A 43,604-nucleotide genomic window follows, 5' to 3' on the forward strand; every position below is an offset into this window, starting at 1 on the left:
CGCGCTGGGCGTGATCGTCAGCATGCTCGACGACATCTTCCTCCGCCATGTCGAGCGCTTCCTCAGCAGGTCGCGCCCGGACCAGCTGGCGCTCAACCAGCAGGCACTGTCCAACCATCGGGCGCTGGTCGACGCCATCGCGGCACACAAGCCGAAGCGCGCCGAGTCGGTGTGGGAGGACCATATGGACCAGCTGCGCACGGTCATCATCGGCGAACTCGGCCAGACGACGGTGCTCGATCTCTATTGACCGTCGAGGCCGTCCTTGTCGCCGAGGGTCTGGGCTTTCCCGAAGGGCCGGTGATCCTGCCCGACGGCTCGCTCGCGGTGGTCGAGATTCGCCACGGGCAGGTGACGCGCATCGCGCCCGACGGGACGAAGCGGGTCATCGCCAAGGTCGGCGGCGGCCCCAACGGCGCGGCGCTGGCCCCCGACGGCGCGTTGATCCTCTGCAACAACGGCGGCTACCAATGGGCCGAGAGCGACGGATGGGCGGTGCCCATCGGCGCGGCGGCGGACTATGCGGGCGGGTCCATCCAGCGGCTCCACATCGCGGACGGACGGGTCGAGACGCTGCTGACGGCGGTCGACGACCGCCCCCTGTCGGCCCCGAACGACATTGTCTTCGATTCGGCGGGCGGCTTTTATTTCACCGATACCGGAAAGCATCACCGGCATCACAGCGACCATGGGCGCATATGCTATGTGGACGGTGCCGGCGCGCGGACGGTGGCCGAACCGTTCGACCAGCCGAACGGCATCGCGCTCTCCCCCGCCGACGACCGCCTCTATGCGACCGAGACGGCGACCGCGCGCGCCTGGTGGTGGGAAGTCGAGCGCCCCGGGGTGCTGCGCGGCGGCCGCACCTTCATGGGCGCGGGCGGCGGCAACTTCCTGTGCGCTGAGCCCGGCTATGCCTATTACGACAGCATGGCGGTCGAGGCGAACGGCAATCTGTGCATCGGCACGCTGCTGCAGGCCGGCATCGCGATTGTCGGCCCCGACGGCGAGAGGATCGGGTTCGTCGATCTGTCCGACCTCGATCCCGCGATCACCAATATCGCCTTTGGCGGCAGCGACATGCGGCACGCCTATGTCACGGCGTCCGCGACCGGCCGCGTCTATCGCCTCACGTGGCCGCGGCCCGGGCTGCGGTTGAATTTCTGAGGCCGGATGCGGTTGCTGCAACCGCCCTATTTGCGCCGCCAGCGGAAATACCAGACCTCGTGCCCCTGCGCGCGGGCCTTGGCCTCGTAACGCGTTTCGGGCCAGCCGCCGGGGCGGACGAGGAAATCGTCGGCGGTCCGTGCCAGCCACTCGAACTGGTGGCGGTGGCGGCGCATCACCATCAGCGCGTGCGCGAGATAGACCGGGTGATCGGTGCCGAAGCGGAACTCGCCGCCGGGCTTCAGCTTGGCCGCGATCAGGTCGACCGGCCCGTCGTTCATCATCCGCCGCTTGGCGTGCCGCGCCTTCGGCCAAGGGTCGGGATGGAGCAGGTAGACGAAGGACAGCGCGCCGTCGGGGACGCGGCGCAGCACCTCCAGCGCGTCGCCGTGATGGATGCGGACGTTGGCGAGTGGCGGATGCGTGCCCCCCTTTCCCGCGAGATGCGGATCGCCGCTGACGTGGACGAGCGCCTGCGCGACGCCGTTGAGGAAGGGTTCGGCGCCGATGAAGCCGTGATCGGGCAGCATGTCGGCCCGCGCCGCCATATGCTCGCCACCGCCGAAGCCGATCTCGAAATGCAGCGGGCGGTCAAAACCGAACAGGCGCGCGGCGGTCACCGGCCCCTCCGCCGGCACCGCGATCTGCGGCAGCAGATGGTCGACCAGATCCTGCTGGCCCGCGCGCAGGGGCTTGCCCTTGGCGCGGCCGTAGAGGCGGTTGAGCGTGGTCGGATCGCCAGATTTATAAGCCGTCATGCCGTGCGCGTTAGCGGTGTCGGGTCGGACGGGCAAGGCGGGGGCGATGCGCGGGCCGTTGACGTCCCGCGGCGCGGCGAAGGCGTTAAAGCCGCAAAAGCCCTGCACGCGCGCGCCGCAATTATGGCCTTTGTGGCTTTAGGCGCATGACATTGGACGGACGCGTCATTGCGAGCGGCGAAGCCGCGCGGCAATCCAGAGCGTGCGGTAACCGCTCTGGATTGCTTCCCCCGGATCAGGTCCGGGGTCGCAATGACGAAGGGGGGCAATCCAAAGTCGTCAGAGTCCAAGCGGCGGAGCGCCAAATCTGCATCCCGTTCGTGTCTCGCCTTCGCTCGACACGAACGGAAGAGAGGCGGTTCAGATTGAACGCTTGCCGCCCCGAATGGCGCGGCGCGCGAAGATCGCGCCGCGATCGGGCGAGAAGCGCGCGGGTCTTAGCGGCCCAGCGCGGCCTTCAGCCTGTCGATCAGGTCGGTGCGTTCCCAGGGGAAGGCGTCGCCGTCCGGCTGGCGGCCGAAATGGCCGTAGGCCGCGGTCTGGCGATAGATCGGCTTGTTGAGGCCCAGATGGGTGCGAATGCCCTTCGGGGTCAGCCGGACGAGTTGCGGCAGTGCCTGTTCCAGCGCGGCTTCGGACACGCCCTCGGCCGCGGTGCCGTGCAGGTCGACATAGACCGACAGCGGTTCGGCGACGCCGATCGCGTAGCTGAGCTGGATCGTGCAGCGGCGGGCGAGGCCGGCGGCCACGACGTTCTTGGCCAGATAGCGCGTGATGTAGGCCGCCGAGCGGTCGACCTTGGTGGGGTCCTTGCCGCTGAACGCGCCGCCGCCGTGCGGGCTCGCCCCGCCATAGGTGTCGACGATGATCTTGCGGCCGGTCAGCCCGGCGTCGCCGTCGGGTCCGCCGATTTCGAAGCGCCCGGTCGGGTTGATATGATAGACGGTGTTCGCGGTCAGAAGCTCGGCGGGCAGGACGTCGGCGATCACGCCCAGCACATATTTGCGCAGCTCCTGATATCTGGTCTCGTCGCCTTCGCCGTCGTGCCAGAAATAGCCCGGCGCGTGCTGGGTCGACACGACGATCGCGGTCGCCTCGACCGGGCGCTCGTTGGCGTAGCGCAGCGTGACCTGGCTCTTGGTGTCGGGTTCGAGGAAGGGCGCGATGCCGGCCTTGCGGTCGGCGGCCATGCGCTCGAGGATCTTGTGCGCGTAATCGAGCGTCGCGGGCATCAGGTCGGGCGTCTCGTCGGAAGCATAGCCGAACATGATCCCCTGGTCGCCGGCGCCCTCGTCCTTGTCGGCGCTTTCGTCGACGCCCTGCGCGATATGCGCCGACTGGCCGTGGAGATTGTTCTCGAAGCGCAGGTTCTTCCAGTGGAAACCGTCCTGCTCATACCCGATCTCGCGAACGGTCTCGCGCACCGTCGCCTCGATCTCGTCGAGCGCGCCCGGCGCCCATTCGCCATCCTCGTAGACGCCCTTGCAGCGGATTTCGCCCGCCAGCACGACAAGCTGGGTCGTGGTCAGCGTTTCGCAGGCCACGCGCGCTTCGGGGTCCTTCGACAGGAACAGATCGACGATCGAATCGCTGATCTGGTCGGCAACCTTGTCGGGATGCCCTTCGGACACGCTTTCGGACGTGAAGAGGAAGCTGTTGCGCATGGGAGACTTTCTTTGGATTTGGATATAAAGAAAAGTTTATGTCCCGGCGCTGTTAGCGTCCGCGCCGTCGAAAGGCAATGGCCAGCGCGAGCAGCAGCAGCGCGAAGCCGACCGGAAGACGATTGCCGAAACGGGCGAAAAGCGTCGGGGCGTGGGCCGGCGGAACCAGCGTGTCGATGCGCCCGGCGCGGTGCATCGGAATCGCTGCGCGGATGCGGCCGTCGGCGTCGATCACCGCGCTGATCCCGGTCGGAGTCGCGCGGACGACCGGCAGCCCTTCCTCTATCGCCCGCAGCCGCGCCTGGGCGAGGTGCTGCGGCGGGCCCCAGCTTCCGAACCAGGCGTCGTTCGAGGGGTTGAAGATGAAATCGGGCCGATGCGCGCGGTCGACGACCTGTCCCGAAAAGATGATCTCGTAGCAGATTTGCAGGCCGACCTCGACCGCCGGGCGCAGCGTTTCGGGCAGGCGGGTTGCGATCACCGCCGGCGGGTGACCCGCTGGCGGGACGTCGACCGTGCGGGTCGCGGCGGGCAGGGAGAGGGTGCGCGCGCCCGGCCCCGGCCAGAAGTCGATGTCGCCCGGCGCGAGCCGCGACAGGCCGATCGCCGACAGCAGCGGCCGCATCGGCAGATATTCGCCATAGGGGACGAGATGCGCCTTGTCGTAGCGCGGCCCCAGCGTGCCGTCGGGATACACCGTCATCACCGCGTTGCGCGCGCCGACCACGGTGCCGTCGCGGCCGAGTTCGAGCTTGAGCGCGCCGAGTAGCATCAGATCGCCGGGATTCATCAGATTCGTCAGCCGTGCCCGCGCCTCGGCCGGCGAACGGTCGTAATAGACGAGCGGATAGCCGGTTTCGAGATAATCGGGAATCGCCGCCTCTGGCCACAGGATCAGGCGGGCGCGGTCGTCCTTGGGGACGGTCAGCCGTGCCAGCTTGGCGAAATTGGCGTCGGCCTTGTCACCCTCCCACTTGTCCTGCTGTCCGATGTTGGGCTGGACGAGGGTGATGGGGATCGAGGAGGCCGTGTCGGCTGTTCCGCCGCCGCCGCCGGCCGTCGCAACTGCGGTCGCGGTGGCCAATATCGGAATCGACGCCACGAGCGCCGCGCGCTTCCACTGCCGCGCCGAAAGCAGGAGCAGCGCGCCCGCCACGCAGACGACCAGCGCTCCGAGCCCGTAGGTGCCGAGCCAGATCGCCGCCGAAGCGAAGCGGCCCGCCGCGATCGCGCCCAGCGGATTCCAGGCAAAGCCCGTGAACACCCAGCTTCGCAGCCATTCGGTCAGCGTCCACAGCGCGGCGAGGGTGAGGATGAAGGAAAGCGTTACCCCGGCGAAGGCGGGCACCGTTGGCGTCCCGTCTCCGGCACCTGCCGCTTTCGCAGGGACGGCGATTCGGGAAACCGTCCACGCCCCCCACGCCGCGAGCGCCGGATAGGCGGCGAGGTAGAGCGCCAGCAGCACGACCGCGATCCACCCCAGCCATGCGGGCATCGCCGCCTGATAGGTGAAGGCGGTCGCGATCCAGTTCAGGCCGATCGTGAAATGGCCGACCCCGAAGGCCCAGCCGATCCCGAGCGCGCGGCGCCCACGCGGCGCCCGCGCGACGAGCAGCATCCAGCCCGCGAGTGCGATCAGGGTCAGCGGCCACAGGTCGAGCGGCGCGAAGCCCGTGGCGGAAACGGCGCCGAGCAGCAGGGCGGCGAGCTTCGGACGGCGGTCGGCGAAAGCGTGGAGTGTCGCGGTCACGCGCGCAGCCTTAGCCGGGCGGCGCGGCGCTCGCCAGAGTCTATATGGCCCAAAGCCCATATGGCCGATCGTCCGGCGCGCGTCGCCGGCGACTTGTCGAAGCGCGGTTCTTCCTGCAAAGGCGCGGAAAGACGAAACGGGCTTTCGACGTGGCTCCATCGAGCCCTGCCGAAGGGCCAGGCCGAACGGACATTGCCATGCCTTTCACGATGAAACGCCTTGCCGTCTATTGCGGGTCCGCGACCCCCGACGACCCCGCCTTCATCGAAACCGCGCGGCATGTCGGGCGCACGCTGGCGAGCCGCGGCATCGGCGTCGTTTATGGTGGCGGCCGGACCGGCCTGATGGGCGCGGTCGCCGATGCGGCGCTCGCGGCGGGGGGCGAGGTGATCGGGGTGATCCCCGACGCGCTGGTCGGCACCGAGGTCGCGCATCGCGGCGTGACCGAACTCCACGTCGTCTCCGGCATGCACGAACGCAAGCGCATGTTCACCGACCTGTCCGACGGCTTCCTCACCATTCCCGGCGGCGTCGGCACGATGGACGAGTTGTGGGAGGCGATCAGCTGGGCGCAGCTCGGCTATCATGCCAAGCCCGTCGGACTGCTCAATGCCGGGGGATTCTACAACGATCTGATCGCCTTCAACCGCCGCATGGTCGAGGTCGGCTTCATCCGCCCGGCGCATGCGCGGATCATGATCGTCGATGCCGGGCTCGACGAATTGCTCGACAAGATGGTCGCCTATCGCCCGCACGAGCCGATCTTCGCGATGAAGGCCGACGATTTGTGACCCATGTCGGGCGACGAGGGGGGCGCCGCCCATGAGCGAGGTGGAATGGATCGCCGCCAGCCTCGTCCTGATCAACGTCGCGCTCGTCGCGTTGCGGAGCGTGTGGAACTATCCCTTCGCGCTCGTCGCGGTCAGCCTCTACGCCGTCGTTTTCTATGAGGCGAAGCTTTACAGCGACATGCTTCTCCAGGGCTTTTTCCTTGTCCTGAACCTCTATGGCTGGGCCGCCTGGCTGCGCGCGCGCGAGGGCAGCGGCGTGCCGGTCGGCTGGATGACCGCGCGGGCGCGGCTGGTCTGGGGCGGCGCCACGCTGGCGGCCTGGATCGTCTGGAGCGCGGCGATGCATCGCCACACCGACGCGGCGGCGCCGTGGATCGACGGCGCGATCGCGATGGCCAGCATCACCGCGCAATGGCTGCTCGCGCGGCGCCGGGTCGAAAGCTGGTGGCTGTGGATATTCGTCGATCTGATCGCGGTGCCGCTGTTCGCCTCGCGCGGCCTCTATGCGACGAGCGTGGTCTATGTCGTGCTGCTCGGCCTGTCGATCGACGGGCTGATCCAGTGGCGCCGCGCCGCGGCGGCGGGGGCAGCGCCCGCATGACCCGCCGCATCTGCCTCCACGGCGCCGAAAGCACCGGCAAGTCGACGCTGGCGCCGCGGCTCGCCGCGCGGCTTGGCGGCCTCGTCGTCCCCGAATATGGCCGCACCTATGCCGAGGCGAACGGCACCGGGTTCGACGAGGCCGACCTGCTCGCGATCTTCCGCGGCCATGTCGCCGCGACGCATGCGGCGCTGGCGCAGGGGCCCCGATGGCTGGTGTCCGACACCGACCCGCTGATGACGCAGGCGTGGGCGGTGATGCTGCTCGGGCGGCGGCTGCCCGAAATCGACGCGTGGGACGAGGTCGCCGACCTCTACCTCGTCCCCGCGATGGACCTGTCGTGGGAAGAGGACGGCACGCGGCTGTTCGGCAGCGACCTCGCGCGGCGGCAGTTCATGGACGTCGCGATCGGCGAACTCGAACGCCGGCGGCTGCCATGGGCGTGGGTCGAGGGCGAAGGCGACGCGCGACTGGCGAGCGCGCTGGCGGCAGTGGAGGCGGCGGAGTTCGCCTGATCGCGAAGGTTGCGGGTCGTCCGTTTGGGGTAGCCAGACATACCCCATCTTCGTCATCCCCGCGAAAGCGGGGATCCAGAGCGGGCGTCGGCCGACCTTTCCCTGGGTTCCCGCTTTCGCGGGAATGACGAAGCGAAAAACGAGAATGGCGTCTTCCGATCGCTATCCGCTATTCACCCCGAATAGGCGTCGCGCAATTCGCGTTTCAGTACCTTGCCGATCGGGCTGCGCGGCAGTTCTTCGACGACGCGGATTGCGCTCAGCCGCTGGGTCTTGCCGACCTTGGCGTTGCAGTCGGCGCGCACGCTTTCGACATCGGCGCTGGGCTTGAGCACGACGAAGGCGACGGGCGTCTCGCCCCATTCCTCGCTCGGCATGCCGACCACCGCCGCCTCGACGACGCGGTCGTCGGCGAGCAGGATCGCCTCCAGATCGCTCGGGAAGATGTTGAAGCCGCCCGAGATGATCATGTCCTTCGCGCGGTCCATCAGCGTCAGGAAGCCGTCTTCGTCGAAGCGGCCGATGTCGCCGTGACGATAGAAGAGATTCCCCTCCGCATCATACCAGTGCATCGCCCGGGTCGCGTCGGGACGGTTGTTGTAGCCGGTCATCATCGCGGGGCTGCGGCCGACGATCTCTCCGACCGAACCCTGCGGCAGTTCGTTGCCTTCCTCGTCGATCACCTTGGCGATGTGGCCGGGTGCGGGGCGGCCGACCGTGTGCAGCTTGTCGGGATATTGATGCGCTTCGAGGATGAAGGCCGCGCCCCCCTCGGTCATGCCGTAGATTTCGACGAGCCCGCCCGGCCAGCGCTTGAGCACGTCGGCCTTGAGCGCGGCGGGGAAGGGGGCCGAGGTGCAATATTTCATGATGAAGCTGGAGAGGTCGAAGCGGTCGAAATCCTCGAGCGCCATGATGCGGCGATATTGCACCGGCACCAGCATCGTGTTGGTCGCGCGCTCGCGCTCCGCCAGTTCAAGGAAACCGCGCGCATCGAACTTCTTCATCAGCACGACCTGCCCGCCCGATCCGACGGTGGGAAGGAAGCTCGCCATCGTCGTGTTCGAATAGAGCGGGGTCGACAGGATCGTCACCGCGTGCGGGCCATAGGCGGGAACGCCGCGCTGGATATGCTGCCAGCGCATCGCGTGGCTGTGGACGATGCCCTTCGGCGTGCCGGTGGTGCCCGACGAATAGATGATGTTGAAGCCGTCCTCCGGCCGGATTTCGACCGCATCGGGCTTCGTTCCCGCGGGCGCCATCCAGTCGTCCAGCGCGACCCCGACGCCGCTGCCGTCCATGGCGATGCGGTCGGTCGCAGCGACGGTCTGGCCTTCGAGGCTCGCCGCGGCGGCGCTGTCGAGGAACAGGTGGCGCGCGCCCGTGTCGGCGATCATCGCCGCCATCTGTTCGCCGGTCGCGCTGTTGGTGATCAGTCCCGCGACGCCGCCGGCGCGCAGCGTGCCGAGGATCGCGGCCATCTGTTCGACGCTGTTGAGCCCGGCAACGGCGGTCCGGTCGCCGCTCTGGAAGCCGTCCTGCTGAAGCCGGGCGGCGATTCGATCCATCATCCGGTCCAGTTCGGACCAGCTTAATCGCCGCGACGGGTCGGCAGCCGCTACGGCATCGGGACGTTCGGCGGCATGGGCGCGGATCAGGTCGGGCAGGGTGGCGAAAGCGCTGTCGAGCAGGTCGGTCGAGGTCATGTCCATCGGTTAGCACAGCGGGGGACCGGCGCAATGCCGGGCGCCGCGAAACGCCGTCGGGTGTGACGGCCTGGGGGGCAGGGTGCGGGTATCGGACGGAGGCGATCCGGGCGGCGAATCGCATGATGGGGCGGGGCGCATCGCCCTCTATCATCCGCTGCGCGAGCGCGCCGCGACGCTGGGCGCGGCGCTGGAAGCCGCGGGCCATGCGGTGCGGTCGATGCCGTCGCCGGCGAACGGACTGCGGCCATGGCTCGACGGCTGCTTCGACCTGCTGCTGATCAACCCCTTCCTCGATTGGCAGGACCCCTTTGCCTTCGTGCGGCTGATGGCGGCGGTCGCCGCGCGGCGGCCGGTGCTGGCGGTGTCGGATCGCGACTCGCTGGAGGAACGGATGATCGCGCTGCATGGCGGCGCGGACGACGTGGTCACCTGGACCGACAATCTGCCCGAGGTGCTGGCGCGCGCCGCCGGGCTGTTGCGGCGCAGCCGGCTGGCCGCCGGCCAGCTTGGCGCGGGCGAGTTGCGGATCGACCTGATCGACCGGCGCGTCGAGCGCGCGGGGCGGCCGATCCGCCTGCCGCTGCGCGAATTCGACCTGCTCGCCAATCTGGCGCGCGTTCCCGATCGTCCGCTGTCGCGCGCGGCGCTGCTCAAGGCGGTGTGGCGGCTCGACTTCGATCCGGGGACCAACCGGGTCGAGGTGCATATGTCGCGGCTGCGCGCCAGGCTCGACCGCGGCTTCGCCTGGCCGATGCTGCACACGATCAAGGGCGTCGGCTATGCGCTGCGCTCGCATCCCGGCGCGGGCGCGCCCGAATAGGGGCAAGACCCTAAGCCTGCTTGACCCGGCGCTTCGGATGGCTACTGACTCGGCGGAAAGAACGAACAGAACAGCTGGAGAGATCGCCGATGCACCCGTCCGTCCACGCCGCCTCTACCCCCGACAAGCCGGCGATCATCGTCGCCGAGACGGGCGAATCGATCAGCTATGCCGAACTCGACGCGGCGTCGAACCGTGCGGCGCAGCTTTTTCGCGCGCACGGACTGGGGCACGAGGACGTCGTCGCCTTCATGCTCGACAACACGCCGCATTATTACGGGCTGACCTGGGGCGCGCAGCGCGCGGGGCTGCGCTATGTCTGCATCTCGTCGCGGCTGACGCAGGACGAGACCGACTATATCCTCGAAAATTCGGGCGCGAAGATGCTGATCGTCGCCGCCAGCCTCGCGCCCGCGGCGCAGCAACTCCAGACGCGGATCGAGCGCTTTTCGATGGGCGGCGACATCGCCGGCTGGCCGAAGATCGAGGACGAACTGGCGAAGATGCCGGCGACGCGGATCGCCGACGAGCGCGCCGGGGTCGACATGCTCTATTCTTCGGGAACCACCGGCCGGCCCAAGGGGGTCAGGGTGCCGCTGCCCGAGGAGCGCGAGATCGACGCGCCGAACAGCCTCGTCATGCTCGCCGCCGCGGCCTTCCATATCGGCCCCGAAAGCGTCTATCTGTCGCCCGCGCCGCTCTATCACGCGGCGCCGCTGCGCTGGTCGATGACGATTCATCGGCTTGGCGGCACCGTCGTGCTGATGAAGAAATTCGATCCCGAAGGCGCGCTGGCGGCGATCGAGACATATCGCTGCAACGCCGCGCAGTTCGTGCCGACGCATTTCGTGCGGATGCTGAAACTGCCCGAGGCGGTGCGCGCGAAATACGACGTGTCGTCGATGAAGAGCGCGATCCACGCCGCCGCGCCGTGCCCGGTGCCGGTCAAGCAGGCGATGATCGACTGGTGGGGGCCGGTGCTGCTCGAATATTATGCGGGATCGGAAGGCAATGGCATGACCTTCGCGACCAGCGAGGACTGGCTGGCGCACAAGGGCACGGTCGGGCGCGCGATCAACGGCGTGCTGCACATCGTCGGCGAGGATAACGAGACCGAACTGCCGGTGCGGCAGGAAGGCACGGTCTTTTTCGAAAGCGAGCAGGTCTTCGAATATCACGACGACCCCGAAAAGACCGCGTCGAGCCGCAATTCGAAAGGCTGGTCGACGCTGGGCGACGTCGGCTGGGTCGACGAGGAGGGTTTCCTCTATCTGACTGACCGCAAGAGCTTCATGATCATCTCCGGCGGGGTGAACATCTATCCGCAGGAGATCGAGAATCATCTCGTCACCCATCCGAAGGTCGCCGACGTCGCGGTCGTCGGCGGACCGCACGAAGAGATGGGCGAAGAGGTGATCGCGGTCGTCCAGCCCGCCGACATGGCCGACGCCACCGACGCCTTGCGCGAGGAACTGGGCGCCTATGCGCGCGAGAAGCTGTCGGGAGTGAAGATCCCGCGGCGCATCGATTTCCTGGAGGCGCTGCCGCGCCACGACACCGGCAAGCTCTACAAGCGGCTGCTGCGCGACCAATATTGGGAGAAGGCGAAGGGCAAGTGAGCCCGCCGCGGGTCAAGACGCGCGACCGCATCCTGACGGCGGCGCTGCGGCTGTTCAACGAACAGCGCTTCGGCAGCGTCTCGACCGCCGCGATCGCCGCCGAGGTCGGCATCGCCGAGGGCAATCTGTGGTATCATTTCCGCAGCAAGCGCGCGCTGCTCGACGCGATCAGCGCCGATTTCGCGGAGGCGATCGAGGAACGGCTGCGGATGCGGCCGTCCGACGCGGGCGACCTGATCGAGGAATATGTCGGGCTGCTCGCCTGCATGCAGCGCGAACTGCACACCTTCCGCTTCATCTATCGCGACCGCGCCGATTACGGCGAATCGAGCCCGATCATCCTCGATCATATCGGCGGCTGGTACGACCGGGTGCACGAACAGCTGAGCATCTATCTGGGCGCGATGATCGATCGCGGCCTGCTCGACTGGCCGCGCGTCCGGCTCGGCGACCTGTGCACCAACGCGTTGCTGATTCTGCGCTTCGGCCTCGAATATCAGCGCGAGATGGACCCGGCGGCGGTCGGCGACCTCGACAGCGCGCGCTGGACGGTCGAGCGTCATCTGACGCTGTTCGAGGACCGGCTCGATCCCGCCGCCGCACGCCGCTTTCACCGTGCGATCGAGCAGGCCGACCTGCAAAGCTGACCCGCCAGCGAAGGAGCCGTCATGCCCTCCCGTCTCGAATTCTTCTTCGACCTCTCGTCGCCCTGGACCCGCCTGGCGTTCGCCAATGTCCAGCCGCTGATCGCGCGGACGGGCGCCGATGCGACCTTTCGCCCGATCCTGGTTGGCGGGGTGTTCAACGCGGTGAACCCGGCGGTCTATGCCGCGCGCGAGCAGACCGACAACCGCAAGATGCAGCATGGCTGGAAGGTGCTGGCCGACTGGGCGCGGCTGGCGGGGGTGGAGATGAACTTCCCGTCGCGCTGGCACCCGGCGAAAAGCGTCCACGCGATGCGGTTCGCGACCGCGCTCGAGGACGACCAGCCGGCGCTGCTCGCCTTTGCGCGCGCCGCGTTCGAAAGCTATTTCGGGCGGCAGGAGAATCTCGACGATCCCGCCGTGCTCGAAGCCGTGGCGACGGGCGCGGGGCTCGACGGCGCAGCGATCCGCGCCGCCTCGACCACCGACGCGGTCAAGGCGCGGCTGCGCGCCAATACCGAAGAACTGGTGGCGCGCGGCGGTTATGGTTCGCCGACGCTGTTCGTCGACGGCACCGACATGTATTTCGGCAACGACCAGCTGCCGCTCGTCGAAGCGGCGCTTCAACGCAACTGAGAGGATTCTCCCGATGCAGGACCGCATTTCCATCACGATGCTGGAGGACGGCATCGCCGACGTCCGGCTGATCCGCGCCGACAAGATGAACGCGCTCGACGCCGCGATGTGGTCGGCGCTGGCCGAGGCGATCGACGAGCTGAAGGCGAAGCAGGGACTGCGCGTCGTCGTGCTGTCGGGCGAGGGGCGCGCCTTCTGCGCCGGGCTCGACCTCTCGAGCCTCAGCGCCGAGCGCGATCCGGGGGCGAGCAGCGCGGGCGGCACGCTGTCCGACCGCACGCGCGGCCTGTCGAACAATGCGCAATATGCCGCGTGGGGCTGGCGCGAATTGCCGGTACCGGTGATCGCCGCGGTGCACGGCGTCGCATTCGGCGCGGGCAGCCAGATCATGGCGGCGGCCGATATCCGCATCGTCCATCCCGACACGCGCATCGCGATCATGGAGATGCGCTGGGGCCTCGTCCCCGACGTCGCGGGAATGGCGCTGTGGCGTACGCAGGTTGCCGACGACGTGCTGCGCGAGATGATCTACACCAACCGCGAATTCACCGGGTCGGAGGCGAAGCTGCTGGGTTTTGCGACGCATGTCGCCGACGACCCGCTGGGCAAGGCGATGGACCTCGCGCGGGTGATCGCGGGCAAGAACCCGCACGCGATCCGCGGCGCCAAGCGCCTGTGCAACATGCTCGCCGACGCGACCGATGCCGAGATATTGCAGGCCGAAAGCGACGAACAGATCAAGGTCATCCGCACCCCGAACCAGATCGAGGCGGTGATGGCGCATATGGAGAAAAGAAAGCCGAACTTCGCGGATTGAATGGGTGGTTGATTTCGGTTTGTGTCGGGCCCTTCGACTGCCTTGGCAGGCGCTCAGCATAAACTTCGGTCTTTGGTCGAAGTCGAGACATCCATCGGAATGGAGCCGGGACGATAGCGCGGCGGTTTGGGAGTAAAGCAATTCGTCATCGCAATTCCATCAATTCCGAACAGCAGGTTGCGCTATGATGGCGGTATCGGATGACGCGCTGCAAACGCGTCAGCGCGAAGTGCAGAGATTGCTGGGCCGATGTTTGCTTCGACTCCAGCAGTATGAGCGCCTGATTAAAGCCATCGTCGCACATCACGAAATCTCGGGGCCTGCCTGCCAGCTGGGGTTGGAGAAGGTCCGAGCGGCGCGGGTGGACGACACCGCGAGAAAAACGCTCGGTGTCTTGGTTGACGACCTCCTCGGGTCGTATATTGTCACCGATGCAATCGGCGCGAACAATGCTGCGCAGGACATTGACTCGTTCAGCGTCCGGATGCGTCTCGTTTTTTCGGACGAGGATTTCGCCCGGACAAAAAATGAGCTCGTCGAACTGGTAAGTCTGCGGAACGGCTTGGTTCACAACTTCATCGACCAGCACGACCTTTGGAGCTTGGATGGATGTCATGGCGCTCACGACGCCTTGGTTGCCGCCTATAGCCGCATCGACGAACGTTTCGAACATCTCCGCGGATGGGCTGAAGATATGGAACAATGTCGGCGTCTGGCCGCGGAGTTTGTCCAGTCGGATGAATTTCGCGATTGTGTCATCAATGGCATTGCCCCGGATGGCAAAGTGGATTGGTCTGCCACAGCTATCGTGGATGCGTTGCGGGAAGCGGCCGGTGAGTTGGCCATCGACGGATGGGCATCCGTCGCCGATGCCGGAAGATGGATTGCCGAGCGGTTTCCAGAGCAACTACCCGGGAAATATGGATGCAGCAGCTGGCGGCAGGTCGTGCATGAGTCGCGAGTATTCGAGATTCGATATTTCGAAGAAGATGGGCAGCGTTCTGCTCGCTATCGGGAAAAGGAAAGTCCTTCGATGTCACATTAACAGGTTTGGGATCCTGCTGATTGCTATGCAAGGCAGAAGAAATTTCTATGTTAGCCGCATAAATCCGGTCCATCACTTCTAACTTTACGATGCAACACACGTCTCGGATCCGAGCAAACTCAAAAACCGCGCCGCGTGGTGCCAGTCGGCCTCGCGGCGCGCACGCGTCTTCCGCGCTTCGGTATCGGCGCCCCAGCGGCGTTCCTGATAGAGTTCGTCGAGGCTGACCGCCGTCCACAGCGCGTCCGCCGGAAAGGCATCCTCGACCAGCGCGAGCCCGGCGACGAGCGACCCGCCGATGGTGACGAGCGGCGCGAGCGGCGCGAGGCGGAAGGGATCGAGGCCCTGCACCGCATCGCGCAGCGCCGCGACCGTCGCGGGCGGCTGATCGACCGGCAGCACCCCCTGCGCGAGCGCGAATTCGATCCCGTGGCGCTGCTCGGCCCAGGCGAGCAGCGGGTTCCACGCCGCCGCCTGTTCGGCCTGCAGCGCCGCGTCGCGGTCGTCGCGGTAGCAGAAGAGGTCGCTCGCGGCATAGGCGGCGATCGGCGCCGCGAAGCCGGCGGGGTCGGCGGTGGCGAGGTCGATCGCGGCGTTGGCGATGCCTGTCAGCGGCATCGACGCCGGGTCGATATCCTCGCCCTGCGCGTCCCACTCGGCGGCGATCGCCTCGGCCAGCGCGCGGCCCGCGACGGCGAGCGGCGCACGCGCCGGGGTGCGCACCGGCCGCCCGTCGAGCGCGACGCCCCAGCCGCCGTCCTGCGGGACAGCCTCGGCCTGCTTCCAGAAGCGCTTCACGGCCCGGGCGGCGTCCGCCAGCGGCGCGCGAGAATGCGCGGCATGATCGCGAAATCGAACAAGCCGATCAGCACCACGGCGGCGCCGACCCAGCGGTCGGCGGGCTGGCCGGCGAGCGCCCATACGCCGCGGATGAGCAGGAAGCCCGCGAGGATGAGCAGCGCGCCCACAAGTCGCATGCTGGACAGCGCGAAAAAGCGTTTCTTCGCCAGGGCGTCTTCGGGTCGGGTCATGCGCTTTTCCTATCGCCGCCAAGCTCGCGCATCAAATGCGCCAGCGCGCCATGGCCGGTCGCCTCGATCGCCGTCGCGATCCGCGCGCGTTCGTCGGCCGGCTTGTTCTGCGACAGCTTGATCGTCGGGCGCCATGCGGCGATCCGCATCTCGAAGCCGATGATCGCACCGGTCAGTTTCGCGAAATAATTCGGGTCCATCTTGTCGCGCGTCCACGGCGGATTCGCTCCGATCCGCGCCTCGTGCTGCGCCGACAGCGCGTCGAGCTGCGCCACCAGTTCGGCCTCGTCGAGCCGGCGCGCCGGGCCTTCCATCTCGACCGCGACATAATTCCACGTCGGCACCGCGTGCGCTTCCTCGGCATACCAGCCCGCGCTGACATAGGCGTCGGGGCCCTGCACGACCGCAAGCGCCGTCGCCCCGGCGAGATGCCGGGTCAGCCCGTTGCCGCGCGACAGATGGAATTGCAGCGTCGCCGCATCCGCGCTCAGCACCACCGGCGCGTGCGCGACGCGCGGGCCGTCGGGCGTGCCCGCGAAGATGGCGGCGAAGCCGATCTCGCGCACCAGCAGCGCGGCGAGGTCGTCCTGCCGCGGCCGGAAGGCGGGGTCGGGATGCATCAGCGCGGTTTCCGGGGCGCGGGCTTGCGGCCGCCGGGTTTCGCGGGGCCGCGTTTCGCCGGGGCCTTGGGCTTCGCCTTGGCTTCGGCGCGGCCGCGCCGCTCGCCGCGCCTTGCCTTGCGCACTTGCTTGGCGTGCGCCTTGGCCTTCGTCTTCTGCACGGTCTTCGCCGAAGGCCGGGGCGCCTCCTCGGCCAATGCGTCGCCGAGCAGCGGGTCGAAGCCCAGCGCGTCGAGGCTCGCAGCGAAATGTTCGGGCACCGGCGCCGAGATGTCGAGCGCGCCGCCGTCGGGATGGTCGATGCGCAGGCGGCGGCTGTGCAGGTGCAGCTTGCGGCTGATCGTGCCGGTCAGGAAAGCCGCCTTGCCGCCATATTTGCCGTCGCCGACGATCGGGTGGCCGATCGCCGCCATATGGACGCGAAGCTGATGGGTGCGGCCGGTCAGCGGCTGGAGTTCGACCCACGCCGCGCTGTTCCCCGCGCGCTCGATGATGCGATAGCGCGATTTCGAAGGCAGCCCCTTGTCGTCGACATGCATCTTCTCGCCGCCCGATCCGGGCTGCTTCGCCAGCGGCAGATCGATTTCCCCCTGCGCGATGTCGGGGACGCCGACGACGATCGCCCAATAGGTCTTGCGCGCGCTGCGGTTCGAGAAGGCCTTGGCGAACCATGCGGCGGCGCGCGGGGTGCGCGCGACGAGCAGCGCGCCCGACGTGTCCTTGTCGAGCCGGTGGACGAGCTTCGGCCGCACCGGCGCCTCGCCCTGCAACGCGCCGAGCAGCCCGTCGACATGCGCGTCGGTCTTCGTCCCGCCCTGCGTCGCAAGCCCCGGCGGCTTGTCGAGCACGAACGCGCTCGCATCGCGGTGGATCACCATCGCTTCGGCCAGCGCGACGTCGGCGGGGGACAGCGGCCGGTCCTTGCGCGGACGCGGTCCGGTGGGGGCGGCGGGGGGAACGGGCATCGCGATCCGCTGCCCCGCCTCGATCCGGGCGGAGACGTCCGCTTTCTTTCCGTCGAGCGTCAGTTCGCCCGACCGCGCCCAGCGCGCAATCAGCGCGTGCGGCGTGCCCGGCCGGTGCCGCTTGAACCAGCGGTCGAGCCGGATGCCGTCATCCTCTTCCCCGACGGTGGCGCTGTCGCCGCTCATGCCGGAAACTGCCGCATCGCGAGCATCCCCAGCCCGCATACCGCGATGCCGACGACGACCGACGAGAGGACGTAGGCGGCCGCCTGCGCCATCGCTCCGCGTTCGAACAGCAGCCAGAATTCGAGGCTGAACGAAGAAAAGGTGGTGAAGCCGCCGAGAATGCCGACGCCCAGGAACAGCCGCGTCGTCTCGCTGCCGCCGCTGCGCGCGAGCCAGCCGATCAGCAGGCCCATCAGCAGGCTGCCCGCGATGTTGATCGACAGCGTCCACCACGGGAAGCCGGGGCCGAGCCGCGCGAGCATGATCTGGCCGACCAGATGCCGCGCCCCCGCGCCGATCGCGCCGCCGACCATGACTGGGAAAAGTCCGTTCATGCGCTCGTCCCTAGCGGCAAAAGCGCGCGGCGGAAAGCGGGCGATGGCCATTCGGGACGCGCTGTCGATGCCGGTCGGGCCCGTGGCGCCGCGGTGCCGGTTTCGGCGGCTATTCTTTCGGCCGCTGGTGCGCCCCGCGCCAGTCGGCGGGCCGGACGAAGCGCCCCTGCCAGATGCCGCGTCGCTTTGCGCGCGCTTCGGCTTCCTCGACGAAATAGCGGTCGTCGGTCGCGATCGCCCAGCCCTGACGTACCAGCGCGGCGCCGAGGTCGGACCCCGCGGGACCAGGAGCGGTCCGGCAGGCCGCGAGCGTTCGGCGATAACGGTCCGTGCCTTCGAGCGTGCAATGGAGGGGCCCACGCCCGGCGAGACGTTCGAGCGCCGCGCGCGCCTCGACCCCGCACGGCCAGCGCGTGCCGTCGGCGCGTTCGCAGTCCTGCCGATATTCGACCGCGTCGATGCCGACGAGCCGGATGGTCAGGGCGCGGCCATCCTGCCGCGCCGTCAGGCTGTCGCCGTCGATGACGTGGACGAGCGGGACCACCGCCACCGGCGCCGGGCTTCCCAGCCATGCCGCGACCGCCAGCCCGGCGAGCAGCAGCAGGGCGACCAGCGCACGCAGCCGCCGGCGCCAGCGCAGGCGGGTGAGGGGAGAGGAACGGCGCATCGCGCTCGCGGTGGAGCGGCGAGGCCGGCGTTGCAAGGGTGAATCAGGGATTGACGTTGAGAACAAATCATGTCCAAAATGGACCAAATTCGCCTGCCGACTTGCCCGCGCACCGCGGCGAGTCCGCGGCAGGGTCCGAAATGGCGGCAGATGCGAGCGAACAAAAGGGGAATATCGCCGCTATGACGGCATAAGGGCACCGGGATGGGTAGAAAACAGGGAAAGGGTGGGGCCATGGAACAGGCGATCGCATTTCGACCGGCGGAGACCGTGCCATCGCCGGATCGGGCGAACCTTGGACCGGCGACGCGCTTGCTGTTCGTCGGCCCGGCGGAAGCGGTGCCGGACTATGCGCGGGCGGGGGTCCGGCTGGTCGCGGCGCTCGCCCCGTCCGACGCGGCGGCGCATATCCGCGCGATGATCGCGGTCGACATCGTCTGGCTGGCCGACGCCGACGCGATCGACGAGCCATCGCTTGCCGACATCGCCGCCGCGGTGATCGAACGCGATTGCCGGCTGGTGTGCGAGACCGGGCTGGCGGCGCTCGACCGCGTCGCGGCGGCGATCCCGCCCGCGGTGCGCGCCGAATGGCTGGTCGAGGCCGATGCCGCCGACCGGCTGGTCGCGCTTGCCGCCGCCAGCCCCGGCGCGGCATTTGCCGTGCACGACGTCGCGCGCGACGAAGCGATGGAGCGCATCGATCGCTTGCAGGAAGAGGTGGCGCGCATCTCGCGCCTGCTCGGCGACCTTGCCGGACAGCGCGGGCTGGCGGGGGGACCCGGCGGGCTGGCGATGCCGCCGTCCGACGACCCCGGCCGCGCGGTGTCGCTGCGGTCGCCCGGGCGCGACTATGTCGTCACGCCACGCAGCTTCGTGCCCGAGGATCGGGCGACCGATCGCCAGCGCGCCAAGGCGGTGCGCCGCCTCCTGCGGCAGCGGCGGATACGCGAGCAATATTTCCCGGCCGACCTGTTCGCCGATCCGGCGTGGGACATGCTGCTCGATCTTTATGCCGCGCGGCTCGAGCGGCGGCCCGTTTCGGTATCGAGCCTGTGCATCGCCGCCGCGGTCCCCGCGACGACCGCACTGCGCTGGATCAAGACGATGACCGACGCCGGCCTGTTCGTGCGCGAAGCCGACCCCAACGACGGACGCCGGATCTTCATCGCGCTCGCCGACGGCGCGGCCGATGCGATGACGCGCTATTTCGAGGCGCTGGAGGAATAGGCGGGGCGGCTTGCCAGTGCGGCGAAGCTGTGGCAGGGCGCCCGCTCCCCGCAGGGGGCGCTTAGCTCAGTTGGTAGAGCATCTCGTTTACACCGAGAGGGTCGGCGGTTCGAGCCCGTCAGCGCCCACCATATCCGCCTTGTTGAGACTGCCCTTTCGGGGCTAGGTGAATCACCTGTCCAAAAAGAGGTCCCCCGCATGAAACGTCTCGCCGCCGCTCTGGCATCCTCGCTGCTCGCTTTGGCCGCGCCCGCGCTCGCGGCGCCGCAGCAGGGCGATGTCGTCATCCGCCATGTGAACCTCGTCGATGTCGAGGCGGCGAAGACGCAGGCCGATCAGGCGGTGGTGCTGCGCGGCGCCGACATCGTCGCCGTCGGCGCCGATGCCGCGATCGCGCGCGACTGGCGCGCGGCCAAGGTCGTCGAGGGCAAGGGTCTCTATCTGATCCCCGGCCTTTGGGACATGCACGTCCATTTCGGCGGGGGGCCCGAACTGATCGAGGAGAACAAGGCGCTTCTTCCGCTTTATGTCGCGAACGGCATCACGACGATCCGCGACTGTTCGGGCGACCTGCCCGACGAAGTGCTCGGATGGCGCAGCGAGATTGCGAGCGGCAGCCTGTTCGGGCCGCGCCTGCTGACCTCCGGCGCGAAGATCGAGGGGATCGCGCCGGTGTGGAAGGGAACGATCGAGGTCGGCAGCGAAGCTGACGTCGATGCGGCGCTGACCCGGCTGCAACAGCGCGACAAGGTCGATTTCGTCAAGATCACCGACAGCACGCTGAAACCCGACCTGTTCCTTTATGCGCTGCGGCAGGCGAAGGCGCGCGGAATCCGGACGTCGGGGCATATCCCGATGGCGCTGACCACCCGGCAGGCGGTCGATGCCGGGATCAGTTCGATCGAGCATCTCGACTATGCCTATCACGCCGGGGCGAGCGACGAAGCGGCGGTCGCCGCCGATTTCGCGGCGGGCCGCATCGACCGTGCCGAGGCGAGCCGCCGGCTCGACGCGGCGTTCGATCCCGCGACCGCGATGGCGGCCTATCGCCATTTTGCCGAAAAGGGCGTGTTCGTCACCCCGACGCTGAACGGCAGCCGCATCCTCGCCTTCCTCGACCGCGACGACCACAGCAAGGACGAAGGGCTCGCCTATATCGGGCCGAAGCTGCGCAAGACCTATGACTGGCGCATCGAGCGCGCGGCCAAGGCCAGCCCCGAGGCGATCGCGGCGCGCCACGCGCATATCGACGCGATGGCGCGGATATTGCCGATGCTGCAGCAGGCCGGCGTCACGATCATCGCCGGAACCGACGCGGGATTCCTCAACAGCTTCAACTATCCCGCCTTCGCGCTGCACGACGAGATCGCGCTGTTCGTCGAAAAGGGGCTGACCCCGGCGCAGGCACTCGCCTCCGCGACGCGCGCCGGGCCGGCGTGGTTCGGCCAGCTCGACCGCTATGGCGCGATCCGGCCGGGGATGGCCGCCGACCTGGTGCTGCTGCAACGCAACCCGCTGGAGGATATCGCCGCGACGAAGGCGATCGACACGGTGGTGATGCGCGGCAAGACTTATGACCGCGCCGCACTCGATGCGATGCTGGCCGACACGCGCGCCAAGGTCGCGGCGTGGAACGCGGAGGACAGCGCGAGCGAATAGGGCGGCGCGCCTACGATCTGGAACGGGATATGGGCTGGATTTGGAGCACGATGACTTTGGATTGCCCCACTTCGTCATTGCGAGCGGAGCGAAGCAATCCAGGGCGGTCTGCGTGCGCTCTGGATTGCCGCGCGGCTTCGCCGCTCGCAATGACGAATCCAGTCGATGTCATAACGTTCTGACGCTCGGCGCGTCGGGATGGTCGCCCGGGCCGGCGCCATGACGCTCTGGGTCCCCCTTCGCGGGGAAGACGTTTCGTTCAAAAAAGATTGCACTTTGACGGTGTAGATCCCGGCTCGCGGCTCGCGAAGCGGTCGTGAGTCAGCGGAGCAGCCGTCGGCGTTCGAGAGCTTCGACGGCCGCCTTGCTTTCGGCCAGTCCCAGCCCGGTGACTTCGCGCCACAGCTTTATCGCCTCTTTCTTGCGATTCTGGCGCAGCAGTTCGACGACCGCCTCTTCATCGCTGCCCGTGGGTACGGGCGCGCTGGAAACGGAGACCGGCCGCCCGGTGGGTCGCGGTGCCGGCGGCGGCGCGATCAGGTCGCGCGCGCCGCGTCCGGCCTTGCGGCGCAGCATCCATGTCAGCGCCGCGCCGCACAGGAAGCCCGCGGCGAAGAGGAGCAAGGCGCTCACCGCTTCGCCCCCGGGCCTCCCGCTCGCGGGTCAGGCGGCGAGCTTGCGCAGCACATAGTGCAGGATGCCGCCGTTCATATAATATTCGACCTCGTTCGCCGTATCGATGCGGCAGAGCGTGTCGAAGCTGAAGGTCGACCCGTCGGGGCGCGTTACCTGCACTGTCACCGTCTGGCGCGGCTTCAGGTCGGCGACGCCGGTGATGGTGAAGCTGTCGTCGCCCGTCAGCGCCAGCGTCTCGCGCGTCTGGCCGTCCTGCAACTGGAGCGGCAGCACGCCCATGCCGACGAGGTTCGAGCGGTGGATACGCTCGAAGCTTTCGGCGATCACCGCGCGCACGCCGAGCAGGATGGTGCCCTTCGCAGCCCAGTCACGCGACGAACCCGTGCCATATTCCTTGCCCGCGACGACGACGAGCGGGGTGCCGTCGGCCTTGTGGCGCATCGCGGCGTCATAGATGGGCATCACTTCCTGCCCATAGCGCGACATGCCGCCCTCGATCCCCGGCACCATCTCGTTGCGGATGCGGATGTTGGCGAAGGTGCCGCGCATCATCACCTCGTGATGGCCGCGGCGCGAGCCGTAGCTGTTGAAGTCGGCCCTGGCGACCTGATGCTCCATCAGCCATTTGCCCGCCGGGCTGTCGGCCTTGATCGACCCGGCCGGGCTGATGTGGTCGGTGGTGATCGAATCGCCCAGGATCGCGAGCGGCTTTGCGTCGACGATGTCGGCGACCGGCGCCGGCGTCATCTCCATCCCCTCGAAATAGGGCGGGTTGGCGACATAGGTCGACCCGGCGCGCCACTGATAGGTGTCGCTGCCTTCGACCTGGATCTTCTGCCAATGCTCGTCGCCCTTGTAGACATGGGCGTAGCGCGCCTCGAACATGCCGCGGTCGACCGCGCCGGCGATGGTGTCGGCGACCTCCTGGTTGGTCGGCCAGATGTCCTTGAGGTAGACGTCGTTGCCGTCCTTGTCCTGCCCGATCGGCGTGCCCGTGAAATCCTCGGTGACGGTGCCCTTCAGCGCGTAGGCGACGACGAGCGGCGGCGAGGCGAGGAAGTTGGCGCGCACGTCGGGCGACACGCGGCCCTCGAAATTGCGGTTGCCCGACAGGACCGAGGCGGCGACGATGTCGTTGCCGTTGATCGCGGCCGAGATCGGCTCGGCGAGCGGGCCCGAGTTGCCGATGCAGGTCGTGCAGCCATAGCCGACGAGGTTGTAGCCGATCGCGTCGAGGTGCGGCTGGAGGCCCGCCTTGGCGAGATAGTCGGTGACCACCTGCGATCCCGGCGCGAGGCTGGTCTTGACCCACGGCTTCGGCTTCATGCCGCGCTCGTTCGCCTTCTTGGCGACGAGGCCGGCGGCGATCATCACGCCGGGGTTCGAGGTGTTGGTGCAGCTGGTGATCGCGGCGATGACGACGTCGCCGTCGCCGATGTCGTGATCGCGGCCCTCGACCGGCACGCGCTTCGCGCCGTCATGCTTGTAGACATTGGCGAGGTCGGCGTTGAACACGTCGTCGACCTCGGTCAGCACGACCTTGTCCTGCGGGCGCTTCGGCCCGGCGAGGCTGGGGACGACGGTCGCCATGTCGAGTTCGAGCGTGTCGGTGAACACGGGGTCGGGCATGCCGGCGTGGCGCCACAGGCCCTGCGCCTTCGCATAGGCTTCGACCAGCGCGATATTCTCTTCGCTGCGGCCGGTCAGCCGCATATAGTCGATCGTCTTTTCGTCGATGCCGAAGAAGCCGCAGGTCGCGCCATATTCGGGCGCCATGTTGGCGAGCGTCGCGCGGTCGGCGAGGCTGAGGCTGTCGAGCCCGGGGCCGAAATATTCGACGAAGCGCCCGACGACGCCCTTGGCGCGCAGCATCTGCGTCGCGGTGAGCACGAGGTCGGTCGCAGTGACGCCTTCCTTGAGCCGCCCGGTGAGCTTGAAGCCGACGACTTCGGGGATCAGCATGGAAACGGGCTGGCCCAGCATCGCGGCCTCCGCCTCGATCCCGCCGACGCCCCAGCCGAGCACGCCCAGGCCGTTGATCATCGTCGTGTGGCTGTCGGTGCCGACGCAGGTGTCGGGATAGGCGACGATTTGGCCGTCCGCGCCCTCGCTCGACCACACGGCCTGCGCGATGTGTTCAAGGTTGACCTGGTGGCAGATGCCGGTGCCCGGCGGCACGGCCTTGAAATTGTCGAGGCTCTTCGACCCCCATTTCAGGAAGTCGTAGCGCTCGCCGTTGCGGTAATATTCGATCTCGACATTCTGCTCGAACGCCTTGGGGTGGCCGAACTCGTCGACCATCACAGAGTGGTCGATGACGAGGTGGACGGGAACCAGCGGGTTGATCTTCGACGTGTCGCCGCCGAGCCTGGCGATCGCATCGCGCATCGCGGCAAGGTCGACGACGCAGGGGACGCCGGTGAAGTCCTGAAGCAGCACGCGCGCCGGGCGATACTGGATCTCGCGCGCCGACACGGGGTTCGACTGCCAGTCGACGATCGCCTGGACGTCGTCGGTCGACACGGTGAAGCCGCCGTCCTCGAAACGGAGGAGGTTTTCGAGCAGCACCTTCATCGAGAAGGGCAGGCGCGACACGTCGCCCAGTTTCGCCGCCGCCTTGTCGAGCGAATAATAAGCGTACGTCTTGCCCCCGACATCGAGCGTCGAACGGGTGCCCAGCGTATCGTGGCCGGTGGTGGTCATAGGCTTGCAGTCCCCAAATTGGCGCGGCGGGGAATGACGGCCGAAGCCCGATCCGGGAGAGCGGGGCCAACGGGAGTCGCGCGCGCGGGTTTATGTCCGCGCCGCCTTACGCCGGGGGGCAGGAAATGCAAGGGGGGCGGGCGGCCTGCAACCGCGTCGGGGGCTCGCGGCTGGCGAGGTGCGCGTCGAATCCGGGCCGCAGCTTACGGGAAGGCGAGGCGGGCCCGAGGGCCCTGGACTCTGATGATTTTGGATTGACCCGCTTCGTCATTGCGACCCCGGACCTGATCGGGATATATACCCTTCAGGCAAGTAGGGAGCTGTTCCCCGGCGAAAGCCGGGGTCCACGCGGGGCAGCCCTGTGCCATCTGGACCCCGGCTTTCGCCGGGGAACATTTCATTGTCGAAAAGGGATAATTGCCGACCTGATCCGGGGGAAGCAATCCAGAGCGGTTTGCGCACACTCTGGATTGCCGCGTCGCTTCGTTCCTCGCGGGTAACGATTCCAACGCATGTCATCATGCTCTAGGCGCTGGCGGACAGGGGCGGTGCGGGGGCCGGCGCCGCGAAGGCGCGCACGCGGTCGCGGCCCGCGCGCTTCGCGTCGTAAAGCGCCTGGTCGGCCTGGCGCAGCAGCGCCGACAGGCCGGCGCCGGGCGTGCTCGCGGCAAGGCCGAAGCTGGCGGTGGGGGTCAGCGCGGGCGGGATGCGTCCGGCGCAGGTGGCGGACAGGCCCGCACGGATAGCCTCGGCCAGTTGCCGTGCCGCCGTGATCCCCGCGCCGGGGATCAGCACCGCGAATTCCTCTCCGCCGATCCGCCCCGCGATCATGTCGGCCGGCCCTTCGCGCCGCATGATTTCGCCGAAGGCGGTGATGATCGCGTCGCCGACCGCATGGCCGTAGCGGTCGTTGACCCGCTTGAAATGGTCGAGGTCGGCGATCAGCAGCGCCGCGATGCGTCCGTCGCCGTCGCAGCGGCGCAGCGCGGCGGTCGCCGTCGCCTCGAACCCGCGGCGGTTGAGCAGGCCCGAGAGCGGGTCGGCCTGCGCCTCTGCCCGCAATTCGGCCAGCATGTCGACCGCGACCGCGACCATCAGGCTGATCGCCGCCATGACCGATACCATCGCCTGGCTGAACTGGACCGTCGTCCAATAGACCGACTGCTGGAAGCCGTCGTAATCGGCGAAGCCGCCGCTGAAGGTCAGGATGACGATCGGCCGCACGATCAGGTTGGCGGCGCAGAGCGCGGCCACCCAGAACAGCAGCCGGTCGATCAGGTGCGGCTTGTCGATCGGCCACAAGGCCCGCACGACCATCAGCGCGACGATGCCGGTGCCGAGGCTGATCGAATAGATGCGCCCGCCGATGCTCGGCCGGCCGAGCAGGAACCAGACGAAGACCGCCAGCGAGGCCGCCGCGGTGAGCGCCATCGCGCGCCAGGGCACCGGCAGGCCGTAACGCTGGATGATCGCGGCCGCGAACAGCACGCCGGTCAGCAGGAATCCGGCATTGGCGGGCAGCCGCTGCAATTCCATCGGCAGCACCGGCGCGAGGTCCTGGATCAGGAAGGCGCAGGCGGTCGCGACATAGGCCGCGGCGGCATAAGCGATATAACGCTCGCGCCGGTTCAGCCACATCAGGAAGAAGGCGCCGGCGAACAGCAGGCCGATGCCCGGATTGAGCAAGGATATGAAGAGCTGTCCCGTCAAATCGGCTTCCTGCGTGACCGGAGGAGACCATAGCGAGGCCATGGATAACAAGTCGTTACGGTGCGATGCAGCCCGGCGAGAGTATGTAACGGTTAGGAGCGGTCTTCTCTGTCCGCCAGCCCGTCGAGCGCGAGGAGTGCGAAGCTCGCCAGCCAGTGCTCGCCCATATAATCGCCGGTGACGTGCGGCAGCGCGGCGTCGAGGTGGCGCAGCGCGCTCGCCTCGGCCTCCGCGACGACCGGGTGGCCGGCCGGAAGCGCGGCGGCGATCGCGCGCCAGCACCAGGCGCGGCTGAGGTTGAGGCCGTCGAGATGGGCGATCTTGCCGTCGCTGCGGTCGGACACCGTCGCGGGGGTGAAAAGCGTCGCGGGCGTCCGTTGCGCGGCGCGCGGCAGGAAGGCGTCGAACCAGTCGGCGAATCGGGCGCCGCGCACGACCGCCATCAGATGCGCCTCGGTCAGCGCGGACGAGAGGAACTCGTCGCCGCCCGGCTCCCACGCCTGGCAATCGGCATCGCCGCCGAACCAGTCCTGCGCGCGGGCGTCGATCAGCGCGACCAGCGCCGGATCGCGCGGGCCCGCCCAATGGCGCGCGAGCAGCAGCGCGAAGGCGATGTTGAAATGCGTCCCGACGCGCAAGGGATAAGTCAGCTTGGGCAGGAAGGCATGGAAACGCGCGGCGAAAGCGGCCGCGAGCGGTTCGAGCGCCGCGGCCCAGGGGGCATCGTGCGCCGCCGCCTCGGCGTGGAGCGCGAGCAGCCATGCCCAGCCATAGGGGCGCTCGAACCCGGTCGCGGTCGGGCGGTCGAGGAAGGCGAGTTCGCCCGCCACCTTGCCGGGCACCAGCATCGCGTCGGCGCGCGCGCGGATGGCGGCGGCGACGGGCAGGTCGGGAAAGCGCCGCGCGAGGCGAAGGACCTGCCACCAGCCGTGGACGCAGCTGTGCCAGTCGAAACTGCCGTGGAAGATCGGGTGATGATCGCGCGGCGGCTTTGCATCCTCCGGCCCCGCCATGACGAGATCCATCTTGTAGGGATATTCGCGGCCGAGATGCGACAGCGTCGCGGTCGCGAAGCGGGTGGCGTGTTCGGGGGAAAGGTGCATGGGTTCCGTCGGATTAGAAGGCGAAGAGCCAGATGAAGAAGATGTTCACCGCGAGTAGCGGGATGGCGGTGCCGATCTGCGCCCGGATCACGCCATAGGGGCTTTTCAGTTCGAGCAGCGCCGCGGGCACGAGGTTGAAATTGGCGGCCATCGGGGTCATCAGCGTGCCGCAGAAACCCGCGAGCATGCCGATCGCCGCAACGACGGCGGGATTGCCGCCATATTGCTGGATCAGCAGCGGCATGCCGATCGCGGCGATCATCACCGGAAAGGCCGCGAAGGCATTGCCCATCACGATGGTGAACAGCGCCATGCCGAGACCGAAGGCGAGCACGGCGCCGAACAGGCTGCCTTCGGGAATCGCGCCGCCGATCAGGCCGCCCACCACCTCGCCGACGCCGGCGAGCGCAAACACCGCGCCGAGGCTGGCGAGCATCTGCGGCAGCACCGCCGCCCAGCCGACCGAATCGAGCAGCCGGCGCCCCTGCTGCGCCGGGAGCAGCAGCGGCGGGCGCAGCCGCGCCATGCCGACCGCGAGCGCGATCAGCACGCCGAGCGCGAGCGAGATCAGCGTCGCCTGCTTCGGATCGGCGATGCCGGGCACCCATTTGAACAGAAAGGTCCCCGCCAGCGCGACCGCCGGGATGATCAGCGCGACGAGAAGCAGGAAATTGCCGTGGCGCGCGGCGCTGTCCGCCTGCTCCTCGGCCGGGATGTCGCCGCCGGGGGCCTTGCCGATCTGGCCCGCCCCGGCGATGGCGACGAGCGCGAGGACGAGCAGCCCGTTGCCGAAATCGCCGAGCCGGTCGCCGGCGAGCATCGACACGGCGAGCAGGCCCCAGAAGGCGGCATTGCCGAAGCGCTTGGGATTCGTGGCGTCGAGCAGGCCGAGCAGTGCGAACAGCGCGAAGGCCAGCCCCGAAAGGACGTAGACGAAGCCGAGGGTGATCATGCGCCGCCCTCCGCCTTTTGCGCCATGCGCCGTTCGAGCCGCCGCAGGCGCCAGGCGTGGATGATGAAGGCCGCGATCGCGGTCGGGATCGCCCAGACCGACAGGTGCAGCGGCTCTATGTCGTAGCCATAGCCTTCGAGCACGCCCTTCATCAGCAGGATCGAGCCGATGGCGAGGAAGATGTCCTCGCCGAAGAAGAGGCCGATATTGTCGGTCGCCGCCGAAAAGCCCTTCACCTCCTCGTGCTGCGCGTCGCTGAGCGCCGGGTTCTGCGTATCGGCGGCGGCTTCCGCCATCGGCGCGACGAGCGGCCGCACCGTCTGCGCGTGCCCCGCGACCGACGTCAGGCCGACCGCGGACAGAAGCTGGCGCAGCAGCAGGTAGCCGGTGAGCAGGCGTCCGAGCGTCGCCCCCTTCATCCGTCCGATCAGCGTCCGCGCATGCTGTTGCAGGCCATAGGCTTCGAGCAGGCCGATCACCGGCAGCACGATCCACACGATCGAGACGTAGCGCGTGTCGTTGAACGCCTTGCCGAAGGCGGCGACGATCGCGGTCACGTCGAGCCCCGCCGCAAGCCCGGTCGCAAGCGCCGAGGCCATGATGACCAGCAGCGGATTGAAGCGGAGCAGGAAGCCCGCGATGATGATGAGGATGCCGATCAGGACGAGCATGGCTCAGGCCCGTCGGACGTCGAACCCCGGCTTTCGCCGGGGCGAACATAGGCACGCCCCCTCATCGCTCCTCCCCCGCTTCGCCATAGCCGCCGCCGCCCGGCGTCTCGATCACGAAGGCGTCGCCGGCTTCCAGGTTCGCGCTGCCCGTCGCGGCGAGCCGTTCGACCGATCCGTCGGCGCGCTCGACCCAGTTGCGGCCGGGCGCGCCGTCCGCGCCGCCCGCGAGCCCCTTGGGCGGCACGGTGCGGCGGTTGGCGAGAATGTTCGCCACCATCGGCGCGCGAAAGCGGATGTGGCGCGTCGCGCCGTCGCCGCCGGTCCAGCGCCCCTTGCCGCCCGAACCGCGGCGGATCGAGAATTCCTCGACGATCACCGGAAAGCGCGTCTCCATCACCTCCGGGTCGGTCATGCGGCTGTTGGTCATGTGCGTCTGGATGACCGCGGTGCCGTCGAAGCCCGGGCCCGCGCCCGAACCGCCGGCGATCGTCTCGTAATATTGGCGCTGCGCGTCGCCGAAGGTGAAATTATTCATCGTCCCCTGCGCGCAGGCCATCGCGCCGAAGGCGGCGAAGAGCGCATCGGTGATCACCTGGCTCGTCTCGACATTGCCCGCGACGACGGCGGCGGGATGGCGCGGGCTGAGCATCGAATCGGGCGGCACGACCAGCGTCACCGGCGCAAGGCAGCCCTCGTTCATCGGGATCGGGTCGTCGAGCATCGTGCGCAGCACATAGAGGACGGCGGCGCGGACGACCGGCAGCGGCGCGTTGAAATTGTCGGGCAGCGTCGGCGACGAGCCGGTGAAGTCGATCGTGACATGGCGCGCCGCGCGGTCGACCCGCACCGCGACGGCGACCTCCGCGCCATTGTCCATCGCATAGCGGAAGGCGCCGTCGTCGAGGCGGGCGACGAGCTGGCGCACCGCGGCTTCGGCCTGGCGCTGGCCGTGCGCCATATAGGCGGCGACGGTGGCGGACCGGTGCGCGGCGGACAGGTCGGCGAGCGCGCTGGCGCCGCGCTGACACGCCGCGACCTGCGCCTTGAGGTCGGCGATGTTGAGCGCCGGGTTGCGCGCCGGAAAGGCGCCGGCGGTCAGATGCGCATGGACATCGGCGTCGAGGAAACGGCCGTCGTCGACGATCAGCCGGTTGTCGAACAATATGCCTTCCTCGTCGATGCTGCGGCTGTTCGGCGGCATCGAGCCGGGGGCGATGCCGCCGAGATCGGCATGGTGGCCGCGCGCGGCGACGAAGAAGGCGGGGGCGTCGGTTCGCCCCTCCACGAACACCGGCATGATGACGGTGATGTCGGGCAGGTGGGTGCCGCCATCATAAGGGGCGTTGAGCGCATAGGCGTCGCCGGGGCGCAGCCCGCGTCCGTCGCGCGGCCGGCCGTCGGCATCGGGTCCGCGCCGGCGCAGGATCGTGCGGACGCTCTCCCCCATCGAACCGAGGTGGACCGGCATGTGCGGCGCATTGGCGACGAGCCGCCCTTCGCCATCGAACAGCGCGCAGGAGAAGTCGAGCCGCTCGCGGATGTTGATCGACGAGGCGCTGTGCTGAAGCGCGCCGCCCATTTCCTCCGCGATTGCCATGAACAGGCTGTTGAAGATTTCGAGACGGATGGGGTCGGGTTGCTCTTCCTCCCCTTCGGGGGCGGAACCATCGGCCTGGCGCAGGGCCGCGCCCGTTCTTGAGAGCAGCAGCGTGCCTTCGGGCGCGACCGTGGCCGTCCATCCCGGCTCGACCACCGTGGTCGCGAGCGCGTCGACGATGATCGCGGGCCCGGCGACGGTGCGGCCGGGGGCGAGCGCGGCGCGCTGGTGGAGCGGCACGCGGTGTGCGGCGCCCGCGAGCCAGGCGGTGACGATTTCGGGTTCGGCTTCGGCCGTGGGCGCGGGCGGCGGCAGAGCGGAGGGGGCGTCGTCCGCCTCGGTCAGCTCGACGCGGATGCGGTCGACGACCAGATCGTCGTGCGGGGCATAGCCGAACCGCTGGCGGAAGGCGGCGGCGAAGGCGGCGCGCACCGCGGCGGGATCGGCAAGCGGCAGTTCGATCGCATTGTCGCTGTCGGCGAGGCGGACGAAGAGCAGGGTCTCGCGCGCGACCTGCGCGTCGGGAGCGAGGTCGGCGCGCGCCTGTCCGGCAAGCTCGGCTTCGGCGGCGGCGAGGCTGTCGGCGCAGTCGGCGGCGAGCGGCAGTCCCAGCGTCCGCTCGCGAATCGCCGAGGGGCGGGCAAGGCCCATGCCATAGGCCGAGAGCACGCCCGCGAGCGGGTGGAGCAGGATCCGGTCGACGCCGAGCGCGTCGGCGACGAGGCAGACATGCTGTCCCGCGGCGCCGCCGAAGCCGACGAGGCTGTAACCCTGCGTCAGGTCGTGACCGCGCGCGATGGTGATACGCTTGATCGCGTTCGCCATCTGCTGCACCGCGATGGCGAGCAGTCCCTCGGCCAGCGCTTCGGGGGCGATGTTGCCGACCTGCGCCGCGAGGATCGCGAACTTGTCCGCGACGGCGGCGCGGTCGAGCGGCTGGTCGCCGCCTTCGCCGAACAGCTTCGGGAAATGATCGGGCTGAATCTTGCCGAGCAGCACGTTGCAGTCGGTGACGGTCAGCGGACCGCCGCGGCCATAGGCGGCGGGGCCGGGGTTGGCGCCCGCGCTTTCGGGGCCGACGAGCAGGCGCGCGCCGTCCCAGCGGCAGATCGAACCGCCCCCCGCGGCGACGGTGTGGATGCGCAGCATCGGCGCGCGGATGCGCGTCCCGGCTACGATCGTCTCGTTATCGCGCTCGAGCCGGCCGGCATAATGGCTGACGTCGGTCGAGGTGCCGCCCATGTCGAAGCCGATCAGCCGTTCGAACCCCAGCGGCGCGGCGCTGCCGACCATGCCGACGATCCCGCCGGCGGGGCCGGACAGGATCGCGTCGCGGCCGTGGAAGGCGGCCGCCGCGGCCAGCCCGCCCGAGCTTTTCATGAACTGCGGCCGGGCCTCTTCGCCCAGCGCGGCGCAGAACTGGCGCACATAATGATGGAGGACGGGCGAGAGATAGGCATCGGCGAGCGTCGTGTCGCCGCGCCCGACCAGCTTGATTAGCGCGCTGACGTCGTGGCTGGTCGAAATCTGGGAAAAGCCCAGTTCAGCGGCGATCGCCGCCAGCCGCCGTTCGTGTGCCGGGTGGCGATAGCCGTGCATCAGGACGATCGCGATGCTGGCGATCCCGGCGTCGCGCGCCGCCTGCAGCGCCCGGCGCGCGGCGGCTTCGTCGAGCGGCGCGATGACCTCTCCGTCGGGGCCGATGCGCTCGGCGATCTCGGCGACCGCCGCGTGCGGCGGCGGCGTGCGGTTCAGCGCGCGCGCGAACAGATCGGGCCGGTCCTGATAGCCGATGGTCAGCGCGTCGCCGAAGCCGCGCGTGATCGCGAGCAGGGTCGGTTCGCCCTTGCGTTCGAGCAGCGCATTGGTCGCGACGGTCGATCCCATGCGGATCGATAGCGGCGGCAGCGGGCCGTCGCCCGCGCCGGTGAGGTCGCGGATCGCGTTCACCGCCGCATCGCCGGGGCGCGCCGGGTCCTCGCTCAGATATTTGGTGCTGAGGGCGCGGCCGTCGGGGGCGCGCGCCACGACGTCGGTGAAGGTTCCGCCGCGATCGATCCAGATGTGCCAGCAGGGGTCAGCCATGGACCGCCTGATCGGGCCAGCGGATCAGGATGGCAAGCTGCTTGTCGGTGGCGTGGCGATGCCACCGGCCCTTCAGCTGCCGTTCGATCAGCGAGCGGATGAAATGGGTGCCGAAGCTTTCGGTCTCGAAATGCGGGGTTTCGGGCAGGTCGCTCTCGATCCACGACAGTTCGATATCGGTGCCGTCGCGGCGCCAGTGCACCGCGAGCGTCCCCTTGCCGGCCAGCGCGCCATATTTGATGCTGTTGGTGACGAATTCGTGGATCGCGAGCGCGACCGCCTGTGCGCCCTCGTCGGCGAGGCGGACCTCCGGACCGGAAAGCGACGCGAGCCGTTCCTCGTCCCAGCCGGCGAGCGTCAGTTCGCGGCGGACGATCGCGCCGAGCTCGACGCTGTCGACCGCGCCGGTGACGAGCATCTGCTTGGCGTCGGACAGCGCGCGCAGCCGCCCGTCGAACTTGGCCTCGAAGGTAGCGAGATCGCCCGCCTCGCGTGCCGTGATCCGGGCGAGCGCGCCGATCCGGGCGAAGGCGTTCTTCATCCGGTGCGCCATTTCGCCCATGATCAGTTCGCGGTCCTCCGCGTGGCGCGCCTTTTCCTCGGCAAGCGCCTGGAAGGCGCCGAGGCGGCGCTGTTGCAGCCGGTGGAGCTGGGTCGCGAGGACCGCGATGGCGAGCCCGAAGAGCAGGATGCCGAGCGGCCGGCCGATCCGGTCGATGAACCGGCCATAGGAGATGCGCACCGTCCATAGCCGGTGGGCGACGCGGATATGCTCTTCATGCGCATCCCAGCGCATGACGCCGTGCGTGAAGACACGCGGCGCCGACGGGCCGTCGCCCGCAAAGACCTCGATCCCGTCGATGCTTTCGAGCTGCGAACCGAGCACCGCGCGCATCAGGTCGCCGACGCGGAACGGCGCATAGACGAAAGCCTCGATCGGACGGACGCCGCCGCCGGCGGTCGCGACGGCGCTGCCGCCGCCGGCGTCGACGGGGGGAAGCGCAGCGATCGCGTCGGTCGAGGGCGTCGCGGCATAGACGGGAATATAGATGAGGAAACCCGGCTGTTTGCGCCGGTCGCGGGTTTCCTGAAGCAGCTCGACGATGCCGCTCGCAGCCGGCCGGCCGGTCTGCCAGGCGCGGCGCATCGCCTCGCGCCGGACCGGCTCGCTGTACATGTCGAAACCCAGCGCCGGATGGTTGCGCGTGTCGTCGGGTTCGAGGAGGATGATCGGGAAGCCGATCGGCTGGTCGGTCGTGGGCCAGACGCGAATGTCCCGGCCGTAGTTCTGGCGCAGCCGCGCCTCGGCGGCGGCGGGGGTCGCCTGCTGCATCGCGATGGCGATGCCGATGCCCTGCATGCCGGGCGAGCGCACCTGCGGCTGGAGCGCCGTCAGATAGGCGCGAATGGCGGGGCCGTTGGCGGCCATGTCCGATTCGTACAACGCCCGCACGCCTTCGAGCGCCGAGATATGATCGCGCAGACGGTCGTCGATCTGCATCGCGACGCGCCCGGCCTGATCGGCCTCCTGCGTCTGGTTGTAGAAGAAGCTGGCCGCCGCCGCGCCAAGCGCGCCGAGCAGGATGACGAGGCCCATCGCGCGGACCGAAAGGGCCATCAGCCGATCTGCCCAGGCGGAAGGGCGCATTGCTTGGTTTTCCCGTTATATGGCTGCGCCCGGCAGCGCCCCGAACGAGCGAGTGTTCCACGCCAAGGCGCTGATAGCAAGCGCGTTTGTCGGGGTCGCCGCGCACGTCGCGCCGTCGCTTTCGTCCGCCGTTGCGGGTTGCGGTCCGCGGTCTCTTCCCTATGCTGGGTGGGCAGCGGCGAAGGGGGAAGGTTCGATGATCGTCTATGGTTCGGTGTTATCGCCTTTCGTGCGGAAATTGCTCGGCTATCTGGGCGAGAAGGGGATCGGTTTCGAGCTGAAGGGGGTCGGCATAGGCGACCCCGATCCGGGGTTCCGCGCCGCCTCGCCGCTCGGCAAGATGCCGGCGATCGACGACGACGGCTATCGGCTCGCCGATTCGAGCGCGATCATACACTATCTGGAAGCGAAGCATCCCGAGCCCGAACTGATTCCCGCCGATCCGCAATTGCGCGGTCGGACGATCTGGTGGGAGGAGTTCGGCGATACGCTGCTCGCGGCGTGCAGCGGCAAATTATTCTTCAACCGCGTCGTCGCGCCGCACGTCCTGAAACGCGAGGGCGACCTGGCCGCGGCGGCGCAGGCGGAGGCCGAAGACCTGCCGAAGCTGCTCGCCTATCTGGAGGAGGCGATCCCCGCGAGCGGCTTTCTGGTCGGCGACCGGCTGACGCTCGCCGACCTTGCCGCCGTCTCGCCGCTGGTGAACGTCCGCCATTGCAGCGCCGGGGCCGATCCGGCGCGCTATCCGAAGATCGCGGCGTGGAGCGCGGCGATCCTGTCGCGTCCCAGCCTTGCCCCGTGGATCGCCAGGGACGAGCGGATGATGGCGGCGCTCGCCGGATAGGGCGGCGTGCGGTCCGCCCGGCGCATCAATGCCCCATGTCGCTCGCCGACGCCGCCGGTCCGCCGGGGGCGGGCGGGCGCAGCAGGATGACGAGCGGGACCGACAGCAACGTCACCCACATCATCGCCCAGAAATCGTCGATATAGGCGACCATCGCGGCCTGCCGGTTGATCTCGGCATTGACCATCGCCATCACGCTGCCCCCGAGTGCACCGAGCCGGTCGGACGTCGACGGGTCGATCAGCGCGACCGAACTGTTCGTGATGTGCGCGACCAGGTCTTCGTGGCTCGTCTGCGTGTTGGTGGCCAGCAGCGTCGTCACCACAGAGATGCCGACCGACGCGCCGACGCTGCGGAACAGGTTGAGTAGGCTGGCGCCGTCGGTGCGCCACGCCGGACCCAGCGTCGCGAAGGCCATGGTGTTGAGCGGGATGAAGACCAGCCCCATGCCGAGTCCCTGGACGAGCCCGCTGACCACCACCGGTCCGACGCCCATCATCAGCGACCACTGGCTCATCTGCCACAGCGAATAGGCGGCGATGACCAGGCCGCTGCCGACCAGCCAGCGCGCGTCGATCCGCCCCATCAGCCGGCCCGCGATCCACATGCTGATCAGGATGCCGACGCCGCGCACCGCGAGCACCCAGCCGGTGTCGATCACCGGCCAGTCGAACAGGCGCTGGAGCATCGGCGGCAGCAGCGCCATCGACGAGAACATGACGATGCCGATCACGATCATGAACCCCAGCGCGGTGAGCAGATTGCGATCGGCGAGCATCCGGCGGTCGAACAAAGTGTCGCGCGCGGTCAGCAGGTGGATCAGGAACATCCACAGGCAGGCGAGGGCGACGCCGGTCTCGATCCATATCTCGAGGCTGTCGAACCAGTCCTTCTGCGCCCCGCGGTCGAGCATGAGCTGGAGCGACGCGAGCCCAAGCGCGAGCATCGAAAAGCCGAACAGGTCGAATTTGCGGTCCTTGCGCCCGGTCGCGGGGAGCAGCGCCCAGAGCAGCGCCAGCGTCGCCAGCCCGACCGGCAGGTTGACGTAGAAAACCCAGCGCCAGTTGACCGATTCGGTCAGCCAGCCGCCCAGGATCGGTCCCAGAATCGGCCCGACCATGATCCCCATGCCCCAGATCGACATGGCGCGCGCGTGGCGTTCGGGCGGGTTGATGTCGAGCATCACCGACTGCGACAGCGGCCCGATGAAGGCGGCGCTGATCCCCTGCAGGAAACGGAAGATAACCATCTCCTCCAGATTCTGCGCCGCGCCGCAGGCCATCGAGGCGATGATGAAGCCGAGCACCGCGATCAGGAACAGCGGGCGCCGCCCGATGCGGTCGGCGAGCCAGCCGGTGATCGGCATCGCGACCGCCGAGGCGATGATATAGCTGGTGAGCACCCAGTTCACCGTCTCGCTCGTCGCGCCGAGGCTCGACTGCATGTGCGGAATGGCGACGTTGGCGATCGTCGTGTCGAGGATCTGCATCACCGACGCGCCCATCACCGCGACGGTCAGCAGGCCATGATAGCGCACCTGCTCGTAGAGCGGCCGGTCGTCGCTGACGACCGTCGCCGCGGGCGCCGGGCGCCGGGAAAAGACGCGGCTCGCCACCGGCTGCCCTTAGGTGCAGCCGCCCGAGGTGATCACCGTGACCTCGGTCGAAAGCCCCGCGATCATCGCCCGCTTCGGCGCCTCGTCGAAGGCGATGCGCACCGGCACCCGCTGCGTCACCTTCACCCAGTTGCCGGTCGCGTTCTGCGCGGGCAGCACGGAGAATTCGCTGCCCGTGCCGGCGCCGATCGTCTGGACGTGCCCGCGCACCTTCAGCCCCGGATAGGCGTCGAAGCGCATCTCGGCGGGCTGGCCCACGCACATGTGCGCGAGATCGGTTTCCTTGAAATTGGCCTCGACCCACGGATGCGCGGTATCGACCAGCGTCACCGCGGGAAGCCCCGCGACCATCATCTGGCCGAGCTGCAGCCGGTGCGATTCGGCGACCCGTCCCGCGCTCGGCGCGCGCACCTCGGTGCGGCCGAGATCGACCTGCGCCTGCGCGCGCCGGACGCGCGCCGCCGCGACCTGCGGATTGGTGCCGCCCGTGCCCGTCGCCAGCTTGGCGCGCGCCTCGGCGGCGGACGCTTGCGCCTGCGCGAGCCGGGCGCGCGCCTGCTCGACCGCGTGCTTCGACGCGTCATAGGCGGCGCGGGTGGTGAATCCCTTGTCCATCAGCGCGGCCTGGCGCTGGAAATTCGATTCGGCGAAGGCGATGTCCTCGCGCGCCGCCTGGATGTCGACCGCCGTCGCGGCGAGGCTGGCCGACAGATTGCCGACATCGACCGTCGCCGAATCGATCGCGGCGTTCGCCTGCGCGACCGTCAGCGCATAGGGGTGGCCATCGATGCGGAAGAGCAGCTGTCCCTTCGCGACCTCCTGACCCTCGCGGATCGCGACCTCGGTGATCAGGCCGCCGACCTCCGCGGCGACCGACACCTTGTCCATCTGGATATAGGCATTGTCGGTCGACACCGACCCGCCGCTCGCCAGCCAGTACCAGCCGCCCGCCGCCGCGAGCGCCAGCGGCACGCCGAACATCAGCGCGCGCGTGCGCCAGCCGGGCTTCGCCTCTGCCGCGGTCGTGGGCGGCGGCACGGGATCGGCCTTCGGCGCGGCCTTCGAGGCGGCCTTCGGCGACGCGACCTCTTCAGAGCGCGGCTCGGGGCGGTCGGGCTTGCGGCGAGGGGGAGCGAGCTGGTCCATCAGAGGGCCTCTTTCGTTTCTTCTCTTTCGGTCGTGTCGATCGCGTCGCGGCGCGACAGGTTGCAACGCACGTGGCGGACGAGCCGGATCAGTTCGGCGCGCTCGGCGGGGGAGAGTCCCCCGATCGCCTCTTCGGTCAGCGCGTCGGTCAGCCGCCGCATCGCGCCCATCTGTTCGCGGGCGCGCGGGGTCAGATAGAGAAGCCAGGCGCGGCGGTCGCCGGGGTCGGCGCGGCGCTCGACCAGCCCGGCCTCGGCCAGCCGGTCGACCATCCGCGACAGGGTGATCGGTTCGACCTCGATCAGGTCGGCGAGCGGACCCTGGCGGATGCCCTCGTAGCGCTTGAGATAGCTGAGCAGCCGCCATTGCAGCGCGGTGATCCCGCTGTCGCGGGTGCGCGCGTTGAAGGCGCGGCGGAACAGCCGCGCGGTATCGTTGAGCAGAAAGCCGACCGTCTCTCTCATGGCAGACGATATAATAGCAATTGCCACTATATCCAATGACAATATGCTGCACATGCGAAATTGCCGCGAACGCCACTGCCGCTTTTCGACAATCGCTTGCGCCGCGCGGATATTTTGGCACTATGCGTGCCATGAGTCTGACCGCCGACCTCTTCTGGTCCTTCCGCTCGCCCTACAGCTATCTCGCCATCGGCCGCTATCGCGCGCTCGCGGCGAGCCACGACGTGACGATCGACCTGCGTCCCGTCTATCCGCTCGCGATCCGCCAGCCCGATTTCTTCGAGCGCAACCACCCCAACTGGCTCGGCTACACGATGCGCGACATGATGCGCGTCGCGCAGTTCCACGGCATCCCCTTCGGCCCGCCGCGTCCCGACCCGATCGTCCAGAACGTCCACACGCGCGAGATCGCGGCGGAGCAGCCCTATATCTTCCGCCTGACCCGCCTCGGACAGGCGGCGTCGCGGCGCGGCAAGAGCCTCGCCTTCTGCGACGAGGTCGCACAGCTCATCTGGGGCGGCGCGCAGGACTGGCACCTCGGCGATCATCTGGCGGGCGCGGCACGCCGCGCGGGGCTGGACCTCGCCGAACTCGACGCCGAGGCCGAAACCGATGCGGAGGCGCTCGACGCGGAAATCGCCGCGAACCAGGCGGCGCTCGAACTCGCGGGCCATTGGGGGGTGCCGACGCTCGTCTTCGATGGCGAGCCCTTCTTCGGGCAGGACCGCATCGAGCTGGCGAAATGGCGCATGGAGCAGAAGGGTCTGCGGCCGCGCTGAGCACAGCGAAAATCTGCGCGGGAGGGTTCGGCGCGCTCCCCCCTTTTCGTCATACGCGAACAAGTCGGCATAGAGCGAGAGCTTGTGCCCCGGCGAAAGCCGGGTCCAGATGGCATATGGCATAGTGCGGTCCCGCGTGGACCCCGGCTTTCGCCGGGGAACGGTTCCTTGTGGAAAGCGAACATGCCGAAGCGATGACGGTTCAAACCGATGGCATCCTGTCCTAAGGCCGAAGGATGAGCATCGAACCGCAATATTTCGACGCGCGCGACGGCGTGCGGTTGGCGTGGCGCGAGATGGGGGAGGGGCGGCCGGTCGTCCTGCTCCACGGCCTGTTCTCGAGCGCCGAGGTCAACTGGATCAAGTTCGGCACCGCGGCGCGCATCGCCGCCGAGGGCTATCGCGTCGTCATGCCCGACCTGCGCGTCCACGGATCGAGCGCGGCGCCGCACGATGCGGCGCTCTATCCGCCCGACGTGCTGGTGAGCGACCTTGCCGATCTGATCGCGCACCTCGGCCTGTCGGCGTTCGACCTCGGCGGTTTCTCGCTCGGCGCGCGGACCAGCGTGCGCGCGGTGGTTGCGGGGATGACGCCGGGGCGACTGATCCTCGGCGGCATGGGGCTGGCGGGACTGGCCGGGTGGCAGCGGCGCGGGCAGTTCTTCAAGCGCGTGATTGCCGAATATGACAGCGCGAAGCGCGGCGACGACAGCTGGCTGTCGATCCAGTTCATGAAGACGATGAAGATCGACCGCATCGCCGCCGGCCACCTGCTCGACAGCTTCACCGATACGCCGCCCGATGCGCTGGCGGCGCTGACGATGCCGACGCTCGTCGTGTGCGGCGACCGCGACCGGGACAACGGGTCGGCCGAGGACCTCGTCGCGGCGCTGCCCGACGCGGTGCTCGCGACGATCCCCGGCACCCACATGTCGAGCGTCACCGAGCCCGAACTGGGGCAGGCGATCGCGGCCTTCCTGACGGCTTGACCCTGCCGCGGACGCGGTTCAGTCTGGGGGCATCCGGCGCTGGAGCGCCGTCAGACCATCCAGAGGACGCATCCCATGAAAGTCATGATTTCAACGCTGTCGCTCGCCCTTTCGCTTGCGGTCGCGGGCCCCGCGCTGGCCGCACCGAAGCAGAAGGACGCCCCCGCCGCGCCGACTGCCGCCCCCACTGCGGCAGACGCCGATGCCTTCGTCGCCGCCGCGGAAAAGGATCTGTTCGACTATACGGTCGAGGCGAGTCAGGTGAACTGGGTCAATGCGACCTATATCACCGACGACACCGACGCGATGGCGGCGCGCATCAATGCGGTGGGCACCGAAAAGGCGGTGAAATACGCGCTCGAAGCCGCGAAATATCGCGATGTCGCCGGGCTGAGCGCCGACACGAAGCGCAAGCTCGACATATTGCGCACCGGCCTCGTCCTGCCGGCGCCGACCCGGCCGGGCGCGGCGACCGAACTCAACACCATCGCGACCGACCTCCAGTCGCAATATGGCAAGGGGCGCGGCACGCTGGGCGGCAAGGAAATCTCCGGCTCCGACATCGAGGCGGAGATGGGCAATCTCCAGCACACGCCCGCCGAATATGCCGAGATGTGGACAAGCTGGCACGACAATGTCGGCGCGCCGATGAAGGACGATTATGCGCGCCTCGTCACCATCGCCAACGAGGGCGCGAAGGAACTGGGCTTCGCCGACACCGGCGCGATGTGGCGGTCGGGCTACGACATGTCGCCCGAGGATTTCGCGAAGACGACCGAACGGCTGTGGCAGGAGGTGAAGCCGCTCTATCTGGCGCTGCACACCTATGTCCGCTGGAAGCTCAACGAGAAATACGGCGATGCGGTGCAGCCGAAGACCGGGCCGATCCGCGCCGACCTGCTCGGCAACATGTGGGCGCAGGAATGGGGCAACATCTACCCGCTCGTCGCGCCGCCGGGTTCGGGCGACCTCGGCTACGACATCGGCGACCTGCTGAAGGCGCAGGGCAAGGCGCCGCTCGATATGGTCCGCGCGGGCGAGAATTTCTATTCCTCGCTCGGGTTCGAGAAGCTGCCCGAAAGCTTCTGGAAACGCAGCCTGTTCACCAAGCCCGCCGACCGCGAGGTCGTGTGCCATGCCTCGGCTTGGGACGTCGACAACAAGGACGACATTCGCATCAAGATGTGCATCAAGGTGAATGCCGACGATTTCGTCACCATCCACCACGAACTCGGCCACAATTATTACCAGCGCGCCTACAACCGGCAGCCGTTCCTCTATCTGAACGGCGCCAACGACGGCTTCCACGAGGCGATCGGTGATTTCGTCGCGCTGTCGATCACGCCGCAATATCTGGTCGATATCGGCCTGCTCGACAAGGCGAAGGTGCCGAGCGCCGACAAGGACATCGGCCTGCTGCTGCGTCAGGCGATGGACAAGATCGCCTTTCTGCCGTTCGGCCTGCTCGTCGACCGCTGGCGCTGGGGGGTGTTCGACGGCACGATCAGGCCCGCCGACTACAACAAGGCGTGGACGCAGCTTCGCCTGCAATATCAGGGCATCGTCCCGCCGGGCGACCGGCCCGCGAACGCCTTCGACCCCGGCGCCAAATATCATATCCCCGGCAACACGCCCTACACCCGCTATTTCCTCGCGCGCATCCTGCAGTTCCAATTCTATCAGGCGGCGTGCAAGCAGGCGGGGTGGACCGGCCCCTTGCACCGCTGTTCCTTCTACAACGACAAGGCGGTCGGCGCGAAGCTCAACGAAATGCTCGAAATGGGGGCGTCGAAGCCATGGCCCGACGCGCTCGAAGCCTTCACCGGCAGCCGTGAGATGTCGGGCAAGGCGCTCGTCGATTATTTCGCGCCGCTCAAGGCGTGGCTCGACGAACAGAACAAGGGCAAGCCGCAGGGGTGGTGAGCCAGATTCGCGGCGATCTGACAAGAGCCGGGGAGGCGATTCCCCGGCCCCTTTCATGCGGGGGCGCAAATGTCGGCTTTGGGGTGGGAAGCGGTCGTTTGAGACATGCCCTGGTTTCCCCTCCCGCCTGCGGGAGGGGCAACGAGACTTACGAACTTGTTCGTTAGTCGCAGCGGGGTGGGCCATTGCGCCGTCGCTGCCCACCCCCGACCCCTCCCGCCTGCGGGAGGGGAGAAGAAACGTCCGCTTATTGGTCGCAACCAGACATCTCCTATCTTCGTCATTCCGGACTTGATCCGGAATCCATTCTCTCAGCGCAGCGCGAATGGACCCCGGATCAAGTCCAGGGTGACGATCCTGCTGGCGTCGCTTATCGGTCGATTCCAGTCATCCCCCATCATTCCGCCTCGACCGCCTGCTTGAAGCGCGCGAGCCGCGCCGTTGCGGCGGCGGCGTGCGGGCCGATCCAGCGGTCGTGGATGTCCTGGATCGGCATCGCGTCGAGGTGGTTCCAGCGTTCGCGGCCGCGCCGCTCGGCGATCACCAGCCCCGCCTCCTCCAGCACTTTCAGATGCTGCATCACCGTGCAGCGGTCGAGGTCGGGGAAATGGCCGCACAGCGTGCCCGTCGTCAGCGGCTGATCCTTCAGGTCGTCGAGCATCTGCCGCCGTACCGCATGCGCGAGCGCCTTGAAGATCCGGTCGAAATCGTCGTGGATTGACATGTTGTAAATTTATAACATAATCGAATGCGACTCAAGCGGAGACTGGTCATGGAACTGAAGTTCAGGGTCGCGGCGCGGATCGCGAAGCCGGTGCACACGGTGTTCGAGGCGGTCGCCGACCCGCGGCAGCTGTCCCATTATTTCACCACCGGCGGCGCCGAGGGGCGGCTGGAGACCGGCGCGACGGTGACATGGGATTTCCACGATTTCCCCGGCGCCTTTCCCGTCCATGTGATCGAGGTCGTGCCCGACGAGCGGATCGTGCTCGAATGGCAGGCGAACGAGGGCGAGGCGCCGAACGTCGACGGCGGGGGAATGACGGGCAGCGACTATCGCACGCGCGTCACCATGGCGTTCAAGGGCCTCGACGACGGACGCACGCTCGTCGAGATCGCCGAAGAGGGCTGGCGCGAAAACCAGGGCGCGCTCGACGCCTCCTACGGCAATTGCCAGGGCTGGTCGCAGATGCTCTGCGCGCTCAAGGCGTGGGTCGAGCACGGCATCAACCTGCGCGACGGCATGTATGCGTGAGGTCTTAGAGTGCCGGTTTTAGAGTATCGGGCGTTAAATCTGCATCACCCTTTCTGCCGTTCGTGCTGAGCTTGTCGAAGCACCGTCCTTCCTCTTGCGGCGCCAAAAGAAAGAACGGCCCCCTTCGACTGCCTTGCAGGCGCTCAGGACAGGCTTCGACAAGCTCAGAGCCTGCCCCCGCGAAAGCGGGGGGCAAACGGTTCAGATTTAATGCTCGAT

Annotated in this window: 41 protein-coding genes and 1 tRNA gene (1 of these 42 running past the window's edge); 19 read left to right on the plus strand and 23 right to left on the minus strand. The window is 68.3% G+C overall.

Going from position 1 to position 43,604, the window contains the following annotated elements:
• Both ABS88_RS07430 and ABS88_RS07435 read left to right on the plus strand, forming a co-directional pair.
• Positions 1-250, plus strand: partial view of a FadR/GntR family transcriptional regulator gene (locus ABS88_RS07430; protein WP_076078102.1) — the final stretch only. 497 nt of this gene lie to the left of the window's left edge; only the last 250 of its 747 coding nucleotides appear in the window; its start codon lies beyond the left edge, outside the window; its stop codon occupies positions 248-250.
• Positions 247-1,167, plus strand: coding sequence for an SMP-30/gluconolactonase/LRE family protein (locus ABS88_RS07435; RefSeq protein ID WP_076076720.1), 921 nt, complete (start codon positions 247-249; stop codon positions 1,165-1,167). The genes ABS88_RS07430 and ABS88_RS07435 overlap by 4 nt, the downstream gene beginning before the upstream one ends.
• Before the next feature lie 26 nt (positions 1,168-1,193).
• Here the strand turns inward: ABS88_RS07435 and trmB are convergent, their stop codons facing one another.
• From trmB to lnt, 3 genes are all read right to left on the minus strand, one after another.
• Positions 1,194-1,925, minus strand: a complete 732-nt coding sequence (gene trmB, locus ABS88_RS07440) for a tRNA (guanine(46)-N(7))-methyltransferase TrmB (RefSeq protein WP_076076719.1) — start codon at positions 1,923-1,925, stop codon at positions 1,194-1,196.
• A gap of 437 nt (positions 1,926-2,362) precedes the next feature.
• Positions 2,363-3,589, minus strand: coding sequence for a methionine adenosyltransferase (gene metK / locus ABS88_RS07445; RefSeq protein ID WP_076076717.1), 1,227 nt, complete (start codon positions 3,587-3,589; stop codon positions 2,363-2,365).
• Positions 3,590-3,641: 52 nt separating this feature from the next.
• The gene (lnt, locus tag ABS88_RS07450; protein ID WP_234002465.1) at positions 3,642-5,339 is read right to left on the minus strand and encodes an apolipoprotein N-acyltransferase; all 1,698 of its coding nucleotides are present in this window, start codon (positions 5,337-5,339) and stop codon (positions 3,642-3,644) included.
• 209 nt (positions 5,340-5,548) lie between these two features.
• Between lnt and ABS88_RS07455 the strand changes: the two genes are divergently transcribed.
• Genes ABS88_RS07455 through ABS88_RS07465 form a run of 3 tightly spaced genes read left to right on the plus strand, consistent with a single transcriptional unit; the run spans position 5,549 to position 7,246 of the window.
• Positions 5,549-6,130, plus strand: coding sequence for an LOG family protein (locus ABS88_RS07455; protein ID WP_067111500.1), 582 nt, complete (start codon positions 5,549-5,551; stop codon positions 6,128-6,130).
• 31 nt (positions 6,131-6,161) lie between these two features.
• Positions 6,162-6,731 carry a nicotinamide riboside transporter PnuC gene (gene pnuC, locus ABS88_RS07460; RefSeq protein WP_076076713.1) on the plus strand — a complete coding sequence of 190 codons (570 nt, stop codon included), beginning with the start codon at positions 6,162-6,164 and terminating at the stop codon, positions 6,729-6,731.
• A complete protein-coding gene (locus tag ABS88_RS07465; protein WP_104960370.1) occupies positions 6,728-7,246 on the plus strand; it encodes an AAA family ATPase in 519 nt (172 codons plus the stop codon). Before pnuC ends, ABS88_RS07465 begins: the two co-directional genes overlap by 4 nt.
• A 173-nt stretch (positions 7,247-7,419) precedes the next feature.
• Here ABS88_RS07465 and ABS88_RS07470 read toward each other — a convergent pair whose 3' ends face one another.
• Positions 7,420-8,952, minus strand: a complete 1,533-nt coding sequence (locus ABS88_RS07470) for a class I adenylate-forming enzyme family protein (protein WP_076078099.1) — start codon at positions 8,950-8,952, stop codon at positions 7,420-7,422.
• A gap of 82 nt (positions 8,953-9,034) precedes the next feature.
• Here ABS88_RS07470 and ABS88_RS07475 point away from each other — a divergent pair, with 82 nt between their 5' ends.
• The 6 genes from ABS88_RS07475 to ABS88_RS07500 all read left to right on the plus strand — a co-directional run bounded on the left by ABS88_RS07475 (position 9,035) and on the right by ABS88_RS07500 (position 14,536).
• Complete coding sequence (locus ABS88_RS07475; protein WP_067111456.1) at positions 9,035-9,775, plus strand: response regulator transcription factor; 741 nt, start codon at positions 9,035-9,037, stop codon at positions 9,773-9,775.
• Between the two features lie 89 nt (positions 9,776-9,864).
• Positions 9,865-11,394 (plus strand): acyl-CoA synthetase, encoded by a 1,530-nt coding sequence (locus ABS88_RS07480; protein ID WP_076076710.1) that lies wholly within the window; start codon positions 9,865-9,867, stop codon positions 11,392-11,394.
• Positions 11,391-12,041, plus strand: coding sequence for a TetR/AcrR family transcriptional regulator (locus tag ABS88_RS07485; protein WP_067111461.1), 651 nt, complete (start codon positions 11,391-11,393; stop codon positions 12,039-12,041). Before ABS88_RS07480 ends, ABS88_RS07485 begins: the two co-directional genes overlap by 4 nt.
• A 21-nt stretch (positions 12,042-12,062) precedes the next feature.
• Complete coding sequence (locus ABS88_RS07490; RefSeq protein ID WP_076076708.1) at positions 12,063-12,674, plus strand: 2-hydroxychromene-2-carboxylate isomerase; 612 nt, start codon at positions 12,063-12,065, stop codon at positions 12,672-12,674.
• A 13-nt stretch (positions 12,675-12,687) separates the two neighbouring features.
• Positions 12,688-13,491, plus strand: a complete 804-nt coding sequence (locus ABS88_RS07495) for a crotonase/enoyl-CoA hydratase family protein (protein WP_076076705.1) — start codon at positions 12,688-12,690, stop codon at positions 13,489-13,491.
• A gap of 184 nt (positions 13,492-13,675) precedes the next feature.
• Positions 13,676-14,536 carry an OST-HTH/LOTUS domain-containing protein gene (locus ABS88_RS07500; protein WP_104959839.1) on the plus strand — a complete coding sequence of 287 codons (861 nt, stop codon included), beginning with the start codon at positions 13,676-13,678 and terminating at the stop codon, positions 14,534-14,536.
• Positions 14,537-14,620: 84 nt separating this feature from the next.
• Here ABS88_RS07500 and ABS88_RS07505 read toward each other — a convergent pair whose 3' ends face one another.
• The 6 genes from ABS88_RS07505 to ABS88_RS07530 form a co-directional block, all read right to left on the minus strand.
• Complete coding sequence (locus ABS88_RS07505) at positions 14,621-15,334, minus strand: ATP12 family chaperone protein (RefSeq protein ID WP_104959838.1); 714 nt, start codon at positions 15,332-15,334, stop codon at positions 14,621-14,623.
• Positions 15,331-15,567 (minus strand): hypothetical protein, encoded by a 237-nt coding sequence (locus ABS88_RS07510; RefSeq protein ID WP_067111470.1) that lies wholly within the window; start codon positions 15,565-15,567, stop codon positions 15,331-15,333. The genes ABS88_RS07505 and ABS88_RS07510 overlap by 4 nt, the downstream gene beginning before the upstream one ends.
• Positions 15,564-16,187 (minus strand): FMN-binding negative transcriptional regulator, encoded by a 624-nt coding sequence (locus ABS88_RS07515; RefSeq protein ID WP_076076703.1) that lies wholly within the window; start codon positions 16,185-16,187, stop codon positions 15,564-15,566. Before ABS88_RS07515 ends, ABS88_RS07510 begins: the two co-directional genes overlap by 4 nt.
• On the minus strand, positions 16,187-17,338 hold the full coding sequence (locus tag ABS88_RS07520; RefSeq protein WP_104959837.1) for an RluA family pseudouridine synthase: 1,152 nt from the start codon (positions 17,336-17,338) through the stop codon (positions 16,187-16,189). The genes ABS88_RS07515 and ABS88_RS07520 overlap by 1 nt, the downstream gene beginning before the upstream one ends.
• Positions 17,335-17,712: a fluoride efflux transporter CrcB gene (gene crcB / locus ABS88_RS07525; protein WP_104960369.1), complete on the minus strand. Its 378-nt coding sequence runs from the start codon at positions 17,710-17,712 to the stop codon at positions 17,335-17,337. Before crcB ends, ABS88_RS07520 begins: the two co-directional genes overlap by 4 nt.
• A 109-nt stretch (positions 17,713-17,821) precedes the next feature.
• Complete coding sequence (locus tag ABS88_RS07530; RefSeq protein ID WP_104959836.1) at positions 17,822-18,379, minus strand: thermonuclease family protein; 558 nt, start codon at positions 18,377-18,379, stop codon at positions 17,822-17,824.
• 234 nt (positions 18,380-18,613) lie between these two features.
• Here ABS88_RS07530 and ABS88_RS07535 point away from each other — a divergent pair, with 234 nt between their 5' ends.
• From ABS88_RS07535 to ABS88_RS07545, 3 genes are all read left to right on the plus strand, one after another.
• The gene (locus tag ABS88_RS07535; RefSeq protein ID WP_076076692.1) at positions 18,614-19,606 is read left to right on the plus strand and encodes a winged helix DNA-binding protein; all 993 of its coding nucleotides are present in this window, start codon (positions 18,614-18,616) and stop codon (positions 19,604-19,606) included.
• 55 nt (positions 19,607-19,661) lie between these two features.
• A tRNA-Val gene (locus tag ABS88_RS07540) sits at positions 19,662-19,737 on the plus strand.
• A 67-nt stretch (positions 19,738-19,804) separates the two neighbouring features.
• Entirely contained in the window at positions 19,805-21,265 is a 1,461-nt protein-coding gene (locus tag ABS88_RS07545; protein ID WP_076076689.1) for an amidohydrolase family protein, read from the plus strand.
• Positions 21,266-21,586: 321 nt separating this feature from the next.
• Here the strand turns inward: ABS88_RS07545 and ABS88_RS07550 are convergent, their stop codons facing one another.
• From ABS88_RS07550 to ABS88_RS07585, 8 genes are all read right to left on the minus strand, one after another.
• Positions 21,587-21,898: a hypothetical protein gene (locus tag ABS88_RS07550; protein ID WP_076076686.1), complete on the minus strand. Its 312-nt coding sequence runs from the start codon at positions 21,896-21,898 to the stop codon at positions 21,587-21,589.
• A gap of 30 nt (positions 21,899-21,928) precedes the next feature.
• Entirely contained in the window at positions 21,929-24,604 is a 2,676-nt protein-coding gene (gene acnA / locus ABS88_RS07555; protein WP_286749532.1) for an aconitate hydratase AcnA, read from the minus strand.
• Positions 24,605-25,129: 525 nt separating this feature from the next.
• Entirely contained in the window at positions 25,130-26,314 is a 1,185-nt protein-coding gene (locus ABS88_RS07560) for a GGDEF domain-containing protein (RefSeq protein WP_158682271.1), read from the minus strand.
• 92 nt (positions 26,315-26,406) lie between these two features.
• A complete protein-coding gene (locus tag ABS88_RS07565) occupies positions 26,407-27,417 on the minus strand; it encodes a DUF2891 domain-containing protein (protein ID WP_076076680.1) in 1,011 nt (336 codons plus the stop codon).
• 13 nt (positions 27,418-27,430) lie between these two features.
• Entirely contained in the window at positions 27,431-28,369 is a 939-nt protein-coding gene (locus ABS88_RS07570) for a DUF979 domain-containing protein (RefSeq protein WP_076076677.1), read from the minus strand.
• Complete coding sequence (locus tag ABS88_RS07575; RefSeq protein WP_076076675.1) at positions 28,366-29,040, minus strand: DUF969 domain-containing protein; 675 nt, start codon at positions 29,038-29,040, stop codon at positions 28,366-28,368. Before ABS88_RS07575 ends, ABS88_RS07570 begins: the two co-directional genes overlap by 4 nt.
• A 61-nt stretch (positions 29,041-29,101) precedes the next feature.
• Positions 29,102-32,722 (minus strand): hydantoinase B/oxoprolinase family protein, encoded by a 3,621-nt coding sequence (locus ABS88_RS07580; RefSeq protein WP_076076672.1) that lies wholly within the window; start codon positions 32,720-32,722, stop codon positions 29,102-29,104.
• A complete protein-coding gene (locus tag ABS88_RS07585; protein ID WP_286749536.1) occupies positions 32,715-34,340 on the minus strand; it encodes a CHASE domain-containing protein in 1,626 nt (541 codons plus the stop codon). The genes ABS88_RS07580 and ABS88_RS07585 overlap by 8 nt, the downstream gene beginning before the upstream one ends.
• 226 nt (positions 34,341-34,566) lie before the next feature.
• Between ABS88_RS07585 and ABS88_RS07590 the strand changes: the two genes are divergently transcribed.
• Positions 34,567-35,214, plus strand: coding sequence for a glutathione S-transferase family protein (locus ABS88_RS07590; protein ID WP_076076667.1), 648 nt, complete (start codon positions 34,567-34,569; stop codon positions 35,212-35,214).
• A gap of 25 nt (positions 35,215-35,239) precedes the next feature.
• On the opposite strand, the gene ABS88_RS07595 is transcribed toward ABS88_RS07590, so the two are convergent.
• Genes ABS88_RS07595 through ABS88_RS07605 form a run of 3 tightly spaced genes read right to left on the minus strand, consistent with a single transcriptional unit; the run spans position 35,240 to position 38,439 of the window.
• Positions 35,240-36,829 carry a DHA2 family efflux MFS transporter permease subunit gene (locus tag ABS88_RS07595; RefSeq protein WP_067109582.1) on the minus strand — a complete coding sequence of 530 codons (1,590 nt, stop codon included), beginning with the start codon at positions 36,827-36,829 and terminating at the stop codon, positions 35,240-35,242.
• A gap of 9 nt (positions 36,830-36,838) precedes the next feature.
• Positions 36,839-37,975 (minus strand): HlyD family secretion protein, encoded by a 1,137-nt coding sequence (locus ABS88_RS07600; RefSeq protein WP_083675146.1) that lies wholly within the window; start codon positions 37,973-37,975, stop codon positions 36,839-36,841.
• Positions 37,975-38,439: a MarR family winged helix-turn-helix transcriptional regulator gene (locus tag ABS88_RS07605; RefSeq protein ID WP_076076666.1), complete on the minus strand. Its 465-nt coding sequence runs from the start codon at positions 38,437-38,439 to the stop codon at positions 37,975-37,977. Before ABS88_RS07605 ends, ABS88_RS07600 begins: the two co-directional genes overlap by 1 nt.
• Positions 38,440-38,570: 131 nt before the next feature.
• Between ABS88_RS07605 and ABS88_RS07610 the strand changes: the two genes are divergently transcribed.
• The 3 genes from ABS88_RS07610 to ABS88_RS07620 all read left to right on the plus strand — a co-directional run bounded on the left by ABS88_RS07610 (position 38,571) and on the right by ABS88_RS07620 (position 42,130).
• The gene (locus ABS88_RS07610; protein ID WP_067109576.1) at positions 38,571-39,218 is read left to right on the plus strand and encodes a 2-hydroxychromene-2-carboxylate isomerase; all 648 of its coding nucleotides are present in this window, start codon (positions 38,571-38,573) and stop codon (positions 39,216-39,218) included.
• A gap of 236 nt (positions 39,219-39,454) precedes the next feature.
• On the plus strand, positions 39,455-40,207 hold the full coding sequence (locus ABS88_RS07615; protein WP_076076664.1) for an alpha/beta fold hydrolase: 753 nt from the start codon (positions 39,455-39,457) through the stop codon (positions 40,205-40,207).
• Positions 40,208-40,282: 75 nt separating this feature from the next.
• The gene (locus ABS88_RS07620) at positions 40,283-42,130 is read left to right on the plus strand and encodes a M2 family metallopeptidase (RefSeq protein WP_076076663.1); all 1,848 of its coding nucleotides are present in this window, start codon (positions 40,283-40,285) and stop codon (positions 42,128-42,130) included.
• Between the two features lie 397 nt (positions 42,131-42,527).
• Here the strand turns inward: ABS88_RS07620 and ABS88_RS07625 are convergent, their stop codons facing one another.
• Positions 42,528-42,854: an ArsR/SmtB family transcription factor gene (locus tag ABS88_RS07625; RefSeq protein ID WP_067185776.1), complete on the minus strand. Its 327-nt coding sequence runs from the start codon at positions 42,852-42,854 to the stop codon at positions 42,528-42,530.
• A 48-nt stretch (positions 42,855-42,902) separates the two neighbouring features.
• Between ABS88_RS07625 and ABS88_RS07630 the strand changes: the two genes are divergently transcribed.
• Positions 42,903-43,385, plus strand: coding sequence for an SRPBCC family protein (locus ABS88_RS07630; protein WP_286749546.1), 483 nt, complete (start codon positions 42,903-42,905; stop codon positions 43,383-43,385).
• 4 nt (positions 43,386-43,389) lie between these two features.
• Here the strand turns inward: ABS88_RS07630 and ABS88_RS07635 are convergent.
• A partial coding sequence (locus ABS88_RS07635) for a hypothetical protein (protein WP_286749548.1) occupies positions 43,390-43,604 on the minus strand: 215 nt, incomplete at its 5' end.

It is taken from the genome of Sphingopyxis sp. SCN 67-31 (assembly GCF_001725095.1).

What these genes read in the sequence shown, in the direction of transcription:
- ABS88_RS07570 (WP_076076677.1), bottom strand. Translation starts at nt 28,369, where the DNA reads ATGATCACCCTCGGCTTCGTCTACGTCCTTTCGGGGCTGGCCTTCGCG.
- ABS88_RS07545 (WP_076076689.1), top strand. Translation starts at nt 19,805, where the DNA reads ATGAAACGTCTCGCCGCCGCTCTGGCATCCTCGCTGCTCGCTTTGGCC.
- ABS88_RS07575 (WP_076076675.1), bottom strand. Translation starts at nt 29,040, where the DNA reads ATGCTCGTCCTGATCGGCATCCTCATCATCATCGCGGGCTTCCTGCTC.
- crcB (WP_104960369.1), bottom strand. Translation starts at nt 17,712, where the DNA reads ATGAACGGACTTTTCCCAGTCATGGTCGGCGGCGCGATCGGCGCGGGG.
- ABS88_RS07610 (WP_067109576.1), top strand. Translation starts at nt 38,571, where the DNA reads ATGAGTCTGACCGCCGACCTCTTCTGGTCCTTCCGCTCGCCCTACAGC.
- ABS88_RS07565 (WP_076076680.1), bottom strand. Translation starts at nt 27,417, where the DNA reads ATGCACCTTTCCCCCGAACACGCCACCCGCTTCGCGACCGCGACGCTG.
- metK (WP_076076717.1), bottom strand. Translation starts at nt 3,589, where the DNA reads ATGCGCAACAGCTTCCTCTTCACGTCCGAAAGCGTGTCCGAAGGGCAT.
- ABS88_RS07605 (WP_076076666.1), bottom strand. Translation starts at nt 38,439, where the DNA reads ATGAGAGAGACGGTCGGCTTTCTGCTCAACGATACCGCGCGGCTGTTC.
- ABS88_RS07470 (WP_076078099.1), bottom strand. Translation starts at nt 8,952, where the DNA reads ATGACCTCGACCGACCTGCTCGACAGCGCTTTCGCCACCCTGCCCGAC.
- ABS88_RS07520 (WP_104959837.1), bottom strand. Translation starts at nt 17,338, where the DNA reads ATGAGCGGCGACAGCGCCACCGTCGGGGAAGAGGATGACGGCATCCGG.
- ABS88_RS07455 (WP_067111500.1), top strand. Translation starts at nt 5,549, where the DNA reads ATGAAACGCCTTGCCGTCTATTGCGGGTCCGCGACCCCCGACGACCCC.
- ABS88_RS07630 (WP_286749546.1), top strand. Translation starts at nt 42,903, where the DNA reads ATGGAACTGAAGTTCAGGGTCGCGGCGCGGATCGCGAAGCCGGTGCAC.
- ABS88_RS07580 (WP_076076672.1), bottom strand. Translation starts at nt 32,722, where the DNA reads ATGGCTGACCCCTGCTGGCACATCTGGATCGATCGCGGCGGAACCTTC.
- ABS88_RS07465 (WP_104960370.1), top strand. Translation starts at nt 6,728, where the DNA reads ATGACCCGCCGCATCTGCCTCCACGGCGCCGAAAGCACCGGCAAGTCG.
- ABS88_RS07515 (WP_076076703.1), bottom strand. Translation starts at nt 16,187, where the DNA reads ATGCATCCCGACCCCGCCTTCCGGCCGCGGCAGGACGACCTCGCCGCG.
- ABS88_RS07620 (WP_076076663.1), top strand. Translation starts at nt 40,283, where the DNA reads ATGAAAGTCATGATTTCAACGCTGTCGCTCGCCCTTTCGCTTGCGGTC.
- trmB (WP_076076719.1), bottom strand. Translation starts at nt 1,925, where the DNA reads ATGACGGCTTATAAATCTGGCGATCCGACCACGCTCAACCGCCTCTAC.
- ABS88_RS07625 (WP_067185776.1), bottom strand. Translation starts at nt 42,854, where the DNA reads ATGTCAATCCACGACGATTTCGACCGGATCTTCAAGGCGCTCGCGCAT.
- ABS88_RS07590 (WP_076076667.1), top strand. Translation starts at nt 34,567, where the DNA reads ATGATCGTCTATGGTTCGGTGTTATCGCCTTTCGTGCGGAAATTGCTC.
- ABS88_RS07490 (WP_076076708.1), top strand. Translation starts at nt 12,063, where the DNA reads ATGCCCTCCCGTCTCGAATTCTTCTTCGACCTCTCGTCGCCCTGGACC.
- ABS88_RS07535 (WP_076076692.1), top strand. Translation starts at nt 18,614, where the DNA reads ATGGAACAGGCGATCGCATTTCGACCGGCGGAGACCGTGCCATCGCCG.
- ABS88_RS07480 (WP_076076710.1), top strand. Translation starts at nt 9,865, where the DNA reads ATGCACCCGTCCGTCCACGCCGCCTCTACCCCCGACAAGCCGGCGATC.
- ABS88_RS07600 (WP_083675146.1), bottom strand. Translation starts at nt 37,975, where the DNA reads ATGGACCAGCTCGCTCCCCCTCGCCGCAAGCCCGACCGCCCCGAGCCG.
- pnuC (WP_076076713.1), top strand. Translation starts at nt 6,162, where the DNA reads ATGAGCGAGGTGGAATGGATCGCCGCCAGCCTCGTCCTGATCAACGTC.
- ABS88_RS07495 (WP_076076705.1), top strand. Translation starts at nt 12,688, where the DNA reads ATGCAGGACCGCATTTCCATCACGATGCTGGAGGACGGCATCGCCGAC.
- acnA (WP_286749532.1), bottom strand. Translation starts at nt 24,604, where the DNA reads ATGACCACCACCGGCCACGATACGCTGGGCACCCGTTCGACGCTCGAT.
- ABS88_RS07530 (WP_104959836.1), bottom strand. Translation starts at nt 18,379, where the DNA reads ATGCGCCGTTCCTCTCCCCTCACCCGCCTGCGCTGGCGCCGGCGGCTG.
- ABS88_RS07585 (WP_286749536.1), bottom strand. Translation starts at nt 34,340, where the DNA reads ATGGCCCTTTCGGTCCGCGCGATGGGCCTCGTCATCCTGCTCGGCGCG.
- ABS88_RS07500 (WP_104959839.1), top strand. Translation starts at nt 13,676, where the DNA reads ATGATGGCGGTATCGGATGACGCGCTGCAAACGCGTCAGCGCGAAGTG.
- ABS88_RS07615 (WP_076076664.1), top strand. Translation starts at nt 39,455, where the DNA reads ATGAGCATCGAACCGCAATATTTCGACGCGCGCGACGGCGTGCGGTTG.
- ABS88_RS07510 (WP_067111470.1), bottom strand. Translation starts at nt 15,567, where the DNA reads ATGACCCGACCCGAAGACGCCCTGGCGAAGAAACGCTTTTTCGCGCTG.